The sequence below is a fragment of the Curtobacterium sp. 320 genome (assembly GCF_031455235.1).
GTDB lineage: Bacteria > Actinomycetota > Actinomycetes > Actinomycetales > Microbacteriaceae > Curtobacterium.
Map to the genome: position 1 here is coordinate 1 of NZ_JAVDSI010000003.1, position 54,833 is coordinate 54,833.

Annotated in this window: 56 protein-coding genes; 19 read left to right on the forward strand and 37 right to left on the reverse strand. The window is 69.4% G+C overall.

Annotated elements, in window-relative coordinates; genetic code table 11:
• Positions 1-213: 213 nt before the first annotated feature.
• From J2X60_RS05425 to J2X60_RS05445, 5 genes are read right to left on the reverse strand one after another with little or no spacing between them, the layout of a single operon-like run.
• Positions 214-783, reverse strand: coding sequence for a hypothetical protein (locus tag J2X60_RS05425; RefSeq protein WP_309886717.1), 570 nt, complete (start codon positions 781-783; stop codon positions 214-216).
• A gap of 48 nt (positions 784-831) precedes the next feature.
• Positions 832-1,458, reverse strand: coding sequence for a response regulator transcription factor (locus tag J2X60_RS05430; RefSeq protein ID WP_309886718.1), 627 nt, complete (start codon positions 1,456-1,458; stop codon positions 832-834).
• Positions 1,455-2,654, reverse strand: coding sequence for a histidine kinase (locus J2X60_RS05435; protein ID WP_309886719.1), 1,200 nt, complete (start codon positions 2,652-2,654; stop codon positions 1,455-1,457). Before J2X60_RS05435 ends, J2X60_RS05430 begins: the two co-directional genes overlap by 4 nt.
• Before the next feature lie 53 nt (positions 2,655-2,707).
• Entirely contained in the window at positions 2,708-3,556 is an 849-nt protein-coding gene (locus tag J2X60_RS05440) for an ABC transporter permease (RefSeq protein WP_309886720.1), read from the reverse strand.
• On the reverse strand, positions 3,553-4,392 hold the full coding sequence (locus J2X60_RS05445) for an ABC transporter ATP-binding protein (RefSeq protein ID WP_309886721.1): 840 nt from the start codon (positions 4,390-4,392) through the stop codon (positions 3,553-3,555). Before J2X60_RS05445 ends, J2X60_RS05440 begins: the two co-directional genes overlap by 4 nt.
• Before the next feature lie 189 nt (positions 4,393-4,581).
• Between J2X60_RS05445 and J2X60_RS05450 the strand changes: the two genes are divergently transcribed.
• Genes J2X60_RS05450 through J2X60_RS05465 form a run of 4 tightly spaced genes read left to right on the forward strand, consistent with a single transcriptional unit; the run spans position 4,582 to position 7,923 of the window.
• On the forward strand, positions 4,582-4,860 hold the full coding sequence (locus J2X60_RS05450) for a hypothetical protein (protein ID WP_309779167.1): 279 nt from the start codon (positions 4,582-4,584) through the stop codon (positions 4,858-4,860).
• Positions 4,860-6,617 carry an alpha/beta hydrolase gene (locus J2X60_RS05455; RefSeq protein ID WP_309886722.1) on the forward strand — a complete coding sequence of 586 codons (1,758 nt, stop codon included), beginning with the start codon at positions 4,860-4,862 and terminating at the stop codon, positions 6,615-6,617. The genes J2X60_RS05450 and J2X60_RS05455 overlap by 1 nt, the downstream gene beginning before the upstream one ends.
• A gap of 5 nt (positions 6,618-6,622) precedes the next feature.
• On the forward strand, positions 6,623-7,114 hold the full coding sequence (locus J2X60_RS05460) for a hypothetical protein (protein ID WP_309886723.1): 492 nt from the start codon (positions 6,623-6,625) through the stop codon (positions 7,112-7,114).
• On the forward strand, positions 7,111-7,923 hold the full coding sequence (locus tag J2X60_RS05465; protein ID WP_309886724.1) for a hypothetical protein: 813 nt from the start codon (positions 7,111-7,113) through the stop codon (positions 7,921-7,923). Before J2X60_RS05460 ends, J2X60_RS05465 begins: the two co-directional genes overlap by 4 nt.
• A 17-nt stretch (positions 7,924-7,940) precedes the next feature.
• On the opposite strand, the gene J2X60_RS05470 is transcribed toward J2X60_RS05465, so the two are convergent.
• Positions 7,941-8,714 carry an SDR family oxidoreductase gene (locus J2X60_RS05470; RefSeq protein ID WP_309886725.1) on the reverse strand — a complete coding sequence of 258 codons (774 nt, stop codon included), beginning with the start codon at positions 8,712-8,714 and terminating at the stop codon, positions 7,941-7,943.
• Between the two features lie 110 nt (positions 8,715-8,824).
• Between J2X60_RS05470 and J2X60_RS05475 the strand changes: the two genes are divergently transcribed.
• Complete coding sequence (locus J2X60_RS05475; RefSeq protein ID WP_309886726.1) at positions 8,825-9,778, forward strand: AraC family transcriptional regulator N-terminal domain-containing protein; 954 nt, start codon at positions 8,825-8,827, stop codon at positions 9,776-9,778.
• 132 nt (positions 9,779-9,910) lie between these two features.
• Positions 9,911-10,843, forward strand: a complete 933-nt coding sequence (locus J2X60_RS05480) for an NADP-dependent oxidoreductase (protein WP_309886727.1) — start codon at positions 9,911-9,913, stop codon at positions 10,841-10,843.
• A gap of 14 nt (positions 10,844-10,857) precedes the next feature.
• Here J2X60_RS05480 and J2X60_RS05485 read toward each other — a convergent pair whose 3' ends face one another.
• From J2X60_RS05485 to J2X60_RS05510, 6 genes are all read right to left on the reverse strand, one after another.
• Positions 10,858-11,352 (reverse strand): hypothetical protein, encoded by a 495-nt coding sequence (locus J2X60_RS05485; protein WP_309886728.1) that lies wholly within the window; start codon positions 11,350-11,352, stop codon positions 10,858-10,860.
• Between the two features lie 69 nt (positions 11,353-11,421).
• On the reverse strand, positions 11,422-12,054 hold the full coding sequence (locus J2X60_RS05490; RefSeq protein WP_309886729.1) for a hypothetical protein: 633 nt from the start codon (positions 12,052-12,054) through the stop codon (positions 11,422-11,424).
• Entirely contained in the window at positions 11,994-12,659 is a 666-nt protein-coding gene (locus tag J2X60_RS05495; protein WP_309886730.1) for a hypothetical protein, read from the reverse strand. Before J2X60_RS05495 ends, J2X60_RS05490 begins: the two co-directional genes overlap by 61 nt.
• Positions 12,656-13,144 carry a hypothetical protein gene (locus J2X60_RS05500; RefSeq protein WP_309886731.1) on the reverse strand — a complete coding sequence of 163 codons (489 nt, stop codon included), beginning with the start codon at positions 13,142-13,144 and terminating at the stop codon, positions 12,656-12,658. Before J2X60_RS05500 ends, J2X60_RS05495 begins: the two co-directional genes overlap by 4 nt.
• A complete protein-coding gene (locus tag J2X60_RS05505) occupies positions 13,138-14,331 on the reverse strand; it encodes a putative T7SS-secreted protein (protein ID WP_396127778.1) in 1,194 nt (397 codons plus the stop codon). The genes J2X60_RS05500 and J2X60_RS05505 overlap by 7 nt, the downstream gene beginning before the upstream one ends.
• Complete coding sequence (locus J2X60_RS05510) at positions 14,328-14,579, reverse strand: hypothetical protein (RefSeq protein ID WP_309886733.1); 252 nt, start codon at positions 14,577-14,579, stop codon at positions 14,328-14,330. Before J2X60_RS05510 ends, J2X60_RS05505 begins: the two co-directional genes overlap by 4 nt.
• 128 nt (positions 14,580-14,707) lie before the next feature.
• Here J2X60_RS05510 and J2X60_RS05515 point away from each other — a divergent pair, with 128 nt between their 5' ends.
• Positions 14,708-15,193, forward strand: coding sequence for a hypothetical protein (locus J2X60_RS05515; protein ID WP_309886734.1), 486 nt, complete (start codon positions 14,708-14,710; stop codon positions 15,191-15,193).
• A 13-nt stretch (positions 15,194-15,206) separates the two neighbouring features.
• On the opposite strand, the gene J2X60_RS05520 is transcribed toward J2X60_RS05515, so the two are convergent.
• The 3 genes from J2X60_RS05520 to J2X60_RS05530 form a co-directional block, all read right to left on the reverse strand.
• The gene (locus J2X60_RS05520; protein WP_309886735.1) at positions 15,207-17,294 is read right to left on the reverse strand and encodes a 3'-5' exonuclease; all 2,088 of its coding nucleotides are present in this window, start codon (positions 17,292-17,294) and stop codon (positions 15,207-15,209) included.
• 120 nt (positions 17,295-17,414) lie between these two features.
• Positions 17,415-18,671 carry a hypothetical protein gene (locus tag J2X60_RS05525; RefSeq protein ID WP_309886736.1) on the reverse strand — a complete coding sequence of 419 codons (1,257 nt, stop codon included), beginning with the start codon at positions 18,669-18,671 and terminating at the stop codon, positions 17,415-17,417.
• Between the two features lie 95 nt (positions 18,672-18,766).
• Positions 18,767-19,042, reverse strand: a complete 276-nt coding sequence (locus J2X60_RS05530; RefSeq protein ID WP_309886737.1) for a DUF2510 domain-containing protein — start codon at positions 19,040-19,042, stop codon at positions 18,767-18,769.
• A 332-nt stretch (positions 19,043-19,374) separates the two neighbouring features.
• Here J2X60_RS05530 and J2X60_RS05535 point away from each other — a divergent pair, with 332 nt between their 5' ends.
• On the forward strand, positions 19,375-21,480 hold the full coding sequence (locus J2X60_RS05535; protein WP_309886738.1) for an AAA family ATPase: 2,106 nt from the start codon (positions 19,375-19,377) through the stop codon (positions 21,478-21,480).
• A 34-nt stretch (positions 21,481-21,514) separates the two neighbouring features.
• Entirely contained in the window at positions 21,515-22,654 is a 1,140-nt protein-coding gene (locus J2X60_RS05540) for a 5-methylcytosine restriction system specificity protein McrC (RefSeq protein WP_309886739.1), read from the forward strand.
• A gap of 686 nt (positions 22,655-23,340) precedes the next feature.
• On the opposite strand, the gene J2X60_RS05545 is transcribed toward J2X60_RS05540, so the two are convergent.
• Genes J2X60_RS05545 through J2X60_RS05555 form a run of 3 tightly spaced genes read right to left on the reverse strand, consistent with a single transcriptional unit; the run spans position 23,341 to position 28,719 of the window.
• On the reverse strand, positions 23,341-24,375 hold the full coding sequence (locus tag J2X60_RS05545; RefSeq protein WP_309886740.1) for an Eco57I restriction-modification methylase domain-containing protein: 1,035 nt from the start codon (positions 24,373-24,375) through the stop codon (positions 23,341-23,343).
• 2 nt (positions 24,376-24,377) lie between these two features.
• Entirely contained in the window at positions 24,378-27,689 is a 3,312-nt protein-coding gene (locus tag J2X60_RS05550) for a DEAD/DEAH box helicase family protein (RefSeq protein ID WP_309886741.1), read from the reverse strand.
• Positions 27,682-28,719, reverse strand: coding sequence for a hypothetical protein (locus J2X60_RS05555; RefSeq protein WP_309886742.1), 1,038 nt, complete (start codon positions 28,717-28,719; stop codon positions 27,682-27,684). The genes J2X60_RS05550 and J2X60_RS05555 overlap by 8 nt, the downstream gene beginning before the upstream one ends.
• 161 nt (positions 28,720-28,880) lie before the next feature.
• On the opposite strand from J2X60_RS05555, the gene J2X60_RS05560 reads away from it, so the two are divergent.
• Positions 28,881-29,276 carry a hypothetical protein gene (locus tag J2X60_RS05560; protein ID WP_309886743.1) on the forward strand — a complete coding sequence of 132 codons (396 nt, stop codon included), beginning with the start codon at positions 28,881-28,883 and terminating at the stop codon, positions 29,274-29,276.
• Here J2X60_RS05560 and vsr read toward each other — a convergent pair.
• The 5 genes from vsr to J2X60_RS05585 form a co-directional block, all read right to left on the reverse strand.
• Positions 29,266-30,117 carry a DNA mismatch endonuclease Vsr gene (gene vsr, locus J2X60_RS05565; RefSeq protein WP_309886744.1) on the reverse strand — a complete coding sequence of 284 codons (852 nt, stop codon included), beginning with the start codon at positions 30,115-30,117 and terminating at the stop codon, positions 29,266-29,268. The genes J2X60_RS05560 and vsr overlap by 11 nt on opposite strands.
• 94 nt (positions 30,118-30,211) lie before the next feature.
• The gene (locus tag J2X60_RS05570; RefSeq protein WP_309886745.1) at positions 30,212-31,702 is read right to left on the reverse strand and encodes a PTS transporter subunit EIIC; all 1,491 of its coding nucleotides are present in this window, start codon (positions 31,700-31,702) and stop codon (positions 30,212-30,214) included.
• Positions 31,703-31,747: 45 nt separating this feature from the next.
• Complete coding sequence (murQ, locus tag J2X60_RS05575) at positions 31,748-32,662, reverse strand: N-acetylmuramic acid 6-phosphate etherase (RefSeq protein WP_309886746.1); 915 nt, start codon at positions 32,660-32,662, stop codon at positions 31,748-31,750.
• A gap of 10 nt (positions 32,663-32,672) precedes the next feature.
• Complete coding sequence (locus J2X60_RS05580; RefSeq protein ID WP_309886747.1) at positions 32,673-33,560, reverse strand: MurR/RpiR family transcriptional regulator; 888 nt, start codon at positions 33,558-33,560, stop codon at positions 32,673-32,675.
• Between the two features lie 138 nt (positions 33,561-33,698).
• Positions 33,699-34,349, reverse strand: a complete 651-nt coding sequence (locus tag J2X60_RS05585) for an NrtR DNA-binding winged helix domain-containing protein (protein ID WP_309886748.1) — start codon at positions 34,347-34,349, stop codon at positions 33,699-33,701.
• A gap of 88 nt (positions 34,350-34,437) precedes the next feature.
• Between J2X60_RS05585 and J2X60_RS05590 the strand changes: the two genes are divergently transcribed.
• Positions 34,438-35,382, forward strand: a complete 945-nt coding sequence (locus J2X60_RS05590) for an ADP-ribosylglycohydrolase family protein (protein ID WP_309886749.1) — start codon at positions 34,438-34,440, stop codon at positions 35,380-35,382.
• 99 nt (positions 35,383-35,481) lie between these two features.
• On the opposite strand, the gene J2X60_RS05595 is transcribed toward J2X60_RS05590, so the two are convergent.
• The 4 genes from J2X60_RS05595 to J2X60_RS05610 form a co-directional block, all read right to left on the reverse strand.
• Positions 35,482-35,850, reverse strand: coding sequence for a hypothetical protein (locus J2X60_RS05595; protein WP_309886750.1), 369 nt, complete (start codon positions 35,848-35,850; stop codon positions 35,482-35,484).
• A gap of 100 nt (positions 35,851-35,950) precedes the next feature.
• Positions 35,951-36,427 carry a DUF4395 domain-containing protein gene (locus J2X60_RS05600; RefSeq protein WP_309886751.1) on the reverse strand — a complete coding sequence of 159 codons (477 nt, stop codon included), beginning with the start codon at positions 36,425-36,427 and terminating at the stop codon, positions 35,951-35,953.
• The gene (locus tag J2X60_RS05605) at positions 36,424-36,915 is read right to left on the reverse strand and encodes a thioredoxin family protein (protein ID WP_309886752.1); all 492 of its coding nucleotides are present in this window, start codon (positions 36,913-36,915) and stop codon (positions 36,424-36,426) included. The genes J2X60_RS05600 and J2X60_RS05605 overlap by 4 nt, the downstream gene beginning before the upstream one ends.
• Before the next feature lie 91 nt (positions 36,916-37,006).
• Entirely contained in the window at positions 37,007-37,612 is a 606-nt protein-coding gene (locus J2X60_RS05610) for a TMEM175 family protein (RefSeq protein ID WP_309886753.1), read from the reverse strand.
• Positions 37,613-37,654: 42 nt separating this feature from the next.
• On the opposite strand from J2X60_RS05610, the gene J2X60_RS05615 reads away from it, so the two are divergent.
• Entirely contained in the window at positions 37,655-37,876 is a 222-nt protein-coding gene (locus J2X60_RS05615; protein WP_309886754.1) for a DUF1653 domain-containing protein, read from the forward strand.
• A gap of 25 nt (positions 37,877-37,901) precedes the next feature.
• Here J2X60_RS05615 and J2X60_RS05620 read toward each other — a convergent pair whose 3' ends face one another.
• Positions 37,902-38,120, reverse strand: coding sequence for a hypothetical protein (locus tag J2X60_RS05620; RefSeq protein WP_309886755.1), 219 nt, complete (start codon positions 38,118-38,120; stop codon positions 37,902-37,904).
• Positions 38,111-38,659 (reverse strand): hypothetical protein, encoded by a 549-nt coding sequence (locus J2X60_RS05625; protein WP_309886756.1) that lies wholly within the window; start codon positions 38,657-38,659, stop codon positions 38,111-38,113. Before J2X60_RS05625 ends, J2X60_RS05620 begins: the two co-directional genes overlap by 10 nt.
• A gap of 155 nt (positions 38,660-38,814) precedes the next feature.
• Between J2X60_RS05625 and J2X60_RS05630 the strand changes: the two genes are divergently transcribed.
• Complete coding sequence (locus J2X60_RS05630) at positions 38,815-42,333, forward strand: TM0106 family RecB-like putative nuclease (RefSeq protein WP_309886757.1); 3,519 nt, start codon at positions 38,815-38,817, stop codon at positions 42,331-42,333.
• A gap of 9 nt (positions 42,334-42,342) precedes the next feature.
• On the opposite strand, the gene J2X60_RS05635 is transcribed toward J2X60_RS05630, so the two are convergent.
• The 4 genes from J2X60_RS05635 to J2X60_RS05650 form a co-directional block, all read right to left on the reverse strand.
• A complete protein-coding gene (locus J2X60_RS05635; protein ID WP_309886758.1) occupies positions 42,343-42,771 on the reverse strand; it encodes an SseB family protein in 429 nt (142 codons plus the stop codon).
• 192 nt (positions 42,772-42,963) lie between these two features.
• Entirely contained in the window at positions 42,964-43,632 is a 669-nt protein-coding gene (locus J2X60_RS05640) for a GPP34 family phosphoprotein (protein ID WP_309886759.1), read from the reverse strand.
• Positions 43,633-43,724: 92 nt separating this feature from the next.
• A complete protein-coding gene (locus tag J2X60_RS05645; RefSeq protein ID WP_309886760.1) occupies positions 43,725-44,528 on the reverse strand; it encodes an SDR family oxidoreductase in 804 nt (267 codons plus the stop codon).
• 121 nt (positions 44,529-44,649) lie between these two features.
• Complete coding sequence (locus J2X60_RS05650; RefSeq protein ID WP_309886761.1) at positions 44,650-45,462, reverse strand: HNH endonuclease family protein; 813 nt, start codon at positions 45,460-45,462, stop codon at positions 44,650-44,652.
• Between the two features lie 140 nt (positions 45,463-45,602).
• On the opposite strand from J2X60_RS05650, the gene J2X60_RS05655 reads away from it, so the two are divergent.
• Together J2X60_RS05655 and J2X60_RS05660 are read left to right on the forward strand one after the other, a co-directional pair.
• Positions 45,603-46,148 carry an isochorismatase family cysteine hydrolase gene (locus tag J2X60_RS05655; protein ID WP_309886762.1) on the forward strand — a complete coding sequence of 182 codons (546 nt, stop codon included), beginning with the start codon at positions 45,603-45,605 and terminating at the stop codon, positions 46,146-46,148.
• 33 nt (positions 46,149-46,181) lie between these two features.
• Positions 46,182-46,961 carry an aldo/keto reductase gene (locus J2X60_RS05660; protein ID WP_309886763.1) on the forward strand — a complete coding sequence of 260 codons (780 nt, stop codon included), beginning with the start codon at positions 46,182-46,184 and terminating at the stop codon, positions 46,959-46,961.
• A 12-nt stretch (positions 46,962-46,973) separates the two neighbouring features.
• Here the strand turns inward: J2X60_RS05660 and J2X60_RS05665 are convergent, their stop codons facing one another.
• Together J2X60_RS05665 and J2X60_RS05670 are read right to left on the reverse strand one after the other, a co-directional pair.
• Positions 46,974-50,264, reverse strand: coding sequence for a DEAD/DEAH box helicase (locus tag J2X60_RS05665; RefSeq protein ID WP_309886764.1), 3,291 nt, complete (start codon positions 50,262-50,264; stop codon positions 46,974-46,976).
• Between the two features lie 44 nt (positions 50,265-50,308).
• Positions 50,309-50,989, reverse strand: coding sequence for a hypothetical protein (locus tag J2X60_RS05670; protein ID WP_309886765.1), 681 nt, complete (start codon positions 50,987-50,989; stop codon positions 50,309-50,311).
• An 86-nt stretch (positions 50,990-51,075) separates the two neighbouring features.
• Between J2X60_RS05670 and J2X60_RS05675 the strand changes: the two genes are divergently transcribed.
• Together J2X60_RS05675 and J2X60_RS05680 are read left to right on the forward strand one after the other, a co-directional pair.
• A complete protein-coding gene (locus tag J2X60_RS05675) occupies positions 51,076-51,381 on the forward strand; it encodes a hypothetical protein (RefSeq protein WP_070418579.1) in 306 nt (101 codons plus the stop codon).
• 61 nt (positions 51,382-51,442) lie between these two features.
• Complete coding sequence (locus J2X60_RS05680) at positions 51,443-51,892, forward strand: BLUF domain-containing protein (protein WP_071301818.1); 450 nt, start codon at positions 51,443-51,445, stop codon at positions 51,890-51,892.
• Positions 51,893-51,901: 9 nt separating this feature from the next.
• Here J2X60_RS05680 and J2X60_RS05685 read toward each other — a convergent pair whose 3' ends face one another.
• Positions 51,902-53,329 carry an amino acid permease gene (locus J2X60_RS05685; protein ID WP_309886766.1) on the reverse strand — a complete coding sequence of 476 codons (1,428 nt, stop codon included), beginning with the start codon at positions 53,327-53,329 and terminating at the stop codon, positions 51,902-51,904.
• Positions 53,330-53,468: 139 nt separating this feature from the next.
• On the opposite strand from J2X60_RS05685, the gene J2X60_RS05690 reads away from it, so the two are divergent.
• Complete coding sequence (locus J2X60_RS05690; RefSeq protein ID WP_071296660.1) at positions 53,469-53,957, forward strand: DUF427 domain-containing protein; 489 nt, start codon at positions 53,469-53,471, stop codon at positions 53,955-53,957.
• A 9-nt stretch (positions 53,958-53,966) separates the two neighbouring features.
• Here J2X60_RS05690 and J2X60_RS05695 read toward each other — a convergent pair whose 3' ends face one another.
• The gene (locus J2X60_RS05695) at positions 53,967-54,302 is read right to left on the reverse strand and encodes a hypothetical protein (protein ID WP_229086134.1); all 336 of its coding nucleotides are present in this window, start codon (positions 54,300-54,302) and stop codon (positions 53,967-53,969) included.
• 83 nt (positions 54,303-54,385) lie between these two features.
• Here J2X60_RS05695 and J2X60_RS05700 point away from each other — a divergent pair, with 83 nt between their 5' ends.
• Positions 54,386-54,766 carry a hypothetical protein gene (locus J2X60_RS05700; RefSeq protein WP_070418584.1) on the forward strand — a complete coding sequence of 127 codons (381 nt, stop codon included), beginning with the start codon at positions 54,386-54,388 and terminating at the stop codon, positions 54,764-54,766.
• Positions 54,767-54,833: the final 67 nt, after the last annotated feature.

Genomic DNA, 54,833 nt, shown 5'->3' on the forward strand with positions numbered 1-54,833 from the left:
GCCTCTCAGCGCCGATGGTACTGCAAGGGGGACCTTGTGGGAGAGTAGGACGCCGCCGGACTCAACGTTACGAATACCAGGGAACCCCTGACCACAACGTGGTCAGGGGTTTTCTGCGTTCGCGTGCCGTATGGTGCGCCGCTGCGGAGGCGTGTGTCAGTGAGGGCTCTGGTTCGAGATCCTCGGGGATCGCGAACCGGAACGGTCACGCGCTCAGTAGTCCGGGCGGATCCAGTCCGTCAGGGGCTCGAAGGACGCCTGTGGCAGGACCTCGTCGGGCTCGGCGGTCCGCACGCCGGTGACGATCGTGGCCTCTCCGTACTCCAGGGACCGGCGGGCGACGCCGTCGCGCTCATCGACCACCAGGGTCGTGCGGACCGCCGGGTCCTCACGGTGCTCGAACGTGACCAGGACGGAGTACTGGCCGACGTGCTGGATGAGGACCGGGTGGAAGCTCTCCGGTCCTCGGCCCCAGCGGAGCATCAGTTCGGGAACGGCTACCCGCACGGCGGTGCCGGCGACCGTGCTGTGCTCGAACGAGTCCTCGAACTGACCGTCCTCGTCGTGCAGGACACCGTCGCGGTAGGAGACGGTGGGCTGCTCCGATCGGTCGAGCGTCCATCTCTGGCGGGCCTCGTCGATGTCGAGCCGGAACTGCCAGTGCTCCCGCGGTGACTCCTGGTGGACGCCGTCGATGACCATTCGTCCCGGTCGTCGGAGGGCGGCGAGCTCCTGGGCGACCGCGGGACCATCGGCGCGGGTGAGGACCTCGTCGAAGCGCATGAGCTCATCCTTGCGGACGAACGGAGGAACGGACGAACGGGCGCGGGGTCAGCGCAGCAGGCCGAGCTCCATCGCGCGGGTCACGGCGCGCGTCCGGTCGTTCACGCTGAGCTTCTCGAACACGTGCCCGAGGTGCGTCTTGACCGTGGTCTCGCTGAGGAAGAGCGTGCGGCCGATCGCCGGGTTCGAGTTGCCCTGCGCGACGAGCTGCAGGACCTCAAGCTCGCGCGATGACAGTGTCGGCCCGGTCGTGGGCTTGCCGGTCGCCCGGCGGACGAGTGCAGCTGCGGCCGAGGGCGCGAGTGCCGTCCCACCGCGTGCCGTCGCGCGGAGGCCCGCGAGGATCTCCGACTCCGGCGCTGCCTTGAGCAGGTACCCCGCGGCACCGGCCTCGATCGCGGCGAGGATCTGGTCGTCCGACTCGTAGGTCGTGAGGATGAGCACGCGGACGCCCGGCTCGCGGGCGAGGATCCGCGCGGTCGCGTCGTCGCCGTCGAGGCCGGGCATCCGGAGGTCCATCAGGACGACGTCGGGTCGTTCGGCGAGCGTGATCGCGACCGCCGCCTCGCCGTCGCTCGCCTGCCCGACCACCTCGACGTCGTCGGCGTCCTGGAGCAGCGCGACGATGCCGGCGCGGACGATGGGGTGGTCGTCCGCCACGACGACGCGGATCACCGGTGCACCCCCGTCAGCGGTGCGTCGACTGCCGGGAGGCGCGGCTCGGCCCCGGTGGGCAGCGTCACCTCGACGACGGTGCCACGTCCGGCGTCGCTCGTGATCGCGCAGGTGCCGCCGGCGAGGGCGAGCCGCTCGCGCAGACCCCGCAACCCGTGGCCGGCGGTCGGGAGGGACGCGTCGAAGCCGACGCCGTCGTCCGAGACCCGCAGGCCGACCCGGTCGGCTGCCACGTGCAGTGCGACCCGCGCCGTGGCAGCGTGGGCGTGTGCGCGGACGTTGGCCAGTGCCTCCTGGGCGGCGCGGAGCAGCACCACCTGCGCGTCGCGGTCCAGCGCGCAGTCCGCTGCCTCGACCGTGACCGGGACGCCGGTCTCGCGCGTGAACCGTTCGCCGAGGCGGTGCAGGGCGGCGCCGAGTCCGTCGCCCGCCACTCCGGCAGCACCCGCTGCGACGAGGGTGCGGGACTCTTCGAGTGCTGCGCGTGCGGACTCCTCGAGGGTGGTGAGTCGCTCGTCGAGTCGGTCGACGCGTTCGGCCGCGAGGTCCCCGCGGGCGCGCTCGGTGAGCATGACGATGCCGGCGAGGTTCTGTGCGACGGTGTCGTGGATCTCGCGGGCGAGGCGTTCGCGTTCGCTCGTCACGCCGGCGCTGCGGTGCGCCTCGGCGAGGGAGTCCTGGGTCGCACGGAGTTCGTCGAGCAGGCGCCGTCGTTCGTCGGAGAGCTCGGCGATCCGGGTGATCCAGAGTCCGAGCGCGCAGGCACCCGCGATGCTGACGCCCTCGATGAGGACCGTGCTGACGAGGCTGTCCGGGCCGCTCGCGATCTGGAGCCCGACCCCCGCGGCGACGCCGATCGCGACCGAGACCACCACCGCCGTCCGTGTTCGGTCGATCTGGCACCACGCGACGGGGAAGAGGATGCACTGCACGAGCGCGGTGCTCGGGACGACCGCGGGGAGCACGAGCGCCGCGAGCACCAGCAGCGGGACGAAGCCGGCGGCAGCGCGGGGGACCTCGTAGCCGCGCCAGCCGTACGCCGCGTAGGCCACGGCGAGGACGCCGAGCATCGCGAACGCCGGCCAGCGGTCCGCCCACGGGGACCACCCGAGCACGGTGATCACCGCGACGAGGGCGATCGTGACGCCGAACGCCACGTGCAGGCCCCAGTTGCGGTGCGCCGTGATGCGGTCCATGGCCTCAGCATCCCATCGCCCGGATGCCGCCGAGCGGTTTTCCACAGGCTGGATCACGCGTCCTTGCGATTCCACCGGAACGTCAGCAGGCAGGCCACCGCGCCCACGACCAGCCACGCTGTCAGGACGAGGGCTCCGAGGCCGAGGTGCCACGCGCCTCCTGGCTCGGCGGACGCGAACGCGTCGGGCAGGAAGACCGACCGCATGCCGGACGCCAGCCACCGCAGGGGGAAGACGGACGCGACGTTCTGCAGCCAGTCGGGGAGCTGCGTGAAGGGGAGGTAGACGCCGGAGATGAACTGGAGGACCAGGACGATGGGGACGATCGTGGCGGTGGCGCGGCGGCCCTCGCGGGGGAGCGCCGAGATCGCGATGCCGAGGACGCAGCTCGTCGCGACCCCGAGGAGCATGATGCCCGCGAAGTGCGCCCACGCGCCGCCGTCGGTGGGCAGGTCCACGCCGAAGACGAGGCTCGCGATCGCCAGCAGCAGGGCGGTCTGCACGACCGTCGTGACGAGGACCATGCCGATCTTGCCGATGAAGTAGCTCACCACCGGCAGGGGTGTGCCGCCCAGACGCTTCAGCGTGCCGTCGCTGCGTTCGCCCGCGATGTCGACGCCGAGGGACTGCGTGCCGGACAGCAGGATGCCCGTCGCGACCAGGCCGGGCAGGTAGTACGTGGCGTAGTCGACGCTGACGTTCGGGCCCGCCTGGATGTCCGGCGCGCTGCTGAACGCGACCGAGAAGAGCGCCAGCATCACGATGGGGAAGAGGAAGGTGAAGAAGACGGCGTCGGGGGCTCGGAAGTACGAGCGGAGTTCGTAGCCGATGCGGTGCGCGCCGATCGTGGCGGCGTTCTTGGCGGCGTTCGCGGTGCGCGTGTTCGTCGTCGTGGTGCTCATCGGTGGCCGACCATTCCGAGGTAGACGTCCTCGAGGGACGGGCGGATGACTTCGAGGTCGTGCATGGGTTCCGGGGTGCTCCGGATCAGGGCGGTCGGTTCGTTCGTCCGCCGTTCGTGGGGTTCGCCGACGTCGTCACGCCACCTGACGCGTGGGGTGCGAGCCTCGGCGCCGCCGATCTCGTCGATCGGGGCGATGTCGAGCAGCCGGCCGTCGGCGATGACCGCTGCCCGGTCGGCGAGGTGTGCGGCCTCGTCGAGGTAGTGCGTGGTGAGGAGGATCGTCGTGCCCTCGCGCTTGACCTCGTCGATGAGGTCCCAGAAGCGGCGCCGGGCCTCCGGGTCGAAGCCGGTCGTGGGCTCGTCGAGGAAGAGGACCTCGGGGCGGCCGATGATGCCGAGGGCGACGTCGACGCGGCGCCGTTGGCCGCCGCTCAGTCTGCTGATGCGGGTGTTGCGCTGCGGCTCGAGCCCGGTCTTCTCGAGGAGTTCCTCGACGCTGCGGTGCCGCGGGTACAAGGTCGTGAAGTGCCGGAGCTGTTCCGCGACGGTGACGTTGGGGGACTCGGCGCTGGTCTGCAGGACGATGCCGATGCGTGCGTTGTGGCTGCGGCTCGTGCGGGCGGGGTCGTGGCCGAGCACCCGGACGTCGCCGTCGGTGCGGGTGCGGTAGCCCTCGAGGATCTCGACCGTGGTGGTCTTGCCGGCGCCGTTCGGGCCGAGGAGCGCGAAGGTCTCGCCGCGGGGGATGTCGAAGGAGACGTCGTCCACGGCGCGTTTGCCGGTGGCGTACTGCTTCGTGAGGTGGTGGACCTCGATGGCGGGGGTGTCGGGCATGGGTCCAGCCTGGCCGGTCGTGCCCGGTGGTGCCTCGGCCGGGTGGCTCGACCCGCATCCTCCGATCGGGGGATGCCGGCGCACCGCCGATGGGCACCGATCTGTGCACAACGACTCGTCCGACCTGCCGATACTGATATGTTGCCGATGGGATCGCGACGGAGGGCGTTGCGACAGACGGGGGAGACGATGGCTGATCTACGGGTCTCGTACGCCACGCTCGACGGCGTGCGCGACGCGCTGGACGCAGCGCAGGAGTTGTTCGCCAACGCCTCGGTGCCCACCGACGGCGGAGCGTTCGGCGCGGACGAGGTCACCGACGCCTTCACGGTGTTCCGTGCATCACAGGAACGCTCGGCCGGATGGCTGGCGGACACGAGCCGAACGCTCGCGCAGTACGCGCACGACACGAAGTCGCTCGTGCAGGACGCTGACGCCGAGCTCGCGGGCAAGGTCGGCGGCAAGTGATGACCGCCGACCCGTTCGCCGGCGACCCCGGTGCCGTCGCGAAGCTCTCGAGTGGCCTCGCCGACCACCAGGACGACCTCAGCGCCGGAGCCCACGGCGTCGCCCGCGCCGCGGAGGATGCGGACGACTGGAGGGGTGCCTCGAAGGATCGCTTCTCCGTCACCGTCGGCACCGTCCCGCGCGCGGCTCGACGCATCATCGGCCGGCTCGACGCGGCCATCGACGTACTCGACACCTACGCCGACGACGTGCGGGCAATCCAGGACGAGGCGGAGCGGATCCGTGCGGCACAGATGACGAACGCCATGGAAGTCGCTGCGAACACCGTGTCGCTCTCGGCCGCGGTGGTGGCCGCCGCGGGGAAGGACGCCACCGAGGCTGACGGACGGCGTGCCCGACGGCTGCGGTCCGACGCGGACGACCTCGCGGCGACGGCGTCGCGACTGCAGGCGGAATGGGACGCGCTCGTCGAACGACGGGCCACCGCGGACCGTGCTGCGTCGGCCGGGCTGTCCGCCACCGACGTCCTCGGCGTGGCGCCCTCGTACTCGGGGACGCTCGGCAGGATGAGCGACGCCGACTTCCTCGCTGCCGTCGCCGCGATGCCGCCCGAGGTCCTGGCGGCGCAGGACCCGTCGGTCGCCGATCGGCTCGCCGGGATGCCGCCAGAGACCGTGCAGGCGTGGTGGGACGGACTCGGTGGTCGGGGGACTGCGGGGGAGCACTCGGCGGCACAGGACGCGCTCATCACGGCGTTGCCGGCAGTGATCGGGAACCTGATCGGCGTGCCGTACTGGGCGCGGGACCAGGCGAACCGGTTGAGCGCGCAGCGGGCGTCCGCGCGGGCGCAGGACGACGTGGACGCGGCGCGGAAGGCGCTGCACGCCGCGGGACCGAGCGCTCGGCGTGCGGCGCAGCAGGAGCTCGACGACGCCGCGGAGCGGCTCGCAGCTCTGGACAACTTCATCGCTGCATCGCGGACGACGCTCCGCGACGTGGACGGCATGGCTCGGCAATTCGTCTCGTTCATCGACGGGCAGCCTCCCCTCGGAGCGGTGTCGATCGGCGACCTCGACACGGCAGCCAACGTCAGCTATCTCGTGCCCGGAATGGGCACCACCCTCGAGGACACGACCGTTCTGATGAAGGCGAGTTCCAACGTGATCGCAACGCAGCAGCTCTCCGAGGGGGGACGAGACACCGCGATGGTCACGTGGATCGGGTACGACGCGCCGCGCAACGCGCTGACGACAGGCGATCTCGGCGTGTTCGGATTGGCTGACGCGGCGGCAGGGGCAGACCGTCTCGCCGCGGATCTCGGTGGATTCCGAGCGACCCGGCCGGACGCGCACCTCAACGTGGTCGCGCACTCGTACGGATCGACGACCGCGTCGATCACTCTCCACGACCACGCCGATCTGGGCGTGAACAGCTTCGTCACCCTGGGATCCGCGGGCATCCCCGGGCACATCCCGAACGCCGGAGCGATCCACGCCGAGCGCATGTACGCGGCGCAGGCCGAAGAACGGTTCAACGTGGCCCACATCGGACAGGTCCTGAGCTACCCCGAGCGCATCGACCCGACCTTCAAACCGTTCGGCGCGACCGAGATCGACGCGTCGCACGTCAACGGATCCTCCGCGGTCAACGTGCACGACCTGTACGTGAACCCGAACGGCGCCGACGACGCAGATCACGGCTACCTCGACCTCGACACCAACACGTTGATCGAGACGGCGAAGGCGACGCTACGGTGAATCCGATGACGACGCGCGCGCACACGACCATCGCAGTCGCCATCCTGGCCGCTGCTGCCAGCCTCGCGCTCTCCGGGTGCGGGACGACGAGAGCGGGACAGCCCATGACGATCGACGAGGCACAGGCGGAGGCAATCGCGGAATTCCGATCCGCGCTCGCGTTGGCTCCGGACACGTGGCCGCAAGAGGTGCCGAAGCCGGCCGTCTTCGACTGCCGGATCGATGGGGTGCGAGCCGTGCAGTTCAGCTACTTCGTCGCGGTCGAAGCGCCGGCCGCTCCTGGCGTGCTCATCGCGCAAGCCGGCGAACATTGGGAGCGCGAGGGCTACGAGTTGTCGAAGACACAGACGGAGATGGACCCGGAGACCGGTCAGGTCTACGCCGTGGTGGCGCGAGCCGACGGCAAGCCCCGTGCGTCGATGGCAGCCACCAAGGTGCGCGCGCACGTCAACGTCGACTCGCGCTGCGTCCTCGGCGACCCGGACGACTACCGGTGACGGCCGGGGAACCCGAGTCCACCGCCGGGGAGAGCGCGACGGCTGACGACCTGCGGCTCCGGCGCAACCGGCTGATCTTCGGGATCGTCGTCGCGCCGATCGGAGTCCTGATCGCACTCTTCCTGTCGTTCGTGGTGCAGATCAGCTCCGCGTGGCGATCGACGAGCGACGGCGGGGCCGCGGCCGGACCGCAGATCGTGGCGATCGTGATCGGCCTGCTCGCCACCGTCCCAGCGCTGATCGCCGGGATACGAGCGCTCCGTGCCCGCGTCCTGGAGGTCGCTGCGTCGGGAGCGACGGTGGTGGCGGGCGTCGGCTTGCTCGCCGTCGTGCTGCTCGTCATCGTCCCGTCGTTCGAGATCCTCCCGCGCGCTGCCCGCGATGCCGACAGGTACGCACAGCAGCAGCGGCAGGAGGAACTCGACGACCTGGACTCGGGCTACGGGCCCGGATCGGCCGAGGAGGCGGGCCAGGAGATGCAGGAGTACGTCGACGATGCGCTGCAGCTGCTCGAAGTGGCGCCGAGCGCGGTACGGACGAGCACCTGGTCCACGAGCGGCACAACCGCCGCGGGCAACACCTGTCGGTCCTTCCACGAGCGCATCCGGCTCGGGGACGAGGTCGACCGTTCGAGCACGGCGGAGACCCTGCGGACGGCGTGGAAGGCCGAGGGTGAGCGCACCGGGTTCGATGAGCGGGACGGCCGCCTCGAGCTCAGTGTCTCCTCCGCCGACGCCACGATCTCGTGGCTCAAGGCCGACAACGTGCTGCTGGTGGAGAGCGACTGCATCCCGTCCGGGGCGCCCTGACGGGCAGCGATGTGCCCTCAGCGCAGGCGCGTGGACGCGATCCCACCGTCGACGTCGAGCGTCCCGCCGTTCACGAACGCCGCCTCGTCCGACACCACCCACCGAACGGCGCGGGCGATGTCGACCGGCTGCACCGGCACTCCCGCGGGCGTCCCCTGCGTCATCGCCGCGAGCACGTCCGCCGAATCCGCGTTCCCCGGCGTCGCCGTGGCCCCCGGCGCCACCGTCACGACCCGCACCCCGCGCTGCCCGTACTCGGCCGCCCACGCCCGGGTCAGCTGCTCGACCGCGGCCTTCGTCGCCGGGTAGAGGCCCATGAACGGCACCCCGACCCGGGCCATCCACGAGCCGATGTTCACGACGACTCCGGAGCCCCGCGTCGCCATCGCTGGAGCGAGCGAGGCCACGAGGACGTGCGGTGCGCGGACGTTCGTCGCGAGCAGCGCGTCGACAGTGTCGTCGGACAGGGACTCCGTCGGGCCGCCGGGGTAGACGCCGGCGTTGTTCACGAGGACGTCGACGTGACCGCCGAGCAGCTCTCGGGCCGCGGCGGCGAACGCCCGGACGTCGGGAGCACCTGCGGCGAGGTCCGCCACGATCGGGAAAGCTCGGCCACCCTGGCGCTCGATGTCGTCGGCGACAGCACGCGTGCGGGCGGCGTCGCGGCCGTGCACCGCGACGGTCAAGCCGGCGGCCGCGAGCTCACGGGCGACTGCCTCACCGATGCCGCTCGAGGCGCCGGTCACGAGGGCAGTGCGGACGGTGGTCTGGTCAAGGAGTGCAGTGGTCATGCATCGATGCTCGATCCCCGGGCACACCCGCACCTTGCCGGATCCAGCGGGAACCTTGCCGGATCCCGCACGAGTTCCTCGGCGCCGCGAGAACTGCGTAGCGTGGGCACGTGGACGATCGCACGGCGCAGCACCTCGACCGCGCGGTGGAGGTCGCCTCGCGGCACGCCGCCGTGCTCGACCGGGCGTCCACCGTCGACACCGTCGCCCGTCCCGCCTCGGTGCAGCGGGCCGAAGCACTCGGCCTGACCGTCTCCCGCGTCCACGAGCCGACCGGACTCTTCGACCGGCGGTACGTCCCGTCGTTGTCCGTCGTCCTCCGCGGCCGGAAGCGTTCGATCGTCGGGGACGACGACCAGGCCTGGGGCCGCGAGCGGTTCATCATCACGCCGGTGGACCTGCCCGTGGTCGCCGGGGTGCTCGACACCGCAGGCAACGACGGCTTCGTCTCGGCGGTCTGGAAGCTCGACCCGGTCGTCGTCGGCGAGGTCGTGGCGTCGATGTCGAGCACGACCAGCACGAGCCGCACGGACCTGCCGCGACTCGGCACGTGGACGGCCCCGCTCGCCGATGCCGTCAGCCGACTGCTCGCGCTGCTCGACGCCCCCGAGGACATCCCCGTCCTGTTCCCCCTCGTCTCCCGCGAGATCGTCCTCCGCCTGCTGCAGACCTCGCAGGCGCCACGCATCACCGCCGCACTCGACCGAGCCGGAGCCGACGCCGGACTGGTCACGGCGGCGACCACACTCCTGACCGGGCGCATGGACGAACCGTGGACGATGGAGCGCCTCGCCCGCGAGCTCCGGGTCAGCGAGAGCACCCTCTTCGCCCGCTTCAAGCAGGCCACCGGCATGTCACCCGCGCAGTACCTCAAGCGCACCCGACTCGGGGAAGCGCGTCGCCGCATGGTCCTGCACGCGGACACCGCCGCCCGCGCCGCGGCCGCCGTCGGCTACCGCAGCGCCTCCCACTTCTCGCGGGACTACCGCGAGGCGTACGGTCGGCCCCCGGCCGCCGACGCCGTGGTGGCGCGCGAACAGCTGGCGCTCGCCCCCGCCGTGTAGCCGGCCCAGTGCCGGACTGGAGGCGCGGGTCGGCGGTGATCCGCGCCTCCAGTCCGACGGATGGTGCGTCCCGACCACCGCCACCGGCCCGCTCGCTGGGTGCGGCCGATCGCCGTCCGGTAGACCGGAACGGTGAAGGTCGTAGGAGTCGAACAGTTCGGAGGGCCGGAGGCCCTCGCCGTCCACGAGGTGCCGGAGCCGCACGCTGGTGCAGGGTCCGTGCGGATCCGGGTGCAGGCGTTCGCCGTGAACCCGACCGACACCGGTGTGCGCGCCGGTCAGCGGGACAGCTCGCAGGCGTCGCCGCCCTACGTGCCGGGGATGGACGCCGCCGGGGTCATCGACGAGGTCGGGCCGGACGTCTCCGGGTGGGAGGTCGGCGACGAGGTCATGGCGATCGCGCTGCCGCTCAGCGCCCACGGTGGTGCGTACGTCGAGGAGCTCGTCGCGCCGGTCGGGTCGTTCACGCGGATCCCTCGGGGGACGTCTCTTCCGCTCGCGTCCACCGTGCCGATGAACGGGCTGACGGCGTTGCAGATCCTCTCGCGGGCGGGGCTCGCTCCCGGGCAGACGCTCGCCGTGACCGGGGCTGCGGGGTTGCTCGGGAACTACGTCGTGCAGCTCGCCGTCGCCGCAGGGCTCACCGTCATCGCGGATGCCGCTCCTGCGGACGAAGCGCTGGTCCGGTCGCTCGGGCCGACGCACATCGTGGCGCGCGGGTCCTCGTTCGCCGTCGCTGTGCGCGAGCTCGTGCCGGACGGGGTCGATGCGCTCGCCGATGCTGCGGTGCAGCGGACTGAGGTCGTGGATGCCGTGCGGGACGGGGGAGTGTTCCTCGATGTGCGGGGGTGGGAAGGGAACGGGGCTCGCGGGATCCGGTTCGAGCAGATCGCCGTGTTCGCGGAGTACCGGTCGTTCGACAAGCTCGAGCAGCTGCGGCAAGCGGTGGAGAGTGGGACGGTGACGCCGCGGGTTGCGGAGGTGCTGCCGGCCTCGCGGGCTCGGGAGGCGCATGAGCGGCTCGAAGCGGGAGGGACGCGGGGAAGGTTCGTGTTGACGTGGTGAGGTGACGGCGTCGGTCACTCGTAGTCTGCGATGTCGCCAGTCCCGCAAGCCGACTGGACCTCGATCGAGACGCGTCGCGGGCTGGCATTGACCGAGATGGATTCGACCGCCTGACCTGTGGTGACAGCTGACCAGAGCGGCCGACCGTCGTCGATCGTGTCCTGCTTGATGGTGACGTCGTAGTCGTGCTGCTTCCACGTCTTCGCAACCGCACGGACGAGCGACTCTGGATCCGTAGCGCCGGTCCGCTCCTGGTCCCACGAGAACGTGACGCCTGAGCTGCCGTTGCCCGTCGAGCACTCCGACGATGCGGGTCCGTCTGAGAGCGCGGTCCAATCGCCGCCGGCAGCCTTCATCGTCTGCTCGACCAGGCTGACCATGCCGTCTCGCGCCTGCTCGGCGTCCATCTCGCTGCCTTTCGGTTGTTGCGTACATCCGGCCAGCAGCACCGAGGCGCTCACGAAGGTCAGGATCCCTGTTGCGATTGCTGCTGAATCTCGACGGGTCATGCTGCAAGCCTGCCCGATCCACGTTCGGGACCCGAGGCGGGTCTGTCGATGCCGAACGTCGGCACTCGATCAGCTGACAACGGTGATGCCGTCGATGAACGCATCGATCTCGGGTTCGACGACGGCGAGGTTCTGCGGGTAGTTCGCGACCGTCGAGATCCGGATGTCCGTCCCGCCCGATTGGAAGACCCACACCACGGCAACCTGTTCGCCGCCCTCGCCGTCGTCGGTCGCGAACGTCCCGCGGCTGCCGACGCCGAGGCCCTTAGCCGTATGGCGGCGAACCTCGTCGGGTTGACGGAGGCCAGCAGCATCTTCGAGCCGCAGCAGGTCGGCAGTCGCTTGCAGGGCATCCTTGCTCGCCTCGATCGGCAGGACCTGAAGCGTCAAGAACGGACCGCCGACCTGACGGAGGAACAGGTAGAGCGCCGCTTCTCCGGTGTTCGGCATCGTCGCGAAGCGTTCCAGAGTCGCGCGGAGCCAAGCACGGTGCTCCCGTGTCGTGCGCGGCGAACGATCCTCGATGGCACGAGCGGCGGCCTTCGCCCACCGAGCAGCACTCCGACCGAACTCGTCGTTCGGCCAGACGCGCGGGATGAACGTCCACGCGTCCGGGTCGTACTGGAAGGAGAGGTCGCCGTTCATCCCGACATCGTCCCATCCGCTTCGACGACCAGGTGCGCGCCGTCGTTCGTGCGCCACTGCACCGAGGCGCACATTGCGTCGAAGAGGATCCCGAGCGCCTTCACGACCAGCTGCTCGCCGGCGACGTCGTCATCATCGTTGGGTGCTTCGGCGCGGGTGACCACGGTGAGCTGCAGCATGAGGAGCAGGTCCGAGCGCTCCGGGACTCGGGTGAGGGCCACACGCTGCCCGAGGTGCCGCACGCGGGGTGGCGACAGATCGGCAGCTGGTTCCCCGCGTACCCACCATCGCACCGCGGGAGTGCCGGCGATCTGGAGCAGCTGTCCGCGGTTCGCGGTGCACCGCACGAGGAGGAGCTCGTCGAGGTCGTCGCTCGGCGCGGAGTCCACTTCGACCGCCGCCACGACGACGCTGCACGAGATGCTCGTGCCGGGGATCCCGCCAGCGGGCATGTAGGAGTCGAGGACCACGCCGAAGGTGTCCGCCTGCAGCGCCTCCTGCACCAGCGATCCGACTTCGGTCGTCCAATCTCCCTCTGGTGCGCCCGCTTCGAGGGCGTCGGCAACTGCGCGCCGTGTCGCTTCCTCGGGGGCGATCCTGCCGGCGATGCGCACCCACCCAGCGGGCAACGCGATGCTGTAGCGGTCCGGTGCGGGCGTCACGCGTCGCCTACTTCGGCTTCGGCATCGGCAGCGCGGCGGTTGTCGCGCACGCTCGTGAAGAAGCCGACGGCTGACATCGCGGCGAAGAAGGGTGAGGCCCAAACCAGGGAGTGCGGCCAGGCTTCGACCCCTGGGAACCTCGTTGCGAACGCAGCGACCAGGAATGCGTCGGCGAAGAACACGCCGCCGACGACCTGCGGGTCGCGGAGGATGCTCCGGCCGTTCCAAGTGAAACACCCGATGAACCCACCGACAGCCATGCCGATAGTGATCCAGTACGGCCAGGCCGCCGGGACCGGGTTGGGCCAGCCCGGGCGCTGCACCCATTGGTCATCGGCGTTGATCCCCTCGGGGAGGACCGAGAGTAGGTACATCCCGGTCCCGATGACAGCGAACGACGGGAGCCCCATCGACAGGCGGAACAAGATGCTCAACGGATGCCACATCTTCTCCCAGCCTGGCACCGTGTAGTCGGCCCTCACCATGCCGTCCCCAACAACGGGCTACGCCGCACATCGACGAACCTGGTGAGGTCGTAGGCGCCAGCGCCGGTCTTGGTGAGGCCGAAGACGAACTCGAACCCTCGCCATGCACGTGCCGTGCCGATCAGCTGGTTGAGCCGGACAGCGTCGCCTGCCACCTGGCCCGGCACCGACCGTCCGACGTAGTTCAGCACGTGAGCGATCTCACGATCGCCGAACGCCCGGACGAGCGCCCGGTCGCCGATCTTCGGACGGGATCGCGCGAACGTCCGTTCGGCCGAAGCCACCATCGTCCGAGGACGGCTACTGCCGGACGCCAGGTGCAGGCCGCGGGCCGATCGAACCGCCTTCGCCTCGGTCGACATCGCCTTCACCGCAGCCGTGCCGGCACCGAAGGTCAAGCAGCCTGCGATCGAGAGCACGGCGTCGGTCCACGACCCGGTGCCCGCTGCCGCCCGCGTCGTGTCGATGAGTGCGCCGATCGCCATGGCGCCGACAGCGATTGCACTCACGGCCGCGAACGGCGGGAACAACAACGATGCCACCGCGAGTCCGGTGCCGATCCACCCGGCGTAGCTACTCACCGTGGAGAGCCATCCGTTGTTCTCCCGCATCCAGTGCTGGAACACGTTCCACGCTTTGTCGTGCAGTCCGTCATCGATCGCATCATCGATTCGATCAATGGCGACCTCGGCCGCGCGGTCACGATCTCGACGAGCCTCGTCCATCGCCGCAGCTGCTCGGACGGCGTCCGCCTGGAAGGACATCGCCCGGCGCTGCTGCGCCGCCGCCTGGTCCTCGAAGTGCTGCAGGTCGTCAGGGTTCGTCGTCTGCTCGGCGAGTGATCGGTAGTGCCGGTTGAGCCGTTGTGCTGATTCCAACTCCTGCGCGGCGGTGTCGTTGCGCGCGGCCGCACGCTCTGCTTCCTCGATCGCTGCCTCGAGAGCACTGGCGTAGTCGCTGAGCGCATCGCCGGTGTCCTGGTACCGCCCCTCGACCTTCCGCAGTCTGGCCGCGAGGTCCCCGGCCTTCTGCATGAACGCGTCGATCGCGTCGCTCGAGGTGTTGTCGGCGTGCATCCGCTCGAGTGTTCCCGAGGCGCTTCGGATGTCCGAGGCGATGATGCGGTATCGATCAGCCATCGATCGGACTGCTGGCGGATCGCCCTCGATCGGCCGTACGGGGCTCATCGTTGTTCTCCGGTCATTGAAGCCGCGAGCGCGCGTTCAGACTCATCGAAGGCCTCATCCAACTTCGACGCGGTCTCAGCCAATCGGCCGATCGCGTCGCTCAGCTCACCCCGCATGCCGTCCCACCCGCTCGAGAAGGATCGGACCCGATCGGCGAGGCCCGCGTGCCCGACGGCCTCCGCCGCGGCTCCGGAGTGCTCCTCGGCGTTGTCGAACTCGGCCCGTACCGTCCGAAGCTCGTTCGACAACGAGCGCATCCCCGTGCTGTCGTACCGAAGTGTTCCCCGCGACATCGTGCTCCCCCTTCTCCAGGATCACTCTCCGCGTAAGCTACCAGAACGTGAAACCTGATATGCGTAGCCTGAGTAAGACGAGGGTGTCGCCGGACGAGCGCACCTTCCGCAGCCTCGCCGGGCGCGGAGTGACCTTCGCGACGGTGATCCTGACCGCTCCGGCCCTCGCAGTCGCGGGTACGGGGGCCGCGCTGAGAGAGTTCGACCTCGCGTCGATCGTGGGGCTCGTCGCCATCAGCGGTGCGCTGGTTTGGGCGGCTCGGTCGGCGGCGCGAGCCGCGGCGTTCGTGTCGTGCTCGCCGGATCCCGTCACGATCGGGCTGACGCCGTTCTGGAGAACACGGCTGGTTCGCCGAGACATCGCGGGCGTGAGCCTCGTCCGGATCGATGCCTACGCCGAGTACGGCGGATGGGGCATCAAGGGGTCGCCGAAGAGCAGCCGCGGACGTCTGTACTCGGTCGGCGGAGACACGGCCGTCCGCCTCGTGACAGGGGACGGGCGAGCGTACGTGATCGCCTTCGCCGATGAACGAACGGCCGCAGCTGTGCTGAAGGTCCTGCACCGGTGATCAGCGACCGCGCTCAGCGACTGCTCCGCACACCGACCCACAGCCCGTCCCGCGCCCGCGTCATGCCCACGTACAACTCCCGCCGGCCGCGCGCCCGCCGCTCCCGATCCGTCTCGGACGGCTCGCCCATCACCGGATCCAGCAGCCCACGGTCGACGTGCGCCAGCAACACCTGCTTGAACTCGAGCCCCTTCGCCCGCTTCACGGTGCCGACCCGCACGGCGTCGGACGTCCTGCCCGAATACTCGTCGAGCATGACCACCGGGATGCCGGCATCCCGCAGGACGCCCCGGACGTCGTCCGCCTGCCGGTTCGTCGCCGTGAGGATCCCCACGTCCCCGTACCCCGTCCCGATCAGCCGCAGCACCTCGCTCAGCCGCGCGATCATCGAGCGGTCGTGCTCGACTCGGCTCGAGAACCGGTGGAACGCCGGCGCCGGCCCCGACCGCGAGATCGCCGACACCGTGTCGCCGACGCCGTCCACGCCCTCGATGTCGACGAACTGGTCGTCCGCCACCATCTCCTTCGCGAACTCGAGGATCTCCGCCGTGTTGCGGTGGTTCACGTCGAGCACGACACCGCGTCCGGAGAGGCTGATGCCGACCTCGCCGAGCGTGTACCCGCCCGGGTAGATGGTCTGCTGGCCGTCCCCGATGAGTGTCAGCCCGTCGACACGATCCCCGACGAGGTGGTGCATCAGCGAGACCATCGCGCACGACAGGTCCTGCGCTTCGTCGACGATCACCGCGTCGTACCGCTCGAGCGGCACCGCCGCGACCGCGTCGCGCGCGAGCAGGACGACGTCCTCCCAGTCGTGCGCACGCCGCTCGCGCAACCCGCGCGAGTACGCCTCGTAGAGGTCCCACACCGCATGCCGCGTCTCCACGGGCAGCGCGTGCTTGCGCCCGACGCGCGCCAGGTCCGCGTACTGGTCGAAGCGCGTCAGGCCGCGCCCCTTGATGACGTGCTTGATCTCGTCCTCCCAGTAGGAGCGCGAGAAGCGCGAGGACCGCAGTGGACTGGAGGCGCGGATCGCGTTCCAGGCGTCGTCGAACGCGAGTCGCGCCTCCAGTCCGGGCGTGCGGAACGCGATCCCGCGTTCCTTCAGCAGGCGCAGGGCGAACGCGTGGACGCCCATGAAGTCGACGCGACCGACCATGTCGGGCGCGAGGCGATCGAGGAGCGACTCGAGGACCTTCGGCAGGGTGCCGATGTACGTCGTGAAGAGGATGCGGCCGCCGGTCGAGCGCGCGAGGTAGGCAGCGCGGTGGAGGCCGACGACGGTCTTGCCGGTGCCCGCGGCGCCGCGGATGCGCGCCGGGCCGTTGAAGCTGCGGCGGACGAGCTTCGCCTGGGCGGGGTCGAGGAAGGCCATCCAGTCCTCGATGGGTGCCTCGAGGACGCCGTCGAGGAGCTGGTCCGTGAGCTCGTCGTCGAGCGCGGCGATCGTCGGCGCGGGTTCGCGGGGGAGGACGGCTGCGGGGACGACGATCTGCGGCGGTGTCGCTGCGTCCTCGCCGATCACAGGGAAGTGGGTCAGCATCGCGGCGAGGACCTCGTCGACGCGTGACGCCGAGAGCCGTGCGCCGCGCTTGGTGATGTGGCCGACGAGGTCGTGCGTGCCGATGACGTCGACGGACGCGACGCGGGCGTGTATGCGCTTCTGGCCAGCGAGTGCTGCGACGGCGTGGACCTCGCCCGGCGCGAGCCCGATGTCCGCGAGGGCGGCCTCGGTGCTGTACGCGAGGTCGGCGAGGCGGGCGATGTCGTCGGTGACGTCCTCCTGGCCGCGGGTGATCCGGTCGCCGTGCACCGCGACCTCGCGCCAGGCCTTCGTGTCGACGATGAAGACGCCGGCGCGGCCGACGACGACCATGTCGACCTGGGCGGTGCGGCTGCCGGGCCAGCGGCGGTCGGCGAGGAGGTGGTAGCCGATGCCGGCGAGCGGGGCGAGGAGCTGGGCGGTCTCGCTCTCGGTGCGTTCGGCGATCTCGAAGCGAGCGGCGCGCTGCTCGGCGTCGTGTGCCTGGCGTCGGAGTTCCTGCGCGTGGCTGCGTTGGCGGCGTGCTTCGATACCGGCCGATTCCCCGGCGATCGTCATGGTGTGGTCCCTCGGGGAGTCCCTGGTCCTCGGTGCCGCTCGTCGTCCCCGGGACGAGTGGTGTTGAACCATCCTCGTGGGTGGGGAGAGCGGGCGGGAGTACCCGTTGTGGGGACGAGCTCAGTCGTCGGCAGACTCCTCGGCCTTGCGACGCATCCTGGCTTGCAGCCCGACCAGACGGTTCGACAGAGCTCCGGCTGCACTGGCGGCGTGACCGACCGCCTCTCCGCTCAGACGCTTCGCGACGTCGACCGAGTCCGAGCCCACATCGAGCGCACGGTCGCGTGCGTCCGTCGCGACGTCGTCGACGGCGTCCCGCCACTTCTTCGAACTCAGTGCAGAGCGCTCGTGCTCGATGCCGAGTCGCGCGTGGAAGTCGACGAGCCCGGACGCGACGCGGTTCGTGCCCTCGACGACGCGACGGGAATCGATCGGATTGAGCAGTACCTTCATGTCGCTCATCCCTGCAGCCGCATCCATCCGGTCGATGAGTCGCTTCGTCGTGGCGGCGATGGCATCCCGCCGTTGCGCTCGTGCCACCTTCAGGCCGGCGCGGTGGCTGTCGAGTTCTTCGGGCGATGTCCTGAGGACTCGGTCGATCTCGAGCACCGCAAGACCATCTTGGAGCTGGAAGCACCGCGCCAGAACCGCCAGCCATTCGCTCGCGGCGGACTCAGCCTCGGCTGTCAGGACGGCGAGATCACCGACCTTCGTCGTCTTCTCGAGTTTCTCAGCGAGTGCGTCCAGCGCTCTGAGCGCGTACGACTGCACTGTCAAGATCGTCTGGCTCGCACCCTGGAGCTTCGACCAGGTCACCTCGTTGACACCGCCGACGTGCTCCCGGATCGTGAGCGCTTCGCTGATGAGCAGATCGACACCGATCATGTCAGCGAAGACGTGGTCCTTCTGGGCACGCAGGACGTCGTCGAGCTTCGCATCGATCTTGGCCAGATAGTCGGTGATCTCGTCCATGGCCTGCTGCATCGCGAGCTGCGCCATGACACCGGCGGCCCCGGTCAGGATGGCTGGGTTGGTGAGGGCCGAACCTGGCGTCTTGACGAACTGCAGGATGCCCTTGATCTTCCCGCCGTCCGTGACGATCGCACGGCTCACGGAAGGGTTCGACCCCTTCATCGCAGGGAAGTCCTTCAGCGCTTTGGCCGATTCCTTGGTCAGCTTCACCCATCGCCCTGACGCGGCCAGTCCGGCACCCGCCTGGGATGCCATCGACCCGGCGCTGGAAAGGTGGCTTCCGCGTGGTAGGTCGAGGTGACGTGAGGGAAGACCGTTCGACGACAAGAAGCGTTCGATGGCCGCGGGGTCGCCGATCACCGCGACGCCGTCGTCGTCACGGACGATCTCGATCTCATCAGTCATGGTGCTCCTCAACATTGGTCGAGCGGGAACCTGCTCGCGTCGACGTCATCATGCCTTGCGTGCCGCGCAGTTGCGGCACGCAACCATAGGTTGGGTCAGATGCTCGGGGCCGCCGGAGGAACCGGCGGCGTCGCGGACTGGACGTGTTCGGTCCACTGCACGCCGTTCCACCAGCGGTTCGCGCCCTGCGCGTCCGGGTACCAGCCGGGCGGCGGGCCCTGCGGTGCAGGCGGCGTCGCAGTCGGCTGCTGCACGGTCACGGTCGGTTGGGGCGTCGTCGCCTGCGCGCCGAGGTGCAGCGACATCTTGTGACCGCAGCCGCGGCAGGACTTCGTGAACCCCATTGCCAGCTCGGAGATGCCGACGGTCATGACCGCGGTGCTCGCGCGGACACTGTTCCTACCCAGGTTCGCCGCAGCGCTGTTCGTGCACTTCTTGCAGTCCCGACATCCGGTCTCGACTCGCTTCGCCAATGGGTGCCCCTCTCGTTCCTCGGGAAGCGTACGAGAGGGGTGGGTGTCCCAACCATCTCCTGTTCGGGGGAGTTGCGGGATGGCGCACGTGTTTGCGGCGGTAGGAGCCGCAGCCACATGGTCGACGCCGTTCGGCGATGCCTTAGCATCTGGAACGTGAGGGCTCCTCCCGAAGGCCCGCAGATCAGGAGCAGCCGGTGTCGGACCAACGAATGCAAGACGAGCGGCTGATGGCGGCGCTCCGCTTCCTCGTAGAGCATCCTGAGCCGGTTCGTCGTCGAGCAGTGTGGGACTCTGTCGTCGCTGACCTCCCGATGACCGACACCGAGTCGACGTTCGTCGCATCACGACCCGAGCCCCGGGGACGGAACGCGTTCTGGTTCGGCACATCGATGCTCGGCCGCGCGGGCTTCCTGCAGAAGTCAGGTGACGGTCTGTGGACGATCACTGATGAGGGCCGTCGCGCCGTGGAGCAGAACCCCGATCCGACGGAGTTCCGCAAAGAGGCCACTCGCTCTGCGCGCGAGAGGACCAAGACACTGATGGCCGATCGTGCTGCTCGCCTGGGTGTCGCGATCCTCGCACCAGACGCGGGCGCAGAGCGGGTCCGAGAGGCGTCCGAACGGTTCCGAGAGCGGGGGCTCCGTCGGCTGGCATCGGTATTCGCCGAGCACCGCTCGGTCTGGCGCCCAGAAGTCGCCGCGGAGCTGATCCGCTGCTTCGTCGATCGCGAGGAAGTGCCGGGTGAAACATTCCTCGACAAGCTCCGCGACCAGTTCGCCGGTGCGAGTGACGATGCATGCCTACTCATGGCTGAGCTCGTCGCGTGGCAACTCCTCCCCTTGCAGACTCCGGGCGAGCGGAAGAAGCGCGAACGCGTGGAGGCGCTGTTGAGCCTGATGCGCGAGCCGGTCGTCATCCCGGCTGACGTCGACCAGGCATTCCGCTCGTGGTCGTTCAATCCTGGCCAGGGAATGGCGCAGGGGATCCACAACGCACTCTCGATCGTGGTGCGACTCGTGGATCAGTGGGTCTCGCTCGCCGATGAGGAGCGCGAGACGCTGCTCGACGACCCCTGGGCGTGGCGGGACTTCGTCGCAGCGGTTCCTGGGACGCCGTTTCCGACGCTGCGCAACGAACTGATGTACCTCGTCCACCCGGACTCATTCGGGGAAGTGATCTCGGCCGTCGATCGCGAGCGCATCAGATCGGTGTTCCGCGGCGAGGTCTCCGGGGACGTCGATGTCACGGAAGTGGCCGACGACCCAGATCGGGAGTTCCTCGAGATCACGCTTGCCCTGCAGACGAAGGAGAACGGCCCGGCTGTCTACTACCGCGAGCCACTGAAGTCGAGGTGGGCCGACGACTCCGATGATTCATCCGGACCAGTCGACGAACACGAGGAGCTTGAGCCGACCATCCCCGCGCCGAGGAGCACGCGCACACCGTTCACCCCCGTGAACAGCCAGCTCGCCGGCGCCCTCCACATGCCCGAGCCCTGGCTCCAGGACACCCTCGACCTCATCGAACGCCGCAAGCAGGTCATCCTCTACGGCCCTCCCGGCACGGGCAAGACCTTCCTCGCGCAGGCCCTGTCGAAGCACATAACCGACGGCACCGATGGCGAGACGACCATCGTCCAGTTCCACCCGACTTACTCCTACGAGGATTTCTTCGAGGGCTTCCGCCCCGTCGCGAACGACGACAGCGGCAACCTAGCGTTCAGCCTCCGGAGGGGACCGCTCCGACGCCTCGCCGACAGCGCCGCCGCGAACCCCGAGGCGAACTACTTCCTCGTCATCGACGAGATCAACCGCGGCAACATCGCGAAGGTCTTCGGCGAGCTCTACTTCCTCCTCGAGTACCGCGACAGCGAGATCTCCCTGCTCTACAGCGACGAGCCGTTCACCCTGCCGAGCAACATCTTCGTCATCGGCACGATGAACACCGCCGACCGCTCGATCGCGATGCTCGACGCCGCCATGCGGCGGCGCTTCGCGTTCATCGAACTGCACCCGGAACGCGACCCCGTCCGCGACGTGCTGGCCGGCTGGGTGGCGACCAAGGGCCTCCAGGACGACCGCGCCAGTCTGCTGACGCGACTCAACGCGGCCATCGCGGACCACGATGCCAAGGTGGGGCCGTCGTTCCTGATGCGCGACCTCGACGCGGACGGTCTGGCGGACGTGTGGCGGTACGAGATCCTGCCGCTCCTGGCTGAGCACCACTACGGCGACGGCGTCGACCTGGAGGCCCGGTACGGCCTGGCGGCGTTGCGTCGCCAAGCGACGCCCTCCGTCGCGGACGGGGCCGAAGATGCCGACACCGCGGGTTGAGCTGCGGGAGGCGGACCAGCCGACGCTCCATCGAATGCCGCGCGAGGTCGCGGCCGGCCTCGTCGCCGCGCGGATCGCGGACGTCTCGCCGACCTTCGTCGACGACGAGTACCGCGTCAGCGGCGTGAGGAAGGTCGGCGTCGTCCGGATCGCCGGTCACGACGTGTGGATCCGGCCGAAGACGCCGGTGCGGCGGCTGTTCGCGATGCTCGGCTACGCGCGGGCGGGGAGCGCGATCTGGGAGGACGAGGACTTCGGCTTCGCGGCGGACGAAGACCTCGTGCCAGCGCTGGCGCACGCGTTCGAGCGACAGGCCTCGCGGGCGCTCGCCGGAGGTGCCCTCCGTGGGTACGTGACGCGGGACGATGCGCTGCCGCTCGTGCGCGGGCGGTGGCGGATCGGCGACCAGCTCACGCGGCGGGGCGGACAGCCGCTGCCGGTCGAGGTGTCGTTCGACGACTACGTGGGGGACATCGAGGAGAACCAGCTCGTGCTGTCCGCGGCGACGCGGTTGCTCCGGCTGCCGGGGGTGCCGGCCGACGTCGTCGGACGGTTGCGGAGAGTCGTGCGGGTGCTCGACGGGGTCACGCTGATCCCGGTTGGCGCGCCGGTGCCCGTGGTCCGCTCTGACCGACGGAACGTGCGGTACTCGGCAGTGCTGCCGCTGGCCTCGCTCGTACTCTCCGGTGCGTCGGTCGAGCAGCGGGCTGGCTCGCTCGTGGGGGCCGGGTTCCTCGTCGACATGTGGTCGGTGTTCGAGGACTTCGTGACCGCTGCGCTACGGGAGGCGTTCCGGCCGTACGGGGGAGAGCTCGTGGCGCAGTACTCGTCGACGCTCGACGTCGAGGGGGCGGTGAAGATCGCGCCGGACCTCGTGTGGCTCGTCGACGGAGAGGTGCGCGCGTGCATCGACGTGAAGTACAAGGTCGAGAAGCACGGACAGTACCCGAACGCTGACCTGTACCAGATGGCGGCGTACTGCAGGCGGTTCGGGTTGGACGCCGGCCATCTAGTTTACGCGGAGGGGCAAGAACCAGAGGGAGGTGCGCAAATCCTAAACGGTCCATCAATCCGGCGGCACGCGTTGCGGATTGACGCCGCCCCCCATGTCCTGAGCGAGCAGATCGGAGACCTGAGCCAACTGATTGCCCGCCCGCTACGCGTTCTTGCGTGAGTCGACCGCCAGTGCCCGGTGGCGTCTATCTTCGCGCCGCCCGGCGGTGGCACCCCTCGGCTCGGCGCATGAGCCGAGCCGCTCGCCGACCCCTATTGTCTGGCTGACTCCCTGCACCCGAAGCCATGCGGATGGTCCTCGTCGCTTCGTCTCTTCGTCCCCTCGTTTCCCGTGGTGACGTCGTCCTCCGGCTGCGGAAGGTCGAGCAAACGTGACTCATGACGGCCATGCTCAACGCTCCGTCACCTTGGTCGCCGCCCCCGTGACCGCCTTACTCTCTGAAGGCCTGACCCATTTGTGGTTGATGGACTGAGTCGTTCGCGTGCTCCCGGCTAGCAAAGCGTTGCCTATTCGCTCGCTTCAAGGAGGCAGGCACGACCCCCGTGTTACATCGGGCGAGGTCCCGAGATTACACCGCCGGGCGGGGACGCCGACGCGGCATCGTTGCCCGCGAAGCCAGAGCATTTACCTCGCCGTGAATTCCCCCTCTTACGGGAATGCCTTGAGGAGCTTCCGACGGCGGCGGATGATGTCTCGGCTCAGTCACACGTTCCATCAGCGACCGTGGCCTAGCAGTCGACAACTGCCCCTCATCGAGACCAACCCGCCGGCGATACCTGGAGTGCCAAAACTCGCCGAACCTTCGAGCCGTCTGTTCTTCGGCTCGTGGGCGTCGACCACGCGCCCTACCCCATCGGCTTCACATGAGACTCGATGAACCTGATCTGCGCCGCGTCGAGGTTGTACTTTGCGTACAACTGTTGGTCTATGTCGACAATTGGCTTGCTCCAATCGATGTCTGAGGTCTCCGTGAAGTTCTGGAGTGGAACGTGCTTCCACACCTTTGCAGGGTTGTGCTGCGTGATTTTCAGGATGCCGAGCATGACGCGTGCGAATTTTGTCTTAACGTAGTTCAGACAAGCTTGAGCCTGAGCAATTTCCTCAAACGCCCCGATTGTTATGAATGTCTGAGTGACGGCTACCTCGGGCTCCGCCACAAGCGGGCTGGAGAGCGGTTCGCCAAGAGCCCCGGATCCATTTGCTGCGGGCACAACAACCTTGAAAGTGTGAAAGCTCGCTGGCCCGGTTATGTAGTTCTTGCGGATCCAGCGTGTAAGCCGGCGGTTCTTGACAAGCCCGAGGACGCGAACATAGTCGTGTTTGTCCTCAGGCTGGGTTGCGTGATATAGGAACGAAAACTGCTCGAATGCGTTTGTATTCACCAAGGCTGCATTGCCATCCGGTCGGAGCGCTCGAGCTTGAGTGTGCTCCGCGTACAATGCCTCAGTGTAGCGGAACGAGCGCGAGCTCGTGATCGTAGGGGCAATTGAGCCGTCATTTGCCATGTTCACCTTATGAAGAATTTCGTTAAGCTCGGGGTAGCTGGTGAACGTGTCGATCGGCTCGTCGTCACGATCTTCGTCCCAGTAGGTTACTGCGATCCCACCCTTAATGTCGGTCCCCGGGAAGAGGTCGTTGCTATTGGGCACGTAGTACGGAACGCTCAGGTGCCGGTCCGCGAGCATCTTCTCGTTCCACGCCTTCGGGGTGAACCCGGCATTGAAGAGAAAGCGCGCTGGCGTGATGAGCACTGCTTTGTTGGCGACCTGGTATGCCGCGTCCATGAACTGGTGATACACGGGCGTGTCTCGGGTTCCTTCGCCCTGCGCCTCCTCCTGGTAGGGGGGGTTGCCAATCACGACATCGAACTTCTTACCCATGGTCAGTTACCTTCCGTCAGCATGTCGTCGATTATCTGGGCGCGCTGCGTGCTGGTCATCGTCTTGAGGTTACCGACCCTGAAGTGCCCGGACTCCTCGAGCCACCGCTTGCGCGCGGGCACCCCGCCGGAAACCGCCTCGAGTGTGATCTTGTGAAGGATCTCGTTGTGGCTCATCTCGAACACCTGCGAGGTGAGGATGTGCTTGAGCCGCTCGTCTCGGTCCGGGATCCGGAATGCAAGGCCTGCGTCGAGGCGGCGCACAAGCTCCATGAGGAACAGCCCAGCGGTGGAGAAGAGATCGGCGAAGGTTTTTTCGGGCTCGCCGAAGATGCCTGGATTTTCAGTCTCGAGGATATCGACCATCTGCCTCACGACTGGCGGGGGCGTGAAGACAAGCGAGGTCTTCTGCTGCGGGATGTAGGCAAAGATGTTCTCTGTCTGCGCGTCGTCGAAGTAGTCGGCGAGGGCTTCCTTTTTGTCGAGGAACTCCTGAATCGACTGGTCGAAGACTGCCTCGTCGAACAAGCCGGGAATCCTGGTGACCGTACCGTCCTTCTCGGCGACGTCCTGACCGTCGCGTAGCAGGCGGAACTCCACCTCGCTGATGCCAGTAATCTCCTCAAACACGTCGTCGGGTGTGTAGTCGTCAAAGTTTGCCAGACGGATGTTCCGGTCGCCGTAAGCCATGAGGAACATCGGGATTGTGCGGGCAAAGCCACGCAGGTGCGAGCGTGCGTCATTTATTGCCTGATCAGCGCGCTTCTGCTCTTTCTTCTTCTCCTCGCGCTCGACAATGGCCTGCGTGACCGACTCAGTTGTCTCCGTGAGTATCTTGACGATACTTTCCTGGAAGGTCTTCTCCTGTTCGGCCTTCTTGACGATAATAGCGGCGGCGTCGGCTTCGGTCGGCGCTTCGGCCAGATCGTCGGCGAGGTGCTTCGACGCGATTTCGTGCTCGACGAGCGCACGTTCGTACTTGCGCATAATCTCCACCTCGGTGGCCTTTTCGTCGCGCTCAATCTGCTTGTTCGTCAGGTCGTATTCCGCCCGGAGTTTGCCGCGGGTCTCGCGCGTCTTCTCCGTAGCGAGTTTCGCGAGTCTCTTCGCCATCCCGGCCTCAGGCGCTTGCGGGTCTGTCGTTGGAATTTCCTGGGCGCTCCACTTGGGCACGCCGAGCTCGGCTACCTTGGGGTTGATGACGGTCTCGAAATCGACCTCGGCGTTGCCATCGCGGTCGACGCTCGGCAGCGGCTCGGGGAGGTCGAGCTTTTTCTTCTTGAGCTTGCCCTGCTCTGCAGTCGGGAGCTTGTCAAGGATTTCCTTGACGTGCTCGGAGTAACGGAAGATCCCAGCGACGTTCGCGAACAGCAAGTTGGAGAGGAATCCACGGCGCACGACCTCTCGGGCTTTGAACACCTTTGGGAAAGTGAGGACCTGGGAGGCGTCGAGCTCTACCATCTTTCCCTCGGCGTCCTCGCCGATCACAGGGAAGAAATTCAGCAGCGCGCGGATATTGTCCTGTCGCACTGCCATGTCGCCCGAAGGGTTCGGGCGAAGGTTATTCGCGAACTCGTCGAAGATTGAGAGCGTGCGCTCTGGGGCGAAGTCAAAGATGTATGCGTTGCTCTTCTGAAAAACCTTGTCGCCGCGCTCGAAGGTGCACGAGTTCTGGGCACGAAACGCCGCCTGCATGTAAAGGGCCGGCGAGGTGACGTTGGAGAGCATGACGACCGCTGTCCACTCGGGAATGGTCACGCCGGTGGTGAGCTGACCGACCGAAAGCGTTATCGTCCTTCCGCCTGTCTTCTCCGCCTCAGCGATGGCTTCGCGAACCCTCGCCAGCGACTCCTTCGAGGCCGCGAGATCGCTATCATCGTCCGCGCCACGCCCGTCCCCGGCGGCCAGTATCACGGTGTATTCCTTAAAGACCGGGTGCTGGTTCAACACCCGCTGCAGCGCCTTCGCCGATGCCACGCGGTTGAGCAGCCAAAACGAGTGTCGGATCTCGTCGCGGAGCTCGGGAGTCGAGAACGGGTACTTCTCGTTGACGGTCAGCCGATCGAGGAAGGCCAGCACATCCGCCTCGTGCTCGAAAAACCCGCTATCTTTCGTGCGGAAGAACTCGCCAAGATCAAAGGCATAGTCAATGTTCTCCTCATCTTCAGCGATTGCCACGCCCTCCGCAAGTCGATCTGTAATCATGCGTGACACCTGGTAGGTGAGCAGGTTCAGCGTAGGCAGTGCCCCGTAGGGATTATCCTGGTTTGGGTCGTTCCACTCGGCCTTTGCGCTCTGCTCGTCTTCGTAGGTCCAGTTGAAGATCTGGTCCTGACCGAACTTTCCCGAGGAGAGGGCTCTGAACGGCGTGCCTGAGAGGTGTAGTGTCCGTTTACGCATCACCTGGTCGAAAGCAATATCGGTCTTTGTTGTATCGACACCCTCATGAGCTTCGTCAATGACGAGCAAGTCCCAATCAAATTGCGAGATGTGCTGAAGCTTATCGAAATTCCCGCCGAAGTACTTCGAACCCTTCAGGTCTTGCAATGAGAGGAACTCAATGATACGGGGATCCTGGTCGAGGTGCTCCCGTGCATAGATGCGCCATTGCTCTCGTGTCATCGTCTGACTGCTGTGCAGCGACGGAGACTCGGACACGAAGCGGAAGGTCGTCTGATGAGCGATGAAGCGAAGAAAATCGTCGAGCCATGAATTCGCGACGGCCGGGCGGTTCGTCACTATGAGCACCCGGCGCGCATCGAGCTGGCGCACCAGGTCGTACGTCGCGAGGGTCTTGCCGAAGCGTGGTTTTGCGTTCCACAGCACCTCTGCCTTCCCCTCGCCGAACGCCTCAACCGCCCGAGCGATAGCGGCTTCCTGTTCCGGACGGAGCTCGTAGTCCTGCGCCATTACCCCCGGCGCATTGGTCTCGAAGTTGCCCGACACGAAGTCAAAGAAGTACTCGCGCGAGCTCTTCGGAGCGCCATCAAACCGGTGCCACTCGGTACGCTTCGGCCGCTCTTCCGTCGCCGGGATGCCATCGCGCTCGATGCCCTGCTGCTTCAGGTATGCATGGAAGTCGCGGTCTGTGAACCTTCCGCCGTCGGGGGTCATGTAGGTCGCTTTGAACACCCACTCGATCTTCTTGTTGATCGACAGCTGTGAAGCTTGCTGAGCGATACGCGCCCCTGCGCCACCCTCCTGCTCCGTGTAACCTATCTTTTCCCAGCCGTCGTACTTAGGTAGGTCGGCAGTGCTCCACGAGTAGACCTGCGGCGTTATTTCCCGGAACGTACTGATTTTCGGGCTAGGCATGCGCGGTGGCTTTCTTGTGAACGTGGCGGACTGGGCACGGCTTGTAGGTTGCGTAAACGGTGAAGTCGAAAGCACCGTCCTCGCGCAGGGAGTTGAAAGTGAACGGTTCTCTTTTCACCATCGAGGGGTCGTCTGCCTGGCGGATCCACCATGAGAACTCCATCTCGTCGCCGTCCGGCGCGCGACCGGTGAGAGTGTTGCCACGCAGAATGTTTGTTCTAACGAGGAAAGCCGCAGCGCGGTATAAGTCGGTACGAGGTGAGCAGGGATTGCCGCTCGAAGTATGAAACTCCACAAAATTTCTCAAAAGCGCCGCTTGCGCGTCGCGGTGGTTGTCCTCCAGCAGTTCGATCGCATAGACCGACGCAAGTGCGAACAGTGACTCCCTCTGCCAAGCTGACTGGTCCCAAGAGGCTTTAATGGCGGCGAGCTTCCGCTGCAGGATTGCTACAAGGAAGTTACCGTCGCCGGCTGCTGGCTCGAGGAAGGTCTTGTCGACGAAGGCCTCGCCGAGCTCGAGGTGGTCGCTGACGAGATCGAGCATTTGGTCGACCATCGATCGTGGCGTGAACACCTCCCCGTACGTCTTGACGCGGTGCCGCGACTTCACTATGAGGCGATCTGCGTCGGGCTTGCTCATGGCGATCTTTCGTCGGTGGGAAACGAGCGACGGTTGAGTGCCGTCGTTCGAGGGGGCGCATCGGGCGAAGGCGCCGACGTCGTGCCGAAGTGACTGTGGATTCTGTGCCGCTTGGTGGAGGTAACGGTCGTGACTGGAGACTTCACGCCAGGCTTTTCTACCATTGACGAACGCCCCGGCGCTGACGACGGCGATCATGGCCACCTGGGCGTGCTTGCTCCCCGGCGCCACCGGTCCGCTTAGACGTGCTTCCCGGTGCCGGCGAGCGGCCTCGACGATCTCGTGGCGGCCCGGGCGCAGCTCGGCTTCGTCGGCCCGTCGGCGATGCTCGTCGGCCCGGCCGCGGAGGCGTCGAGCCTCAGTCTCGGCAGAGGTAACGGCGCTGGTCACGATGGTGCTCCCTTGGGGACTGTCCCGATCACACCGGGGCCCTCCCCGAACGTTCCGGTACTGAATCATCTTCTCTCCTGAGCAACTGTCAAGGGAGCACCCGTTCTGGGGGCTAGCCCTGGGTCGGTCTGCTTCGGAGTCTCGGCTTCAGTGAGTACCAGGTGCGCCGGGTCGACGAAGGCGAGTCGGTGCGGTCCGTCTCCCGGCGCGCGTTCGAGCTGCAGACGCGCTTCGGCCAATGGCTCCAAGCTCGCGGAAAGGAGGTGCAGGTTCTGCGTCTCACAGAGGACGGGGTGACGATCGGCCCTGACCTGTACGTCCCGACGCTCGGTCAGCTCGTCGAAGCGAAGAAGTCGACCGCGCGGGCCTACGTGCGAACCGCGATCGGTCAGGTGCTCGACTACACGGCGGTCGCGGGACGTCGTGGTCTGGCGGTGGCGCCGGCGATCCTCCTACCGTCCGAGCCCCGACCCTCGATGGTGGAGCTGTGCACCTCAGTCGGGATCACGGTGTGGTGGCCGATCTCGAGCGGTGACTTCCAGGAGGTCAGGCCGTAGCCGCGGTGTTCAGGACCCGCACGGTGGGCAGATCTGGCTTGGCCCATCCGAGCGAATCGAGTTCAGCGGGGAACACCCAGCGCAACTCGTGGTGGTCTGTGCTCGACATCGGTCCCTCCGTGGCCCAGGCGACTCGGTAGGTGGCGAGGTCGATGTCGATGCCGCCCACACGGGTGACGGAGCGGTCGATCGGCTCGCCGATGACGACGTCGAGGCTGAGCTCCTCGCGCAGTTCTCGTCGCAGGGCTTCCTCAGCGGATTCTCCCGGCTCCACCTTCCCGCCGGGGAACTCCCACTGGCCCGCCGCAGATCGACCCGGGGCTCTTCGGCAGGCGAGTACACGACCGTCGGGCTGGGTGAGTACGCCGGCGACGACTTCGATCATGCGTTCCATCCTGCCCGGCGTCCTCACCGCGGTACCAGCGATCGCACTCCACTGGTCGAGGGCGTGCTCCACGGATGCGGCGGCGTGCTCGGGACAGTCGTGCTCCCAGAACCGCAACACACGCCAGCCATCCGACACCAGCATCGCCTGGTTCTGTGCGTCCCTCTGGCGATTGGCGAGCAACTTCCGACGCCAGAGCTCAGCGTTCGCCTTCGGCAGATGGGCGTGCTCCTCGCAGTAGTGCCAGAAGCAGCCATCGACGAAGACGGCGATCCGTGCTCGCGGGAAGACGATGTCGGGTCGAACGCGGGACTGCCGGCTGACCTGACGGTCGACGAAGAACCGCCGGCCTCGCCGGTGCAGCTCTCGACGCAACGCCAGCTCGGGTGCCGTGTCGCGCCGACCGAAGCGAGCCATGTGCCGTCGCCGAGCGTCGTCCGCTTCCCATTCCTCCACGCCCCGATCCTCGTCGGCCGGTCATCGCTGCGAGGACCGAGGCGCCGATCTGTGGATCGACGCGTGTCGAACGGACCGGTGAGGGAGCGAGCGATCAGCGACTGGTACCTGACGCAGCCGCGATCGGCACATCGAGCGGCGCGACAGGATCTCCCGGCGAAGCCGCCGACTGCGCCTCGAGATCAGCCCGCACCGACGCCGACACGCCAAAGAACATCGTCGCCACGAACCCCACGACGTACGCCACCACGAGCCCCGACCCGTACCCGAGCAGCGCCCAGCCGTACCCGGACGACCCGTTCAACAGCGGGATGAGCGACAAGTCCGATGCCCCGATGGCGATCGCCCCGACGGAGTGTCCGAGCTGGTCGAACAGCCCGACGACGCCACCGCCGAACGCTCCACCGATGCACGCCGTGATGAACGGCCGCCCGAGGGGGAGCGTCACACCGTAGATGAGCGGCTCGCCGACCCCGAGGAACCCGGCCGGCAGCGCACCACGGATCGTCTGCACGAGTGAGGCGTTCGACCGGAACCGCACCCACAGCGCGATGCACGCACCGATCTGCCCGGCACCGCCCATGGCCAGCACGGGAAGCAGCACGGTCCACCCGGTCTGCTCGATCAACGTGGCGTGGATCGGGATGAGCCCCTGGTGCATCCCCGTCATGACGAGCGGCAGGAAGAGCCCGCCGAGGATGAACCCGGCGAAGGCCCCGCCGTTCGCGAGCGGCCAGGTCGCCGCGGTACCGATGGCGACGGAGACGACGCCGGCGACGGACATCAGGATGCCGAGCGTCACGGAGCCGGCGACGAGGACGGTGACGGTCGGCACGACGATGAGCGCGATGACGTCGGGCGTGACCTTCCGCACGAAGCGCTCGACGTAGGCCGCGAGGATGCCGCCCGCCAACGCACCGAGCACACCGCCCTGTCCGGGCGCGAGCGTCTCGCCGAACACGGTCACGTTCGCGACACCGGCGGCGACGATGATGCCGCCGACGGCCCCGCCGAGGATGGGCGTCCCGCCGAACTCCTTCGCGGCGTTCATCCCGACGAACACGGCGAGCAGGGACAGGAACCCGGAGGACAGCACGCCGAGGAACGGTGTCACCCCGGGCAGCCACCCGAGGTTCGTCAGGATGCCGTTGATCCCGGCGATGAGCCCGCAGGCGATCAGCGCGGGGATGAGCGGGATGAAGATGGCCGAGATGCGACGGATGGCACGCATGGTGCGGCCGTCGGAACGGGCACGGGCGGATGCCTTGATCGACGCACCCCGCGCCGCCAGCTCCTCGGGCGACACCGAAGCCGAGGACGCACCCGGAACGGGAGCAGCACGCAACGACTCGAGCGAGTCAGCCACACGGTCCACCAACCCCGGCCCGAGCACGATCTGCAGGTTTGAGCCGGCCGCGATGGCGGCCATGACGCCCTCGGTGGCCTGGAGAGCGGGCAGATCAACAGAGGAAGGAGAAGCCACCTCGACCCGCAGCCGGGTCATGCAGTTCTCGACGTCGGCGATGTTCGAGGACCCGCCGACGGTGTCGAGGATCTGTTGTGCGAGTTGCTGTGCATCGGTCATTGATGGTGCTCCTCGGGGGAAGGAAGGAAGGACGAACGAGAGAAATCAGGAGAGGACGGCGCGCAAGGAGCCGTCAGCAGCAGCGAGCCGAGATCGGACGACGGACGCCGGCGACCCGGTGAGGATCATCGCGATGGCCGTCTTGACCTCGCCGTCCGCAGCATCGAGCGCTGCGGCGACATCGGCCGGAGCAGCCCCGGTCACGTCCTGCACGAGCGAGAACGACCGAGCGATGAGCTTCTCGTTCGTCGCACGCACGTCGACCATCCGGTTGCCGTACGTCTTGTTGCTGCGCACCATCGCCAGCGTGGTGAGCATGTTGAGGACGAGTTTCTGCGCGGTCCCCGCCTTCAGGCGGGTGGACCCGGCGATGAACTCGGGCCCGACGACCACGTCGATGGCGATGTCGGCTTCCCGCCCCGCGGCCGAGTCGGGGTTGCACGCGACGGAGACGGACAGGGCGGACCTGCACCGCGCCTCCAGGATGGCTGCGATGACGTAGGGCGTCCTGCCGGACGCGCTGATCCCGACGACCACGTCGTCCGCCCTGAGGCCGAGCGCGTCGAGGTCGCGGACAGCGGCTGCTTCGTCGTCTTCTGCGCCCTCGACGGCGGTGGTGAGGGCGACGGAACCGCCGGCGATGACGCCGACGACCTGCGCGGGGTCGGTGCCGAAGGTGGGCGGGCACTCGCTGGCGTCGAGGACGCCGAGCCGGCCCGGCGTGCCGGCACCGACGTAGATCAGGCGGCCGCCGCGCGAGAACGCTGCGGCGATCGAGTCGGCGGCGAGGGCGATGGCCGGGAGGCACGGCTCGAGTGCCGCGGGCACGCTGCGGTCGAGCGCGTTCATGCGCTGGGCAGCCTCGAGGGTGGAGACGAGGTCGATGTCGTCGAGGGACGAGTCGGTGGCCTCGGTCGCGAGGTGCTGCAGCTCCTCGCGGAGGTCGTCGTGGTGGTGCATGGTGCTCGATTCAGGAACGGTGGTGCGTGCGGACCGCGTGGCGGCTGCGTGCGAGGAGCGGGCGGGAGCGTTCGTCGGTGCGCTGGGCGACGACGATGAACAGGGCGTCGACGATGGCGAGCTGGCTCATCCGGCTGCCCATCGCGGCGGGGCGGAGGTCGCTCTCGGCGCCGGCGACGCCCAGCAGGACGTGGTCGGTGTGGTGGGTCAGCGGCGAGGTGGCGTGGCCAGTGATCGCGACGACGGTGGCCTCGTGCATCTTGGCCTCGGTGGCGACCTCGAGCGCCTCGACCGTGGTGCCGGAGTGGCTCGTGATGACGAGGACGTCCTTCGGGCCGAGGACGCTCGCGAGCGTCAGGGCGTTGTGCGGGTCGTCCGCGATCGAGCTCGCGATGCCGATGCGTTCGAGCTTGAGGTGGAGATCGCGGGCGACGATGCCGCTCGCGCCGACGCCGTACAGGACGACCCGCCGGGCCTCGCTGATGCGGATCGCTGCGGCTTCGAGGGTGAACGGATCGAGCGTGGCGCGGGTGTCGCTCATCACGGCGCGGACGTCCTCGGTGACCTTCGCGATCACGGTGGTGACGTCGTCGTCGACGCTGACGCCCGCGTGGATCTCGGTCTCGCGCCGCTCGTGGATGCCCCGCTCGACGGCCCGGGTCATGCTGCGCTGGAGTGCGGCGAAGTTCGCGAACCCGAGGTGCTGGGCGAAGCGGGAGACGGTCGCGGGGGACACACCGGCGCGGTCGGCGAGCTCGGCGGCGCTCGTGGTGGCCGCGGTGCCGGGGTCGTCGAGGACGGCGTCGGCGATCGCGCGCATGCTCGTCGGCATCGCGCCGGACTGGGTCCGGACGAGGGCGAACGCGTCGGCGCGGTCGGTACGGTCAGCGATCGTCATGCGCTCCATGAAAGCGCATTGCACCGACACTCGCCAGTGCTGCAAGTTACTTTCGTGTTTCGTCGGCGCGTTCCGTGAGCAGAAAGTATCGGGTCGGCGCCTCGGACCCGACCGTTTCTGCTCACCAAGCAGGCGACCTCAGGCGCGCCGGTACCGGGTCGCCGGCTTGCCCGGGCCCGCGGCAGCGCGCGACCCCGTGTCGAGGAGCAGCGGCAGCATCGCCCGGCGGAACGAGTCGGGCAGGAGCCGCTCGCCGCGGACGGCCTCGTGCACGTGCCGCAGTTCTGACATCGTGAACGGCTCGGCCAGGAGGCCTCGCGGATCGGGTGCCGCAGCGTAGGACGCCCGCAAGGAGGCCACCGCGAACGCCAGGATGTCGTCATGCCCGTGCACCATCCCCCTCGCGGTGTCGACCGGGACCAGCCGCGCCTGTGACGAGTTCAGCGACGACAGTGCGGCGAAGGGCACCACGTCGAGGTGCGCCACCGACAGCACCCACCCCCGGTCGTCCCGCGCGGGGTCGTCGAACACGTGCAGCTGCGTCGGCGCCAGCCCCGTCACGCCGGCCTTGTCCGACAGCGACCGCAGGACCGCCGAGGCCAGCCGCTCGCCCTCGTGCACGAACGTCCCTGGCAGCCGCCAGTCGCCGTCGGTCGCGTCGCACACCTGCAGGACGGAGAGATCACCCCCGGTCGGCACCGTCAGCACCGCGGTGTCGACGGCGACGGACGGCCGCGGGTAGTCGGTCAGCCGGTTGCCGCTTGCGTCGCGGTACGTCGAGGAGCCCATGTCAGCGAGTTTACGCACACTTGCGCAAACTGCGACGATCGTGCAGACTCGGGTTTACGCAATTCCGCGCAAACCTGAGGAGGCGGCCATGCTGACCACCGAACAGACCGACCGGGCGATCGGCGCCGTCATCAGCTCCGCCGCGGGCGACGCGCTCGGCGCCGGCTACGAGTTCCGCCCCGCCGTCCCCGAACCCACCCCGATCCGGATGGCCGGCGGCGGCTCGTTCGGCTGGGCTCCGGGGGAGTGGACGGACGACACGAGCATGGCCGTCCCGATCCTCCGCACGCTCGCGCGCGGCGGCGACCCGGCCTCCGAGGAAGCGCTCGACGGCCTCGTCGCGGCCTGGGCAGCGTGGGCGGTCACCGCGCCCGACGTCGGCATCCAGACGCGCAACGTCCTCACGGGTCTGGAGGCGCGGGTCGCCTCCGACGCACGCGCTGCGGCCCGGCAGGAACACGAGTACAAGGGGCAGTCGGCCGGCAACGGATCGCTCATGCGGACGGCACCGCTCGTGCTCGGGTACCTGACCGGTGCGGCCGACGAGGAACTCCGGCTCGCCGAGGCCGCCCGGGCGATCAGCGACCTCACGCACTACGAGTCGGACGCCGGGGACGCGTGCGTGCTCTGGTGCGTGGCGATCCGGCACGCGGTGCTCACCGGCGAACTCGACGTGCTGCGGGGCCTCGACCTGCTCGACCTCGAGAAGCGTCGGCTGTGGGTGGACCGGCTCGTCACGGCAGAGCACTCGGAGCCGGTCGACTTCACGGACTCGAACGGGTGGGTGGTGTCCGCGATGCAGGCCGCCTACTCGGCGGTCAAGCGGAGTTCGTCGCTCGAGGACGCCCTCGTCCGCGCGGTCCGGACCGGGAACGACACCGACACGGTGGCCGCGATCGCCGGTGGGCTCGCGGGTGCGCTGTACGGCGCAGCCGCGCTGCCGGCCGAGTGGCGCGAGCTCCTGCACGGGTGGCCGAGCCTGCGCGCGGACGACCTGGTCGCGCTGACCGAGCAGGCGCTCGCGACGCACTGAGCCGTCGCGGTCTCGAGTCGTGGCGGCGGAGGATGTCGTGGGGGGATCCTCCGCCGCCACCTGTGGGGCGGGGGCGAGCCGCGCCTCCAGTCCGTCCGTTCAGAGCGCGCTGCGCGCCCGCTCCACCGCCTCGATGAACCGGGGGATGCCCCACATCAGGAAGGTCGGCTCGATCCCGCTCCGCAGGGTGATCCGGACCTTCTTCCGCAGACCGCTCGACACGTCGTCGAGTCGGGCGATCTCCTCGACGGGGATCCCGAAGTCGGAGCGGGCGAAGTTGAGCGGGTGGGCGTGGAACCAGAGGACCCCGGGCGTGAGGGTGAGGCGTCCGCCGACCTCGATCCGGCGGCTCGGGCGGGAGCTGGTCGGGGGTGCGTAGCCGGGGATGGTGTCGGCCGCGCCAGAGTTCTCGTGGTCGGCGAGGTAGGTCGCGACCTTCTTGAGCAGTGGTGTGGTGTGGTCCCCCATGCGGTCAGCCTACGAGACGGGGAACGGATGCCAGGAGGCGCGGATCACCTCGACGACGCGGCCTGCGTCGCGGGGGTGGGTCGCGCCTCCAGGCCCGTGATCAGACCGCGGACCGCTGGCGGAAGACGCCTGCGCGGACCAGCCACACGTAGAGGAGGCAGCCGATGCAGACGTCGAAAACGGCGTTGAGGAACGCGGCGACGAGCGCGATCGCGGCACCGACGGGGGCCGCGTACGGGACGCCGACGAGCGCGAGCACGAGGGCGAGGGCCGTGATGACGAGGCCGACCTGCTGGGCGAAGGTCGGCGGTTCCGGGGCCTCGAGCTCGGCGGGCGGGCCGAGCCTCGGGCGGACGAGCCGGCGGAACAGCGCGCCGTAGGGGTGGCGGCGGATGCCGGCGATGCCGCCGATGGCGAAGAACACGACGATGACGGCGAGCAGTGCGATGCCGATCGGCCACGTCGCGGGGATCAGGGTGAGGACGATCGTCGCCGCGAGGAGGACGGTCGTGATGGCGGCGCCGAACCTCGGGGAACGGGGGTCGATGCCGCGGGCGGGGTCGTTCGTGGCGGTCATGGGGACTCGTCTCCGGGGGTCGTTGCTGGTGCTGCTGCTGGTGCTGTGAGGACGGTGTCGAGGGCTGCGGTGAGCTCGGCGGGTCGTGGCGGGCCGCCGAACCGGGTGTGCACCGCGCGGCCTCGGTCGAGGAGCAGGACCGTGGGGGTCTGCATGACGGCGAAGCGTCGGGCGAGCTCGGGGCGTTCCGCGAGGTCGATCTCGAGACGGGTGACTCCGGGGTGCTCGGCGGCGAGGGCGTCGAGCTGGCGACGGGTGGCCGGGCAGCGGGCGCAGGTGGGCGTGGAGAACTGGACGAGGGTGGCCTCGGTGCCGAAGGCCTCGGCTGGGGCGAGGTCGGCGGTCGTCGGATCGGCGGTGGTGCTGGTGCGGGTGTCGTTCATCCGCGTGGGGCGGGCCCGGCCGGTCCGCGCGCGCAGGAGCAGGCCGAGGGCCGTGGCGAGTGCGAGGACTCCCACGAGGACGGCGACTGCTGCGGCGACGGTCATGTCGCGACGGTACGTCCTCAGGTGCTCGGGAGCATCGACATGACCGCGTGTGACGAGCCGCGGCGTCCGGGCGGCGTCCGGTTTGGTCGAGTCAGGTGCGGGGCTTCGGCAGCAGTCGGCCCAGCGTGCCCTGCAGGACCAGGAGGAGCACCCAGTACAGGCCGATCGACGGGAAGATCATCGAGAGGACGAGCGCGAGGGCGAGCAGCACGGCGGCGATCGGGCCCTTCCGCCAGTCGCCGAGCGGCGAGGACAGCAGCTCCGGGGAGCGGCGGAGCTCCCACTCGATGGCGGTCAGCGTGAGGCTCGTCACGACCATGCTGCCCAGGTAGAGGGCGTGTGCGACCCGGTCGCCCTCGACCTCAGTGTTGAGCAGGTTCGCGGCAAAGGGCAGGAACGCGATGCTCGCGAGCCACACGAAGTTGAGTCGCATCACCCGCAGGTTGTACGAGCGGACGTGCTCGAACACCTGGTGGTGCAGCGTCCAGAAGCGGGCGATGACCCAGAACGTGATGAAGAACTCGAGGAGCGCCGGCCAGTGCTCCTGCAGCAGGTCGCCTGCGCCCCGGCCCCCGCTGAGTTCGCCGGCCAGGTCGACGAGCGGGAGGATCAAGATCGTGATCGCGATGGCGACGGTCGCGTCGGAGAAGTTCACGAGACGGTCGAGACCACGTTCGGTGCGTGCCGGCTCGGTCATGGAGCCGAGTCTAGGGACCGCGACGGCCCTAGCATCGGGAGCATGGTCGACGACGTGACGCCTGGACGGTACCGGCACTTCAAGGGCGGCGAGTACGAGGTGGTCCTCGTGGCGCGGGACGTCGAGACCGAGGAGCCGGTGGTCGTCTACCAGGCGCTGTACGGGGAGCGCGGGCACTGGGTGCGGTCGCTCGCGGACTTCACGGCGTGGGTGTCCCGGGACGGCTACGAGGGGCCGCGCTTCGTCCGCGCCGCAGCGGCCTGACGATCTGACCGTCAGCCGTCGTCGCTCAGGGCCGACGGTTCCTCCGGCGGCGGATCGCGCTGCCGGTCGAGACCATCGCGAGGAACAACGCGATCCCAGCCAGTGCTGGTCCGTACCAGTGGTCGGCGGTCGCGGGCGACGTCGTCGACACCGAACCGAGGACGACCAGGATCACGCTGGTGATCAGCGCGAACGGCAGGCTGGTGACGAACCGGCGCACGGCGCTCGCTCGCCTCAGGCGCATCGCGGCTTGACCTTGCCGCCCGCGAACGGGTAGACCCGCAGCTGCTTCGTCCCGCAGCGGATCGCGCCGCTGCTCGTGATCGCGACCGTGGCAGCCGTCAGGATCGCCCCGACGACGACGCAGAACGTCCCGCCGCTCACGGCGCAGACCGCCGCGCCGAGGGCGAATGCGGAGCCGCTGATGATCATGTTCTGGTCGGTGGCGTTGAAGCTCACGAAGGTTCCCTTGGAGTCCCTGCCGGCACCGATGCGCTGCGTCGTCGGCGCCGTCACGAGGTCGAAGACGAACCCGTCCCCGAGGTCGATCGTCGTCACCGTGCCGTCCGGTGTCGCCACGGTGCTCGTGACTGCGCCCACCGCGCGCGCTTCGACGATGGCCTGCTCGATCTGCGTGGGAGTGAGGCTCGTCGCTTCGCGCATCACGTCCGTCTCGGTGCGTGATGCTTCCGCTGCGTTGGCTGCTGGGGTGACGAACACCCCTCCGGCGATCAGCGCGCCGGTCGCAGCGAGCCCGATCATCGTGTCCCGCAGACGTGTCATGTGGTTCCCCTTCTTCGACGGAGCCGCGACGGTCGCGGGTCCAACAGCACTATGGACTGCAGTACCAGAATGTCGCAATGCATATTTCACTTCTGCATGGTGGTGTCGGCGGGCGGGCCTAGGCTCGCAGGGCACCGAGGAGACGGGGGAGACGCATGCAGATCGGCGGCGACGGGCAGGTTCTGCTGAGCCCGAGCGACCTCTCGACGTGGGCGGCCTGCGAGTGGGCGTTCCTCCGGCGCATGGACGTGAAGCTCGGCCGGGGCGAGCCCCTGCCCGAGTCGCACGACGACATGCTCGAGCGCACGGCACGCCTGGGGGACCAGCACGAGCTCGACTACCTCGGGATCCTCCGCGAGACCAGGGACGTCGTCGAGTTCGACCGACCGGCGCCGCCCGAGTACCCGGCGGCTGCGGCGGCCGCACTGGAGGCGATGCGCACCGGCGCGGACGTGCTCTACCAGCCGACCTTCTTCGCGCCGCCGACGGCAGAGGCGCCGGGCTTCATCGGCTTCGCGGACTTCATCATGCGGAACGACCGGGGCCAGTACGAGGTGTACGACACCAAGCTCGCCCGCCACGCCAAGATCAGCGCCCTGCTGCAGCTGGCCGCGTACGCCGAGCAGATGCAGGCGCACGGCATCCCCACCGGCGAGCAGGTCCACCTCGTGCTCGGCGACCGGACGACCACCACGCACGACCTCGCCGACATCGGACCGGTGTACCGGACGCAGCGCGCCGAGCTGCAGCGGGTGATCGCCGAGCGGATGACCGAGACCGAGCCGCTGCAGTGGGCCGACCCGCGGTACTCGTCGTGCGGCCGGTGCGACGTGTGCACGACGCAGGTCGCCGAGCACCGTGACCTGGTCCTCGTCGCGGGCATGCGACTCGACCAGCGGACGAAGCTCATCCGGCAGGGGGTGCGGACGATCGACGAGCTGGCGGACCGGACCACGGCCGTGCCCGGTCTCCCGCGCGGGACGCAAGCGCGGCTGGTGCGTCAGGCGCGCCTCCAGGTCGACACCGAGCATGCGCGGACCGCAGCCGACGGTGCCCAGGCGACCGGGCCGACCAAGCCGCTCTTCGAGGTGCTCGACGCCCGAGCGCTCGACTCGATCCCGCCGCCGGACCCGGGCGACGTGTTCTTCGACTTCGAGGGGGACCCGCTCCACACCGAGGACGGCGTCCACTGGGGACTCGACTACCTGTTCGGGCTCGTCGACCCCGAGGCGCGCTTCACGGCGTTCTGGGCGCACATGATCCGTGACGAGAGACAGGCGCTGCTGGACTTCCTCGCCTTCATCGAGGCTCGGCGGCAGCAGTACCCGGGGATGCACATCTACCACTACGCCGCGTACGAGCGGACGCACCTGCTGTCCCTCGCTGCCCGGCACGGCGTCGGGGAGGAAGCCGTCGACGACCTGCTCCGCGCCGGGGTCCTCGTCGACCTGTACCCGATCGTGCGCAAGGCGCTCGTGGTCGGCAGCCGCAGCTACTCCATCAAGAAGCTCGAGCCGCTCTACATGGGTTCGGACCTGCGGCTCAGCGATGTGACGAACGCGGCGGACAGCATCACGGCGTACGTCGACGCGATCGAGGAGCTCCGGAACGGTGACGCCACCGCCGGGCAGCACATGCTCGACGAGGTCGCCGACTACAACGCCTACGACTGCCGGTCGACCCTCCGGCTCCGCGACTGGCTCCTGTCGCTCCGAGCGACAGCGCGCGCGTCCTCGTCCGCGCCCGTCGCTGCCGAGCCGGACGAACTGCTCCCGCCGATCCCGGTCGACCGCGAACCGAACCCCGTGTACACGGCGCTCGCCGCGCAGCTCGACGGGGTCGACGCCCTCGACCGCACGCCCGACCAGACGGCGTTGGCGCTCGCCGCAGCCGCGATCGACTACCACCGGCGCGAGGCGAAGACCTTCTGGCAGGACCACTTCGACCGCTTGCGGAACCCGGTGGACGAGTGGGCGGACACCCGCGACGTGCTGGTCGTCGAGCGGGCGTCGGTCGAGCGCGACTGGGACACGCTGCCGCGCGCCCGGTCGCAGTCCCGAGAGATCCGGTTGTCGGGGACGCTCGCGCCCGGTTCGCGGCTCCGTCCAGGAGGCACGCCCCACCTCGTCTACGACGACCCACTCCCGCCGTCGATCGCCGCTCCGGCGCCGGGTTCGAAGGGTGCGTCGGCCCGCGCCGTCGTGTTGGACGCGTTCGAGGACGGTGACGGGTTCGAGGTGCTCGTGAAGGAGAGCCTGCCGGTCGGCGGCTCGCCGCACGAGGAGTTCCCGGTCGCCCTCGCGCCGGCAGCACCACCGCGGGCGAAGCCCCAGCCCGAGGCGATCGCGGAGTGGGGACAAGAAGTCCTCGGCGCCCTGCCCGCGATGCTGCCCGATCCGGCGCTCGACCTGCTCCGCCGGGTCCCGCCGCGGGGGCCGATCGTCCCCGTGCAGGGGGACGACACGGTGTCGGCCGTGGTCGCGACGCTGCTCGGCCTCGATCGGTCGTACCTGGCGATCCAGGGCCCTCCGGGGACGGGCAAGACCTACGTCGGGTCGAACGTCGTCGCGCGGCTCGTGCGCGAGTACGGCTGGCGCGTCGGGGTCGTCGGGCAGTCGCACGCGACCTCGGAGAACTTCCTGGCGTCGGTCGTGCAGGCCGGGGTGCCCGCCGACCGCGTGGTGAAGGTGCCCCGGGCGGGAGCGGACCCGGACGACGTCGAGTCGGCACCGTGGACGCCCGTGAAGAACAACGCCGCCGTGGCCGCGTTCCTGTCGTCCTGCGCCGAGACCGGCAGGGGCGGGGTCGTCGGCGGGACCGCGTGGACCTTCGCGAACGAGGGCACGATCCCGCGCCGCTCCCTCGACCTGCTCGTGGTGGACGAGGCCGGGCAGTTCTCCCTCGCGCCGACGATCGCGTCCTCGATCGCGGCGACGCGCCTGCTCCTCCTCGGGGATCCGCAGCAGCTGCCGCAGGTGTCGCAGGGGTCCCACCCGGAGCCCGTCGACGAGTCGGCGCTCGGCTGGCTCGCCGACGGCCAGCACGTGCTGCCGGACGCGTTCGGGTACTTCCTGGCGCGGACCCGGCGGATGGAGCCGGCGCTCACGGCATCGGTGTCGGCGCTGTCGTACGACGGGCAGCTCGCGTCGATGGTGTCCGGGCGACACCTCGACGGCATCGACGCGGGCGTCCACCCGGAACCGGTCGTGCACGCGGGCAACACCACGTCCTCGGTGGAGGAAGCGGCTCGGGTCGTCGCCCTCGCGCAGGACGTGGTCGGTCGACGATGGGTGGACGGTGACACCGAACGCGTGCTCACGGACGAGGACGTGATCGTCGTCGCGCCGTACAACGCCCAGGGGGCGGTGATCCGTGACGCCCTCGACCGTGCAGGACTGCGGGGGACGCAGGTCGGCACGGTGGACCTGTTCCAGGGGCGCGAGGCCGTCGTGTCGATCGTGTCGCTCGCGGCGTCGAGCGCCGCCGACATCCCGCGCGGGCTCGACTTCCTGCTCATGCCGAACCGGTTGAACGTGGCGTTGTCGCGGGCGAAGTGGGCGGCGTACCTCGTGTACTCGCCGGCGCTGGTGACGGGCTTGCCGCCCTCGATCGCCGGGCTGTCGCTGTTGTCCCGGTTCATCGAGCTCGTCGAGCCCGGTCCGAGCGGCCGCTAGGCGACGGGGTCAGCCCTGGTCGGGGTCCTCGTCGAGGTGGACACCGCTCTGCATCTGCGCGCGCATCGTCGCGAGGACGTCGGCGTGCAGGAAGTTCGCCTCGGCGGCACTCGTCGGGTCGACCACGATGCCGAATTCCTCCGGCAGCGCCGTCACGAGCTCGGACATCGACACCGGACGGCCCTCGGTCTCGGGCAGGCCAGCGGCGAGTTCGGCGGGGTCGGTGAACACGGGGACGAACGGCTTCTCGCGGATGACCACGTGCGCGACGCTTCCGCCGTCCGGAGCGTCCGCGGGTCGCCACGGCACCCACGCGGCGCTGCGGAGGAAGCCGGCCGGCGAGGTCGCCATGCGCCGCCGGAGTTCGGCGGCGGCGGTCGGTGGGGTCTTGTCGACGCCGCGGCCGAAGGCGGATCCGGTCTGGTCGTTGGTGCTCATGCGGTTCCCTCCCGGGGGTCGTCCACCATGCTGTCACGGTCGACGGGATCGTCACGACGTCGCAGCACGGCGACCGTGGACCGCGCCCACTGGTTGACCGTTCTGGTTCGGAGGAGCCGGGGATCGCGAACCGGAACGGTCACGGTCCCGGAACGGGACGTGCTCGCGCGGCGCCGACGCCGGCGGTCGGGCTCAGCTCGAGGAGATCGTCGCCGTCGTCGCGGCGGTGCTCGCCGCCACCGTCGCCATGATCGCCGCGGTCTGGATGTCCTCGAGCACGGCCTTGACCGCGGGGCTGGCCCAGCCGCCCGAGGTGACCTCCTTCACGAGCGCCCGGTCGACCTTGCCGAACTGCTTGCGGAGCGTGCTGGTCGCGTCGAGCAGGCCGATGACGGCGGCGGCGAACGGCGTGGGTTCGGCGCGACCGGCGAGGACGTCGCCGATGCCGGCGCGGAGGAGCGCCTCGGGGCCACCGTCGCGCTCCGGGTACTTCGTCGTGGGGAAGATGCCGAGCGTCTTGCCCTGTTCGAGCGTGATGAGGCCACGTGTGATGAGCCCGGCGAACACGTCGTCGCGCAGCGGTCGCTTGCCGATGCGGGTGATCCACCACTTCGCCTTGCGGGGCTTGTCGGCGGCCGCGATGGTGCCGACGACGCCGTCGAGGACCGGGTCGCCGGTGGCCGCACCGTTCACGACGGTGACGAAGCCGTCCTGCAGCGAGACGACGCCGCGCAGGGCGAGGTCCGCGAGGACGGCTCCGGCGAGCCCAGCGTCGAGGGTCTGCACGTCCGTGGACTTGCGCCCGTCGGACTCGATCTGGAGGAGCGCGAACGCCTGCGGGACCGTGAGTTGCTCAGCCATGTCCGCAGCCTGCCACGCGGGGCGGGGGTGCGCCGCGCCTCCAGGCCGATGCCCAGCGCACGTCGAGGTGGCCGCGCGCCGGGCTGCGTGACTCAGTACGCGGCGGACTGCCCGCCGTCGATCGGGACGACCGTGGCGTTGACGTACGAGGCGTCGTCGGACAGCAGGAAGGCGACGACGGCGGCGATCTCGGGCGCCTCGCCGTAGCGCTTGGAGGGGTTGACCTGGATGAACTCCTCGGCGGCCTTGCGGGGGTTCTCCGGGTCGAGCTGCTTCATCGAGTTCTCGACCATCGGCGTCCAGATGGCGCCGGGGGCGATGGCGTTGATGCGGATGCCGTAGCGGCCGTACTCGACGGCCGAGTTGCGGGTGAGACCGACGACACCGTGCTTGGCGGCGGCGTAGCCGGACTGGTTGCCGATGCCGCGGATGCCGCCGACGCTCGCCGTGTTGACGACCATGCCGGAGCCCTGCTCGCGCATGATCTTCAGGACCTTCTCGAGGCCGAGGAACACGCCGCGCAGGTTGATCGAGACGACCTTGTCGAACTCGGCGGCGGTGAACGACTCGGTCGGGTTCTGCTTGCCCTCGATGCCGGCGTTGTTGAAGAAGCCGTCGATGCGGCCGAAGCGCTCGGTGGTGGCGGTGACGTACGCCTCGACCTGGGCCTCGTCCGAGACGTCGGCGACGGTGGTGAGGACCTCGGCGTCGGGGGCGGTCTCGAGCACGGTGGCCTTCGACGCCTCGAGTCCCTCGGCGGAGACGTCGACGAGGGACAGCTTCGCGCCCTCGGCGGCGAGACGGACGGCGGTCGCACGGCCGAGGCCGGAGCCGCCGCCGGTGATGAGGACGACGCGGTCGGTGAAGCGGGCCGAGGGGGAGCTGGTTGCGGTCATGGGGGAGGCCTCCTGAGGTCTTCGACGGTGAAGGGCTCGGGGTCCGCGGTGGAGCAGCGAGTCCGAACGATGCATTCGCATCGACAGGAGATAGGCTACACCTGTTGTCTTGCGGCCGCGCTCAGCAGGTCCGCAGGATCCGCACCATCGCGTCGTGCTCGGCGGGGGCCACCCACAGGCGGTACTTCGTCTTCACCGCCACTTGGTGTTCGATGTACGTGCACCGGAACGACTTGTCCGCCGGCAGCCAGGTCGCGGCGTCGCCGGAGCGCTTCTGCGCGTTCGAGTGCTGGTCCACCGCGAACAGGTTCGCCGGATCGTTGGCGAGCGACTCCCGCTCCCGCTGCGAGAGCTGCTGGGCCCCGGTCCGCCAGGCGTTCTCGAGCGCGACGACGTGGTCGATCTGCACGAGGGTGGAGGTCGTCTCGCCGCGCACGAAGTCGATCGTCGCCCCGGTGTACGGCGACACGAGCGTCCCGGTGAGCACCCGGCAGGGGCCTTGGCGGGTGATCGCCGAGAGGTCGCGCGCCAGCACGTCGTTCCGCGTGTCGCAGCCGTTCCGGTCGACGTCGAGCCACGCGGTGCCGAAGTCACCGACCCGGTCGTACCCGGTGGCGGGGGCCTTGCCCTTGACCGGCAGGGCGGCGAGTTCGGCGCGCGCGGTGGCCGCTGTTGCGGCGTCGGCGTCCGCGTCGGTCGCGGTCGTCGCGGTCGTCGCGTCGGTTCGGGAGGCGCGGGTCGTCCCCGGCGCGCCCGGTTCGGTCTCGATGGTGGGGGCGTCGGTCCCCGTGGGCGCGCTGGTCGTCGCCGGTGCGGCTTCGGCGTCGGGCGCGATGATGCCCGCGGTGTGCAGGGCGTACGCGCCGACGGCGAGTGCGAGGACGACGAGGACGGACGTGAGGCTGGTGCGGGTGCGGCGTCGGCGGGACGTCATGCGTGGGTGGAGCTCCTGGTGGTGCGGCGAGCGGTGGTGCGGTGGTGCAGTGCACCGACGATGATGCCGGACACGTCGGACATCGCCCCGGACCCCGGCGGAGGGTCGGCCGCCCGGCCCGCCGGAGTAGCGTCCACGAGGTGGGCAGCGCACTCCTCGTCATGGACTACCAGAACAGCATCGTCGAACGACTCGGTACGGACGAGGCCCTGGCGGCGGCGACGGCAGCGGTCTCGGCCGCCCGGGAGCGCGGCATCCCCGTGGTCTTCGTCCGCGTGGCGTTCCGGCCGGGCGCACCCGAGGCCGCGCGCACGAACAAGATGTTCGGCGGGATGCGGGAGCGCATCGGGACCCAGACTCCGGGGTCCACCGACGTGCACAGCGCGTTCGGGGTCGGGGACGACGACCTCGTCGTGACGAAGCTCCGCGTCAGTGCCTTCGCCGGGTCGGACCTCGAGGTGCTGCTCCGCGGCCTCGAGGTCCGCGACCTCGTGCTCGCCGGGATCGCCACGAGCGGCGTCGTCCTCTCGACGCTGCGCCAGGCGGCCGACCTCGACTTCGGGCTGACGGTCCTCTCGGACGCGTGTGCCGACGGCGACGCGGAGGTCCACCGCGTCCTCACCGAGAAGGTCTTCCCGCGACAGGCCGAGGTCGTCACCGTCGCCGAGTGGACCGCCTCGCTCTGAACCGTTCCGCGGGCACGGCGTAGACACGGGTGCATGACCGATTACGCGAACCCGTCCGTGTCCGTCACCGGTGGGTCGATGCCGCTCCTCGGCTTCGGCACCTGGCAGATCCCCGACGCCGAGGCGCCCGCCGCCGTCGGCGAAGCACTGGCGGCCGGGTACCGCCACATCGACACCGCCACCGGGTACCGCAACCAGCGCGGCGTCGGGAAGGCCGTCGCCGAGTCCGGACTCGCTCGCGACGACGTCTTCGTGACGACCAAGTTGCCGCCGGACAACGCCGACCGCGTGCGGGAGACCATCGAGGAGAGCCTCGACCAGCTCGGCCTCGACCACCTCGACCTCTGGCTCGTGCACTGGCCGCCGAACGGCGAGGCACGCCCGGACGTGTGGGAGCAGGTCGTCCAAGCGCAGTCGGACGGCCTCACGAAGGCGGTCGGGGTGAGCAACTACTCCCTCGCGCAGATCGACGAGATCACCTCCGCCACGGGGACCGCCCCGGCCGTGAACCAGATCAAGTGGAGCCCCGTCGAGTTCGACCGCGCCGTGGCGGACGGGCTCGCGTCCCGCGGGGTCGTCCTCGAGGGCTACAGCCCCTTCAAGGCGAGCAACCTGCAGGACCCGACGCTCGTCGACATCGCGGCCGCACACGATGCGGACAGCGCGCAGGTCATCGTCGCCTGGCACGTCGCGCACGGGTTCGTCGTCATCCCGAAGTCGTCGAACCCCGAGCGCATCCGGTCGAACGCCGCCGGTGCCCGGATCGAGCTGTCCGCCGACGAGGTCGCCGCGATCGACGCCCTCGCCCGCTGACCCTCGGCCGCGTCAGGCCAGCAGGGAGCGGATGTCGTCGGCCGTGAGGTCCTCGGCGAAGAGGGCGTCGTCGTCGATCATCGTCGCGAACAGCTCGGCCTTCTTCGCCGCGAGCGCGAGGACCTTCTCCTCGATGGTGTCCTCGGCGATGAACCGCTGCACGTTCACCGACCGGGTCTGGCCGATGCGGTGCGTCCGGTCGACCGCCTGGTTCTCGGCGGCGGGGTTCCACCACGGGTCGAGCACGAACACGGTGTCCGCCTCGGTCAGGGTCAGCCCGAAGCCACCGGCCTTGAGCGAGATGAGGAACGCCGGGGCGGTGCCGTTCCGGAAGCGGTCGATGACCTCGGGGCGGCGCCTCGTCGAGCCGTCGAGGTACTCGTAGCCGACCCCCCGGTCGTCGAGGGCGGTGGCCACCATGCGGAGGAACGACGTGAACTGGCTGAACACCAGGGCGCGGCGCCCCTCGGCGGCGAGCTGTTCGAGTTCGTCGAGCAGCAGGTCGAGCTTCGCGGAGGACAGGTCCTCTCGCGAACCGTCGACCAGCGCCGGCGACAGCGCGAGCATCCGCAGCAGGGTCAGCGACCGGAACACGATCATCCGGTTCTTCGCGAGGTCGTCGATGAGGTCGAGGACCTTCAGGCGCTCCCGGTTCAACGTCGTCTCGTACAGGGTCCGGTGCGCGGGGTCGAGCGTCACCCGGACGACCTGCTCCTGCTTCGGCGGGAGGTCGGCGGCGACGCTCTCCTTCGTCCGCCGGAGCATGAGCGGCCGGATCCGCCGTCGGAGCCGCGCGGTGAGCTCTTGGCGGGCCACGCCGCGGAGGTCCGGCGAACCGAGCGGCTTCACGTAGTCGTCCCCGAACCGCGACCACGACGACAGCAGCCCGGGCGCGACGATGTGGAACAGCGCCCAGAGGTCCGTCAGCCCGTTCTCGAGCGGCGTGCCCGTGATCGCGAACTTCACCGGCGCGCGGAGGTCCACCGCCACCCGGTGCGTCTGCGACTGCGGGTTCTTCACGAACTGCGCCTCGTCGAGCACGAGGGCCGCCCACGGCAGGTCGGTGTACGCCTGCGCGTCGAGCCGGAGCAGCGCGTACGAGGTCACGACGATGTCGGACGCAGCAGCAGCGCGTGCGACGAGCCCGGGGTCCTTCAGCGTCGTCGCGCCGATCGTCGTGACGCGCAGCGACGGCGTGAACCGGGTTGCCTCGGCCGCCCAGTTGCCGACGACCGAGGTCGGCGCGACGACGAGGAACGGCGGCGCGTCCGGCGAGGACTCGCGCGCGGCGGCGATCGTCGTGAGGACCTGCAGCGTCTTGCCGAGACCCATGTCGTCCGCGAGCACCCCGCCGACCCCGTGCGACAGCAGGAACGACAGCCAGGCGTACCCGGTGTGCTGGTACGGCCGGAGCTCGGCGTGCACCGAGTCCGGCACGGACACCGACTCCGGCGGTGTCGCGCCGAGCAGCCCCGCCGCGATCGCCTCCCACCGCTCGTCGTGCGAGGTCTCGTCGGCCAGCTGGTCGAACTCGGACCACAGCCCGGCCTGCAGCGGCGTGACGGTCATCGGCTGGTCGGGCTCCCACTCGTCGAGGTCGCGCGCCTCGTCGATGAGCTCCTTCAGCCGGTCGAACGCGGGGTCGGACAACGACAGGTACGAGTTGTCGATGAGCTTCATCCGCCGGTCCCGCTTCGCGAGCGCCCGGAGCAGCGGCGTGAACGGCACCTGCTTGCCGTTCACCGACACGAAGATGCCGAGGTCGAACCAGTCGTGCTTGTCCGACGGCATGGTCGTCACGCGGATGTGCGGCCGACCGGTCAGCCGTTCGTAGTCGACGCGTTCGCCCTGCACGACGGTGCGGACGCCGAGCGCCGGCAGCGCCGGCAGCAGCTCGTTCGCGAACACCGCGACGTCGGCGCCGTCGATCGTGCCGTCCTCGAACCACGCGAGTCCGCCGCCGGGTCCGGTCGGGCCGCCAGTGTCGTCGGCCGCGCGCAGCCCGGCGAGGTCCGGGAGAGGTCCGTGCAGCGCGACGGGGTCCTTCCGCCCGTCGACGTGCCAGCGCCACTGGAGGTGGACACGGTCGTCCGTCCGGGGCGCCCGGGCCGGCTCGAACGTCGCCGTGAGCACGAGCTCGGGCGGCGTGCGCTCGGGCAGCTCGACGGAGCCGTCCGCGCTGACGAGGCCGAGCGCGCCACGGAGCCGTGGGGACCAGTCGGCGAGGAACTCGGCGACCTCGGGTTCCGGAACGGTGATCCGTGCGCCGTCGACGAGCATGCGCCGCTGGTCCTCCGGCACGGGGGTGACCGTCGGGGCGAACGCGACGTGGAACTCGGGGCTCTCGCGGAAGACGTAGACGCCGTGGTCGCCGATCGTCCGGGCCGTGCCTGGGGCTGCCGGTCGGCCGTCGAGGACCGCGCTCGCACCGATCACGAGCCCGCCGTCCTGCCGGGCGACGTCGAGGAGCACCCGCGCCTCGGCCCCGAGGACGGCACCGCCCTCGCGCTTGCCGGTGACGAGCGCGATGCCGAGGGCCGGTGCCTGCGCGAGGAGCGGCCAGAGCAGCGGACTGCCGAAGTCGTCGAGGTGGATCCAGTCGGCCTCGCCCGGGAGCCCGGCGAGCTGTCCGGCGCGGTGGAGCGCGGCGAACTGGACGAACCAGGCGTGCTGCTCGGGGGAGAGGCCGAGCCGGTTCATCGAGTAGGGGAGCGTGCCCCACGTCAGCTGCCCCCGAACCCAGTTGCCGGCGTCGCTGCGGGTCACCGGGCGGACGCCGAGTCGCACCGACCGCGAGGCCGTCGGCAGCGCGCGACCGGCGGCTCGCGCACGGGAGGCGAGCCGGGCGGAGACCGCGTCACGCAACTCGAACTGCAGTCCCATGGGGGTGCCCTGCGGCTCGGCCACCTGCTCGTCGTCGCCGGCGAGGCGGGCGAGGTCGTGCCTCCAGTCCGAGGGCGGCGGAGCCGGCTGTTCCGGCTTCGGGCCGGCGGCTGCGGCGAGTGCGCGGGCGTTGACGGTGAGCAGGGCTGCGGCGACGTGCTTGCAGTCGCCGCCCAGCGGGCAGGTGCAGGTGCTGCGGACCGGACGGACGAACTCGCCGCGGGCCGGGGTGGTCTCGATGCGGAGTTCGTACGGGTCGTCGGCGGAGCCGGACACCGCGCCGGTGACGGTGCCGTCGTCGTCGTGCCAGACGGCGTCGTCGACGAGGCCCGCCCGGACGAGGTCCCGCGCGCGCCCGAACGCCTGCGGCCCGACGAAACGGATGACGTCGACGGCGTCGATCATCGGGGCGGCGGGCACGGGTCAATCGTGCCAGGTGCCACCGACCTCCGGCGCTCGCCGGGTCAGCGGATCGACCAGGTGCTGCCGGCGTTCAGCTGCAGGACGGACGGGCCCTTCGACAGGGTGATCCGCTTCGAGAGGTCCTTGCCGGAGCCGTTGTCGCTGGCGGGGATGGTCTCGTAGTCGTTACGGAGCAGGGTTTCGCGGAGCATGCACGTCGCGACACGAGTCGTCGTGCACCGGAACTGCCGGGCGGCGGAGGAGCCCCAGTAGAGCATCACGTTGTCGCCGTGCCCCGACGTCGTCAGAGCGGGGGCGCTCGAGACCTGGCTGAACCGCAGGGTCCACTGCCCCCTGGTCTCGACCTTGAGCGCGGCGGGCTTCCGCCACGAGTCGGTGCCGTAGGCGACACGGCCCGTGTACTTGCCGCCCTGGCCGATGGGGTTCGAACCGGTCGGGCCGCCCTTGCTGTTCAGTTCGTGCACCTCGAACTCGGTGTGCTCGGCATCGGCCGGGGTGAACGTCGCGACGATGATGCCGCTGCGGGCGTTCTGCGGGAGCACGATCGTGGCGTTCCGGCTGCCCGACTTCGTGAACGGGGTGAACGTGCCGTACTGGTGGTCGTACTGCGCCTTCACGGCAGCCGGCATCCCGGCCGCCTGCGCCGGCGCGACACCGACGAGGGACGACACCACGGCGGCGACGCTGACGACGAGTGCGGCGGTGAGGGTGGTGCGGCGCATGGGACTCCTCCGGATCGGCGTTCCCGATGATGGCGTGCGGCACCCGCGTGCGACAGACCCTGTCCGGGGGCCGCGATACTGGGTGGGTGACGACACTGCGAGGAGAACTGCGCTCGACCGCGACGACGGAGGCCGAGGGCAGCGGCGAGAACATCGAGGCGGCGCGCACGGCGGCGGTCGAGGCCCTGGACCTGCACGGGTTCGAGCTGCAGCAGGTGAACGCGGTCACGAGCAAGGCGACCGGCGAGACCACCGTTCGTGCGATCGCCCGTTCCAAGGAGACCCGGCCGCACGAGGCGACCGGGCAGACCTACGAGGAGGCGCTGCAGGCCTTCCGCGCGTCGATCCCCGAGGGGTGGCAGGCCCAGAACATGCGCGAGATCCGGTCGTAGGGCATCCGGCGTCCCGTTCTGGGGGAGTCGCATGCGCGCCGGAGCGGGCAGGATCGACGGCATGCTGCAGTCACTCGTCTACATGAGCGCGGCCACGGAGCCGTTCGACGACGACGCCCTCGACGAGGTGCTCGCCCACGCCCGTGCCCGGAACACCGCCGACGGTCTGACCGGGCTGCTCGTCCACCGCAACGGGCGGTTCATGCAGCTGCTCGAGGGACCGTACGAGCAGGTGTTGTCGACGTACCAGCGGATCCTCGCGGACGAGCGCCACGACGAGGTGCGGCTCCTCGCCGAGGAGTCCATCCACACCCGGCGCTTCCCGGAGTGGTCGATGGCGTACGACCGCGACGTCGAGGGCGCTGCGACGCCGGAGGGCTTCAGCGACTTCCTCACCTCGGGGGACCAGAGCGCCGACACCGGCCGGTCCCGGGAGCTGCTGCGGTGGTTCCGCAACCACCCGATGGCCGACCCGACGGCGGCGAAGGGGAAGCACCGCCGGGACGCGTAGCCCGTCCGGTCAGACGATCGGCTTGCCCGTCGCCTCGCCGGTCGCCAGCTTGCTGTGCCGACGGGAGTAGCCGAAGTACACGCCGAGGCCGATCGCGAACCAGACCGCGAAGCGCACCCACGTCTCCCACTGCAGGAACGTCACGAGCCACAGCGACGCGATGACGCCGATGATCGGGATCACCGGCATGAACGGCAGCCGGAACTGCCGGTCGAGGTCGGGCTGACGGTAACGCAGCACGATCACGGCGGAGCAGACCACCACGAAGGCGAGCAGGATGCCGATGTTCGTCAGCTCGGCCACGACCCCGATCGGGAGCACGCCGGCCAGGATCGCCGACGCGATGCCGAGGATCCACGTGACGCGGGTCGGCACGTGCCGCTTCGGGTCGGTCTTCGCGAACCACTTCGGCATGAGGCCGTCGCGGCTCATCGAGAACCAGACGCGGCTCGCACCGAGCATGAACGTCACGAGCACGGTGATGATGCCGACGATGGCGCCGATCGCGATGATGTTCGCCACGCCGCCGAGCCCGACCGAGGCGAACGCCGACGAGAAGCCCGACGCGGGGTCGATGTCGGTGTACTTCTGCATTCCGGTGAGCACCAGGGTCGCGAGGACGTAGAGGACCATCGAGATGCCGAGCGACAGCAGGATCGCCTTCGGCATGTGCTTGCGGGCGTCGGTGGACTCCTCGGCGGCGGTGGACATCGCGTCGTAGCCGAACACCGCGAAGAACACCGTCGCGGCACCGGTCATCACGCCGCCGAAGCCGAACGGGAAGTACGGCGAGTAGTTCGCGCTGTTGATGTGGAACACGCCGAGCACGACGATGAGCACGACGAGGGCGACCTTGATGCCGACGGCGACGAACTCGAACCGTGCGGCGCTGCGGATGCCGCGGGTGAGGACGAACGCGGTGAGCAGGCACAGGATGATCGCGAACACGTCGATCACGTGGCCGTCGCCGGTGCCCGGTGCGCCGAGCATCCAGGCGGGCAGGTCGATGCCGAACTGGCCGACGAGGAACCCGACGTAGCCGGAGATCCCGATCGCGACCACCGCCACGATCGCGGTGTACTCGAGCAGCAGGTCCCAGCCGATGAACCAGCCGACGATCTCGCCGAGGACCGCGTAGCCGTACGTGTAGGCGCTTCCGGCCCTCGGGATGAGGCCGGCGAACTCGGCGTACGACAGGGCAGCGGCGGCGCTCGCGACACCGGCGACGAGGAAGCTGATGAGGACCGCGGGGCCGGCGACGCCGTGCGCGACCGTGCCGGCGAGGGTGAAGATGCCCGCGCCGATGATGCCGCCGATGCCGATCGCGGTGAGCTGCCAGAGGCCGAGGTGCCGTTTCAGGCCGCCGTCGCCGCCGGTCTCGTCGTCGATCGTCTCGATCGGCTTCCGTCGGAAGAGGGTGCGTGTCGTCGTCGTCACGCGCCCACTCTGCACCCTGCGGGCGCCGCGCGTCCGCCGCGCCCTGCGCCCGGGGCGACCACGGACGGGCCGGGCCGGTGGGGCGGGGACGAGCCGCGCCTCCAGGCCTGCGGGCAGGGATGCGGCGTAGACGTGACCCATGCGCCGACCGAACCGTACCGAGCCCGCCCCCGGCCAGGAGTCCGTGTGGGACTACCCGAGGCCTCCCGCCGTGGAGCCGGTGCCCGAACGCGTGGTCGTGCGGCTCGGCGGCGAGGTGGTCGTGGACACGACGGACGCGGTGCGGGTGCTCGAGACCTCGCACCCGCCGGTGTACTACGTGCCGATGGCTGACCTCGAGCTCCGGCCGGCCGAGGGGTCGAGCATGTGCGAGTTCAAGGGGCGCGCGCGGTACTTCGACGTGGTGGGCGGGGACGTGGTCGCTCCGCGGGCGGCGTGGAACTACCCGACGCCCGAGCCGGGCTACGAGCAGCTGCGCGACCGGGTGGCGATCTACCCCTCGGCGATGGACTCGTGCGAGGTCGGCGGCGAGGTGGTCCAGGCGCAGGAGGGGGACTTCTACGGCGGGTGGATCACCTCGCGGGTGGTCGGACCGTTCAAGGGGGCGCCGGGCACGCTCGGGTGGTGAGGGGCCGCGTCAGCGGTGGGCGTACGGCGTCCAGAACGGGGAGGGGAAGGCGCCCCCGGTCACGATGACGAGCAGCTGCCACACGAGCATCACGAGCCCGAGCACGCCGAGGACGATCCCGATCCACGACCAGACCCGCACGCCTCGTTGGGTCCGCCGAGCGATCGACAGTGCGCGCCAGCCGCTGGCGATGCACACGATGCCGAACACCGCACCGAGCACGACGTGCCGCCCCATCGAGGCCGCGGGGACGATGAACCCCATGTAGAGCGCCATCGGACCGAGCAGCGCGGCCACGACGGCGGGTGCTGCGGGTGGCTCGTGGTCGCGGGAGGCTGTTCCCATGCGTCCGAACCTAGCGGGGCAGTGGCCGTCGGGCACGCCGTGCGGCGCGTGCGGTGGACGTCCGGCACGGGCACGATGGAGGCATGCGATCCTTCCTCCGCGTCCTGCTCGGCCTCGCGCTCGTCTTCGCCGGCACGAGCCACCTCACCTTCGCGCGGCAGGACTTCCGCGCCCAGGTGCCCGACTTCGTCCCGCTCGACGAGGACACCACCGTCCTGGCCTCCGGCATCGCGGAGATCGGCCTCGGCAGCGCCCTCGTGCTCGCACCCCGTCGCTCGCGTCGCTTCGTCGGCACGGTGGCGGCGCTCTTCTTCACCGCGATCTTCCCCGGGAACATCTCCCAGTGGCTGAACCGCCGCGACGCCTTCGGGCTCGACACGGACGTCAAGCGCATCGGCCGCCTGTTCGGTCAGCCGGTCCTCATCGCCTGGGCCCTCTGGTCCACGCGCGGGCGGCGAGGGTGATGGAAGCCCCCGTGGTCGCGGATCCGCTCGGGTCCGGTCCGGCGGCCTTCGGACGGGAGGCGCGACA

Coding starts and splice junctions, on each gene's coding strand:
- J2X60_RS05670 (WP_309886765.1), bottom strand. CDS start 50,989: ATGCGCCGCACCACCCTCACCGCCGCACTCGTCGTCAGCGTCGCCGCC.
- J2X60_RS05605 (WP_309886752.1), bottom strand. CDS start 36,915: ATGACCGTCGCCGCAGCAGTCGCCGTCCTCGTGGGAGTCCTCGCACTC.
- J2X60_RS05585 (WP_309886748.1), bottom strand. CDS start 34,349: ATGGGCTCCTCGACGTACCGCGACGCAAGCGGCAACCGGCTGACCGAC.
- J2X60_RS05690 (WP_071296660.1), top strand. CDS start 53,469: ATGCGCCGACCGAACCGTACCGAGCCCGCCCCCGGCCAGGAGTCCGTG.
- J2X60_RS05500 (WP_309886731.1), bottom strand. CDS start 13,144: ATGGTGAGGGCCGACTACACGGTGCCAGGCTGGGAGAAGATGTGGCAT.
- J2X60_RS05455 (WP_309886722.1), top strand. CDS start 4,860: ATGACCGCCGACCCGTTCGCCGGCGACCCCGGTGCCGTCGCGAAGCTC.
- J2X60_RS05550 (WP_309886741.1), bottom strand. CDS start 27,689: ATGCCTAGCCCGAAAATCAGTACGTTCCGGGAAATAACGCCGCAGGTC.
- J2X60_RS05470 (WP_309886725.1), bottom strand. CDS start 8,714: ATGACCACTGCACTCCTTGACCAGACCACCGTCCGCACTGCCCTCGTG.
- J2X60_RS05485 (WP_309886728.1), bottom strand. CDS start 11,352: ATGACCCGTCGAGATTCAGCAGCAATCGCAACAGGGATCCTGACCTTC.
- J2X60_RS05440 (WP_309886720.1), bottom strand. CDS start 3,556: ATGAGCACCACGACGACGAACACGCGCACCGCGAACGCCGCCAAGAAC.
- J2X60_RS05615 (WP_309886754.1), top strand. CDS start 37,655: ATGGTCGACGACGTGACGCCTGGACGGTACCGGCACTTCAAGGGCGGC.
- J2X60_RS05425 (WP_309886717.1), bottom strand. CDS start 783: ATGCGCTTCGACGAGGTCCTCACCCGCGCCGATGGTCCCGCGGTCGCC.
- J2X60_RS05630 (WP_309886757.1), top strand. CDS start 38,815: ATGCAGATCGGCGGCGACGGGCAGGTTCTGCTGAGCCCGAGCGACCTC.
- J2X60_RS05595 (WP_309886750.1), bottom strand. CDS start 35,850: ATGGGGGACCACACCACACCACTGCTCAAGAAGGTCGCGACCTACCTC.
- J2X60_RS05680 (WP_071301818.1), top strand. CDS start 51,443: ATGCTGCAGTCACTCGTCTACATGAGCGCGGCCACGGAGCCGTTCGAC.
- J2X60_RS05695 (WP_229086134.1), bottom strand. CDS start 54,302: ATGGGAACAGCCTCCCGCGACCACGAGCCACCCGCAGCACCCGCCGTC.
- J2X60_RS05535 (WP_309886738.1), top strand. CDS start 19,375: ATGGCGGCGCTCCGCTTCCTCGTAGAGCATCCTGAGCCGGTTCGTCGT.
- J2X60_RS05450 (WP_309779167.1), top strand. CDS start 4,582: ATGGCTGATCTACGGGTCTCGTACGCCACGCTCGACGGCGTGCGCGAC.
- J2X60_RS05505 (WP_396127778.1), bottom strand. CDS start 14,331: ATGAGCCCCGTACGGCCGATCGAGGGCGATCCGCCAGCAGTCCGATCG.
- J2X60_RS05600 (WP_309886751.1), bottom strand. CDS start 36,427: ATGACCGCCACGAACGACCCCGCCCGCGGCATCGACCCCCGTTCCCCG.
- J2X60_RS05530 (WP_309886737.1), bottom strand. CDS start 19,042: ATGACCGTCGGCATCTCCGAGCTGGCAATGGGGTTCACGAAGTCCTGC.
- J2X60_RS05625 (WP_309886756.1), bottom strand. CDS start 38,659: ATGACACGTCTGCGGGACACGATGATCGGGCTCGCTGCGACCGGCGCG.
- J2X60_RS05445 (WP_309886721.1), bottom strand. CDS start 4,392: ATGCCCGACACCCCCGCCATCGAGGTCCACCACCTCACGAAGCAGTAC.
- J2X60_RS05640 (WP_309886759.1), bottom strand. CDS start 43,632: ATGGCTGAGCAACTCACGGTCCCGCAGGCGTTCGCGCTCCTCCAGATC.
- J2X60_RS05610 (WP_309886753.1), bottom strand. CDS start 37,612: ATGACCGAGCCGGCACGCACCGAACGTGGTCTCGACCGTCTCGTGAAC.
- J2X60_RS05645 (WP_309886760.1), bottom strand. CDS start 44,528: ATGACCGCAACCAGCTCCCCCTCGGCCCGCTTCACCGACCGCGTCGTC.
- J2X60_RS05525 (WP_309886736.1), bottom strand. CDS start 18,671: ATGACTGATGAGATCGAGATCGTCCGTGACGACGACGGCGTCGCGGTG.
- J2X60_RS05435 (WP_309886719.1), bottom strand. CDS start 2,654: ATGGACCGCATCACGGCGCACCGCAACTGGGGCCTGCACGTGGCGTTC.
- J2X60_RS05650 (WP_309886761.1), bottom strand. CDS start 45,462: ATGACGTCCCGCCGACGCCGCACCCGCACCAGCCTCACGTCCGTCCTC.
- J2X60_RS05660 (WP_309886763.1), top strand. CDS start 46,182: ATGACCGATTACGCGAACCCGTCCGTGTCCGTCACCGGTGGGTCGATG.
- J2X60_RS05545 (WP_309886740.1), bottom strand. CDS start 24,375: ATGGGTAAGAAGTTCGATGTCGTGATTGGCAACCCCCCCTACCAGGAG.
- J2X60_RS05700 (WP_070418584.1), top strand. CDS start 54,386: ATGCGATCCTTCCTCCGCGTCCTGCTCGGCCTCGCGCTCGTCTTCGCC.
- J2X60_RS05590 (WP_309886749.1), top strand. CDS start 34,438: ATGCTGACCACCGAACAGACCGACCGGGCGATCGGCGCCGTCATCAGC.
- J2X60_RS05540 (WP_309886739.1), top strand. CDS start 21,515: ATGCCGCGCGAGGTCGCGGCCGGCCTCGTCGCCGCGCGGATCGCGGAC.
- J2X60_RS05460 (WP_309886723.1), top strand. CDS start 6,623: ATGACGACGCGCGCGCACACGACCATCGCAGTCGCCATCCTGGCCGCT.
- J2X60_RS05580 (WP_309886747.1), bottom strand. CDS start 33,560: ATGACGATCGCTGACCGTACCGACCGCGCCGACGCGTTCGCCCTCGTC.
- J2X60_RS05570 (WP_309886745.1), bottom strand. CDS start 31,702: ATGACCGATGCACAGCAACTCGCACAACAGATCCTCGACACCGTCGGC.
- J2X60_RS05620 (WP_309886755.1), bottom strand. CDS start 38,120: ATGCGCCTGAGGCGAGCGAGCGCCGTGCGCCGGTTCGTCACCAGCCTG.
- murQ (WP_309886746.1), bottom strand. CDS start 32,662: ATGCACCACCACGACGACCTCCGCGAGGAGCTGCAGCACCTCGCGACC.
- J2X60_RS05520 (WP_309886735.1), bottom strand. CDS start 17,294: ATGACGATCGCCGGGGAATCGGCCGGTATCGAAGCACGCCGCCAACGC.
- J2X60_RS05635 (WP_309886758.1), bottom strand. CDS start 42,771: ATGAGCACCAACGACCAGACCGGATCCGCCTTCGGCCGCGGCGTCGAC.